The sequence below is a fragment of the Pseudomonas sp. H1_G08 genome, from assembly GCF_054681355.1.
The window spans coordinates 3,142,891-3,199,150 of record NZ_CP162822.1; the positions used below are offsets into that span (position 1 = coordinate 3,142,891).

Genomic DNA, 56,260 nt, shown 5'->3' on the forward strand with positions numbered 1-56,260 from the left:
ATCGGCCTCACCGCGATACAAGCCGTCGCCTTCGATAAAACCGATGTAGTTGATCCCGCGCGCAGCCTGCAACAGCGTGGCGGCCAGTTTGACCTGCTGATTACCCTTGATGTCTTCGGTGCCGATATTCAGCAGTGCCACACGCGGACGGGCGATACCCAGGGTCTGTGCAGCGACCGAGCCCATCACCGCAAACTGCAACAGGTGCTCGGCACTGCAATCGACGTTGGCACCCAGATCGAGCAGCTGGCAATAACCGGTCTGCGTCGGAATCGCCGCGACCATGGCCGGACGATCAATGCCGGGCAATGTCTTCAGCACGAATCGTGACAAGGCCATCAACGCACCGGTATTGCCGGCGCTGACACAGGCCTGCACCTTGCCATCGCGCAGCAGTTCAAGGGCTACACGCATCGACGAATCCGGCTTGCCACGCAGGGCTTGGGCGGGTTTTTCGTCCATGGTGATGACTTCGCTCGCCGCGACAATCGTCAGGCGCGCGCGATCGGCAGCCGACTGGCCGTGGATCAGTTCTTCAAGAAGGGAGGGTTGACCGACGAGGGTCAGGTGCAGCGAGGGTGTAGCAGACAGGCAAGCGAGACTGGCCTGAACAATGCTGCGGGGACCGAAGTCCCCGCCCATTGCGTCAATCGCGATGACTTGAGCAGACAAGTGATTACTCGTCAGCGCCCTTGTCGATCACTTTACGGCCACGGTAAACGCCTTCTGGCGATACGTGGTGACGCAGGTGAACTTCACCAGTGGTTTTTTCTACAGACAGGGTGCTAGCCTCGAGAGCGTCGTGCGAACGGCGCATGTCACGGGCAGAGCGGGATTTTTTGTTCTGCTGAACAGCCATAATTGATTAACTCCTAAACGTTTGGGTCACGCTTTAACTGCGCCAATACACTGAACGGGTTGGACCGCGTTACCTCGTCCTCGCTCGGTTCGGGCTCATCTGCTCCCGCCGGCTGCTGGCATTCTTCCGGATGATGAGCAGGCACAATGGGCAAGGCGAGCAGAAGCTCCTCCTCGATCAGTGACTGCAGATCCAATGGATCTTCGCCCAGTTCCAGCACGTCATAACCTTTCGGCAACGACTGGGTATTCGCACCCTCCTTCACCACCGCGTAACTGCATTCGCTGTGGATCGGCAGGGTGACCAGCTCAAGACAACGCTGGCAAACCATTTTGACTTCGGTGTCGATAAAGCTGTGGATGACCACAGACTTACGTTCATCTCGTTCAAAAACGAATTTGGCCTGCACCGTACCGACATCGTCGGAAAGCGGGTCGCAGAGTCTCTTCAAATCGGCCAGCAGCAGTTCACCTTGAAGGGTGGTGCCACGGTCAGCCAATTTGCGCGGGTCAACGTGAGGTGGAATCGGGTCATTCAACATAGGCGCAGCATTATAGGGATGCACCCACCCATGTCAAAGGAAATTGTGCCCTGTCCGTCACTTGCGCGCCTCCGCTAGAATCCGCACCTGCCTCAGGAGACGTCCATGCTGCCTTTATTACTCGCTTCAAGCTCGACTTATCGCCGCGAATTGCTCGCCCGCCTGCACCTGCCGTTCGTCTGCAGCTCGCCGGACATCGACGAAAGCCACCGCCCGGGCGAGTCCGCAATCGATCTGGTCAAACGTCTCGCCGAAGAAAAGGCCCGGGCCTTGGCGGACAGCCACCCTGCTCATCTGATCATTGGCTCGGATCAGGTTGCCGTCCTCGGCGAACAGATCATCGGCAAGCCGCACACCTTCGAGAAGGCTCGCGAGCAATTGATGGCGGCGAGCGGCGCGAGCGTGACCTTCCTGACCGGCCTGGCGCTGCTCAACAGCCAGACCGGGCAATGCCAGGTCGACTGCGTACCGTTTACCGTGCACATGCGCCAGCTGGATCAGGCACGCATCGAGCGCTATCTGCGCATCGAGCAACCGTACGACTGCGCCGGCAGCTTCAAGGCCGAAGGACTGGGCGTAAGCCTGTTTCAATCGACCGAAGGCCCGGATGCCACCAGCCTGATCGGCCTGCCGCTGATTCGCCTGATCGATATGTTGTTGGTCGAGGGTGTGCAAATCCCTTGAAAGCAAAAGATCGCAGCCTTCGGCAGCTCCTACACCGATTGTGCAAGAGCTGCCGTTGACCTGCGATCTTCTGACCTTGAAACGATTTACCGCAACGAAGGCCCGTGGAAACCCATCCACATCGCCAACTGCTCGGCCACGCTGGCGCCGAGCTTTTTCGAGAAGCGATCGAACGGCGATTCCTGCACGGTGAAGTCCACCAGCTCCTTCTCGCCAATCACATCACGCGCCACCGAACTGGCATTGCCCAAGCCATCGATCAGGCCTAGCGGCAGCGCCTGCTCACCCGACCAGACCAGCCCGGAAAACAGCTCCGGATGCTCTTTGTCCTTCAGACGATCGCCACGGCCCTGCTTGACGCTGTTGATGAACTGCTTGTGCGTGGTGTCCAGCACGCTTTGCCAGAATGCGGTTTCTTCAGGCTTTTGCGGCTGGAACGGATCCAGGAATGCCTTGTGCTCGCCCGAGGTATAGGTGCGGCGCTCAACCCCGAGTTTTTCCATGGTGCCAACGAAACCGTAACCCGCCGCCGTCACGCCGATCGAGCCGACCAGACTGGCCTTGTCGGCATAGATCTGATCCGCCGCGCTGGCGATGTAATAGGCGCCCGAAGCACCAAGATCGGAAATCACTGCGTAGAGCTTGATCTCCGGATGCAACCCACGCAGACGCTTGATCTCGTCATAGACATAGCCAGACTGCACCGGACTGCCGCCCGGGCTATTGATGCGCAGGACCACGCCCTTGACCTTTTTGTCTTCGAACGCCGCACGCAGGCTGCCAACGATATTGTCGGCGCTGGCCGGCTCCTTGTCGGCGATTACACCGTCGATCTCGATCAACGCCGTGTAGTTCGGGCCGCGGGTGGCGGTTTTTTCCATGTCCATCAGCGGCGTGAACAGCAGCAGCGCAACAAACAGATAAACAAACGTCAGCAGCTTGAAGAAAATCCCCCAGCGCCGCGAACGGCGTTGTTCCTGCACGCCGGCCAGCAAAGTCTTTTCCAACAGCTTCCAGCTTTTCGCGTCACCGTCGTCGGCACTTGCCTTGGCCGGTGCTTTCCATTCGTCGGTCATGCCATCTACCCCAGCAAAAACGTATTAAGCCTGCTGACCCAGCCAAGCGTGCAATTCAGAAAAACGGTCGATCGACAGGCGCGGCTCGAACTGTTGCAGGGACTCGATCGATTGCGCGCCGTAACTGACCGCCACCGAATCCATCCCCGCGTTGCGTGCCATCAGCAGATCGAACGACGAATCACCGACCATCAACGCCTGCTCCGGACGTACGCCGCAGTGGCTGACAATCTGCTCAAGCATCAGAGGGTGCGGCTTGCTGGCAGTTTCATCGGCGGCGCGGGTGATATCGAAATAATCTTCCCAGCCATTGGCCTTGAGCACCCGATCCAGTCCGCGACGGTTCTTGCCCGTCGCTACCGCCAGGTGATAACCCTGCTCGCGAAACGACTCCATCGACTCGACCACGCCTTCGAACAGCGGCGACGGCACGGCTTCGGCAGCGATGTAGTGATCGGCGTAATACTCACGAAACGCGAGCATTTCTGCGTCACTGATTTCCGGGTACAGCGTGCGAATCGCCTCCGGCAAGCCGAGACCGATGATGCCTTTGACAGCGAAGTCATCGCGCAGCTCGAAACCGGAACGCCCGGACGCGGAGTGCATGGCCTCGACGATCCGATGGATGGAATCGGCGAGGGTGCCGTCCCAGTCGAAAATCAGCAGCTTGTAATCAGATGGGCGCACTCAATCGCTCCACGGTCTTGGCCCACATTTCATCGACGGGCGCTTGCAGATTCAGCTTGCCGCCGTCGGGCAGCGGCACCGTCAGCATGTAAGCGTGCAGGAACAGACGCTTACCGCCCAGATCGCGGATTTCCTTGGTGAAATCCTCGTCGCCATACTTACTGTCACCGGCAATGCAATGGCCAGCATGCAAGGTGTGCACGCGAATCTGGTGGGTACGACCGGTAACCGGTTTAGCTTCGACCATGGTGGCAAAATCACCGAAGCGGCGCAGCACCTTGAACAGCGTCAGGGCTTCTTTGCCCTCGTCATTGACTTCGACCATGCGCTCGCCGGAACGCAGATTGCTCTTGAGCAACGGTGCGCGAACCTGCTTGATCGAGGTTGCCCAGTTGCCACGGACCAGCGCCATGTAGCGCTTGTCTACGCCATCGCCGCGCAACTGCTCGTGCAGGTGGCGCAACATGCTGCGTTTTTTGGCGATCATCAGCAGGCCGGAGGTGTCACGGTCGAGACGGTGAACCAGCTCCAGTTCCTTGGCGTCGGGACGCAACTGACGAAAGGCTTCGATCACGCCGAAATTCAGCCCGCTGCCGCCATGAACCGCAATGCCGGCGGGCTTGTTGATGACGATCAGGGCCTTGTCTTCGAAGACAATCGAGGCTTCCAGGCGCTGCAACAGCCCCTGGGCCAGCGGCACCGGTTCGTCGCGCTCAGGCACGCGAACCGGCGGCACGCGCACGATGTCGCCGGCCTGCAGCTTGTATTCGGGCTTGATCCGACCTTTGTTCACGCGCACTTCGCCTTTGCGCAAAATGCGGTAAATCAAGGTCTTGGGCACGCCTTTGAGCCGGGCGAGGAGAAAGTTGTCGATTCGTTGGCCGGCATACTCCGGCGAGACTTCAAGCAGTTGAACGCCTGGAGTCGAAGGGGCAGTAGTTGTCATGCCGCGGATGATAACAATTTTTATGGAATTGAAGCACTTAATCATTGCTGCTATAGTCGCGAACGCCGCCAAAAGCGGCCTGGACAGCGGAACCACGGTCAAAGACCGGCCCTGACCAACGCAATTCACCAGGGCGCGAGGCCGTCCTACGGGGCTTTCGCTACGTAACGGTGGAGTTTGCGGTTGTAACGAGCGCAGGTGACATGAGGCCTGAATTACACCGCCGGGCAGAGTTCTGACTCGCCAGGCAGGCGACATTCGAGGCCAGTTCACAAAGTGCAGTCGACTGCGAATGACCCCGAGCGATTGCTTCGGAAACATCGCCTGAATTAGCCATGATGCGTGACCTCCCCTTTCGGAGCTCACGGTAAATGCCAACCCGCTGCGGATTCTGCGCGCGGCAGCACCCGAATTATCAGGGATACGTGTAGGGTGGAGATGCACAACCGCCGGACTGTGTAGCAACAAGCTTTGATCAAGACGCTTCATCTCGTCCACAGCCGCTGGTTGATTCCTCCTCCTGACTGAGTGCTTAAGTAGCCACAGCAAGCAGGACGCGTACGTCGCGGTATCGGCCCAATTGGCCGCACATCGCTGGACACGGGAATGGCCAACCACTCCCGACGCACCTGACACCGACCGTGAGAAGTCGTGTGTGCCGAACGCCGTTTCCGGCAGCCCGGAAACCGACGGTACTACATGAAAAGAATGCTGATTAACGCAACTCAACCCGAAGAGTTGCGTGTTGCACTGGTAGATGGCCAACGCCTCTACGACCTGGACATCGAATCCGGTGCACGCGAGCAGAAGAAGGCCAACATCTATAAAGGCCGTATCACTCGCATCGAACCAAGCCTTGAGGCTGCCTTTGTCGATTTCGGCTCCGAGCGCCACGGCTTCCTGCCCCTCAAAGAAATCTCCCGCGAATACTTCAAGAAAGCCCCAGAAGGCCGCGTCAACATCAAGGACGTCCTGAGCGAAGGCCAGGAAGTCATCGTTCAGGTCGAGAAAGAAGAACGTGGGAACAAGGGCGCCGCCCTGACCACCTTCATCAGCCTGGCCGGTCGTTACCTCGTACTGATGCCGAACAACCCGCGTGCCGGCGGCATCTCCCGTCGCATCGAAGGCGAAGAACGCAACGAACTGCGTGAAGCGCTGAACGGTCTGGTTGCTCCGGCCGACATGGGTCTGATCGTGCGCACTGCCGGCCTGGGCCGCAGCAGCGAAGAAATGCAGTGGGACCTTGATTACCTGCTGCAACTGTGGACCGCCATCAAAGAAGCCTCGCTGGATCGCTCCGCGCCATTCCTGATCTACCAGGAAAGCAACGTGATCATCCGCGCCATCCGCGATTACCTGCGCCAGGACATCGGCGAAGTGCTGATCGACAGCGTTGAAGCCCAGGACGAAGCCCTGACCTTCATCCGCCAGGTGATGCCGCAGTACGCCAGCAAGATCAAGCTGTACGAAGACAGCGTGCCACTGTTCAACCGTTTCCAGATCGAAAGCCAGATCGAGACCGCGTTCCAGCGCGTCGTCGAACTGCCTTCCGGCGGCTCCATCGTCATCGATCCGACCGAAGCCCTGGTGTCCATCGACATCAACTCGGCGCGCGCCACCAAAGGCAGCGACATCGAAGAAACCGCGCTGCAGACCAACCTTGAAGCCGCCGAAGAAATCGCCCGTCAGTTGCGCCTGCGCGACATCGGCGGCCTGATCGTCATCGACTTCATCGACATGACCCCGGCGAAGAACCAGCGCGCCGTGGAAGAGAAAGTCCGCGAATGCCTGGAAGCTGACCGCGCCCGCGTGCAGATCGGCCGCATCTCGCGTTTCGGCCTGCTGGAAATGTCCCGTCAGCGCCTGCGTCCATCGCTGGGCGAAAGCAGCGGCATCGTCTGCCCGCGTTGCAACGGCACCGGCATCATCCGTGACGTTGAATCGCTGTCGCTGGCCATCCTGCGCCTGATCGAAGAAGAAGCCCTGAAAGACCGCACCGCCGAAGTTCGCGCGCAAGTGCCGATCCCGGTCGCCGCGTTCCTGCTCAACGAAAAACGCAACTCGATCACCAAGATCGAACTGCGCACCCGTGCCCGCATCGTCATTCTGCCGAACGATCACCTCGAGACGCCGCACTTCGAAGTTCAGCGCCTGCGTGACGACAGCCCGGAAGCCGCGACCAACCAGTCCAGCTACGAAATCGCTGCCGCCGCTGCCGAAGTCGAAGAAGTCCAGCCAGCCGCTGCGACCCGCACTCTGGTTCGCCAGGAAGCTGCAGTGAAAACTGCGCCGGCCCGTGCCAACGCACCGGTGCCGACTGAAGTTGCACCTGCCGCACCAGCTCCAGCACCAGTTGCCGCGCCTGAGCCAAGCCTGTTCAAGGGTCTGGTGAAGTCGCTGGTCAGCCTGTTCGCCACCAAGGAAGAGCCAGCCGCACCGGTTGCCGTTGCGAAACCGGCTGCCACCGAGCGTCCTGCCCGCAACGAAGAGCGTCGCAACGGTCGTCAGCAGAGCCGCAACCGCAACGGTCGTCGTGATGAAGAACGCAAGCCACGCGAAGAACGTGCTCCACGTGAAGAGCGCGCACCACGCGAGCCGCGCGAAGAGCGCCAGCCACGCGAAGCCCGCGAGCCGCGTGAAACCCGCAGCGAAGCGCCGATAGCCCGCGAAGAGCGCGCACCACGTGCCCCGCGTGAAGAACGTGCACCGCGTGCACCGCGTGAAGATCGCAAGCCGCGTGGCGAGCGTGAAGAACGCGTACGTGAACTGCGCGAGCCACTGGACGCCGTGCCAGCCGCAGCCGCTGCTGTTGCTGCCGTGACCGCTGAAGAGCGTCCGGCCCGTCAGCCACGCGAAGAACGCGCCCCGCGTCCGCCGCGTGAAGAGCGTCAACCGCGTGCCGAGCAGGCCGCTGCTGCCGTTGCTGAAGAAGAAGTGAACAGCAACAACGAAGAGCAACTGCCGGAAGACGGTCAGGACAACGCCGAAGGCGATCGTCCACGTCGTCGCTCCCGTGGTCAGCGCCGTCGCAGCAACCGTCGCGAGCGTCAACGTGATGCCAACGGCAACGTGATCGAAGGTTCGGAAGAATCCGAGTCCGCTGAAAACGCTGGCGAGCCAAGCACTGCCGATCTGGCCGCTGGCCTGGCTGTCACCGCTGCCGTTGCCAGCAGCACCATCAGCGCTCCGGCAGAAGCCGAAGCTCACGAGCAGGCTGAACGCGCCACTGCCGCCACACTGGAAACCGCTCCAGTCGAAGCGCCGGTTGTCGAAGCCACCACTCCAGTGGAAGTGACTGCTGCACCGGAAATCGAAGTCGCCCCGGTCCGCGAAGCTCAGCCTCAGGTTGAAGCGCCTGCCGAACCGGAAGCTGTCGTTGAAGCGCCAGTTGCCGAATCCGAACCAGCGACCGAAACCGTCAGCGAAAACGTGACCAAAACCGTGCGTGAAGTTCGCGAAGAGCAGACTGCGTTCAACTGGGTTGCCGAGCCAGCCGTCACCGAAGCTCCAGCGCCAGTCGCTGAAGCCGAAGTACCGCAGGCCATGGTTTCCGAACCAGTAGTTGCAGCAGCAGAACCGGCGCCGACACCAGTAGTTGAAGCTCCGGTTGCCGAAGCTCAGGTTGAAGAAGCACCAGCCGCAGTCGAAGCGCCAGCCCCTGTGGTTGAAGCTCCGGCTCCGGTCAGCGCCCTGACGCCAAACGGCCGTGCGCCAAACGACCCGCGTGAAGTGCGTCGTCGCAAGCGTGAAGCCGAGCGTTTGCAGAAGGAAGCCGAACTGGCTGCCGCTGCAGCGCCAGTGGCTGCCGAACCAGCCGCTGCGGCTGAAGTGATCGAGGCAGCCCCTGCCCCGGTCGCGGAAGAAGCATCGGTTGAAGCGGTGATCGCTGAAGCACCACGCTCCGTTCAGGACGCGGTTGAACAGCGCGAAGAAGCCCAGGAAAAAGAGCACGAGCCTAAACCACTCGTGTAATTCCTGAAGCCATTAAAAAGCCCCGCCCGGTGAAAGCCTGGCGGGGCTTTTTATTGCCTGAAATACCAGCATCATCCACAACCTTTGTGGGAGCGAGCCTGCTCGCTCCCACAAGGAATTTCAACACGGCTCAGGGCTGAGGAAATACCAGAGATTCAGGCACATCGATATCCCACAACATCCCCGGGTCATCTACCGCCACCTCAACCACCCTACCCTGCGCAAACAACGGCCGTGCGCCACGATCACCGGTCAGCGCCTGCAACTGCGCGCCAAACGAACGACCAAACCCCACCGGATGGCCAAACTCGCCACCCCGCACCGGCACACTCACAGCGTCATCAGCCATCGCCGCGACCACTCGCTCAATACTCGATGGCAAGATAAACGGCATATCACCCAGCACAATCAACCAGCCATCGGCGTCAGGGCAAGCGGCAACACCTGCGGCAATGCTGTCGCCCATGCCGGTCGACTCGATTGACACCACGTCGCAGCCATATGCCTGGGCCATGCGCATCGCCTGTGGTCGCGCTTCGGTGGTGACCAGTACGCGCTTGTCGAGACTGGCCGGCAGGTTCACCAGCACCTGCTCGATTACCGAGCGCACCGCGCCGTCACGCCCGGTGCAATCAGCGAGCAATTTGTCTTTGTCGGGACCGGCGATCTGGCGAAAGCGTTTGCCCTCGCCTGCTGCCAGCACGATCACTGCGATGGATTGGCTCATGCACCCTCCAGCGTTTTTTTCTGCTTCAACTCCACACCGTTCTTGATCGCGACAATTTCCGCCAGCAAGGACAAAGCGATCTCTGCCGGCGAATGACTACCGATGTGCAGGCCGATCGGCCCGTGCAAGCGATCAATCGACGCTTGCGACAAGCCTAGCTGAGCGAGGTTTTCCCGGCGCTTCTGGCTGTTGACCCGCGAACCGAGCGCGCCGACGTAAAACGCCGGCGAGTCGAGCGCGGTGAGCAAAGCCATGTCATCCAGGCGTGGATCGTGAGTCAAGGCGACAATCGCCGTGCGCTCGTCGGTCTGGATGTTCAGCACAGCTTCATCCGGCATGCCGGGGACGAAACGGCCATGCTGCTCTTCCCAGCCGTAAACGAACTCGGTGCGCGGATCGCAGATCAGCACTTCGAAATCCAGCAGCCGCGCCATGTCGGCGACGTAGCGCGACAACTGCCCGGCACCGATCAGCAACAAGCGCCAGCGCGGACCGTAAATCGCCCGCAGAACCTTGCCGTCGAACACCAGCGAATCGGACTTGCTCGCCGGAGCCAGCCGCACCTCGCCGGTTTCGATGTTCAGTTCACGGGCAACGATTTCATGGTTTTCGCAACGCTGCAGGAGCTCGGCCACCCACGCCGGGTCGCCGACGCGCTCTTCGGTCAGGCGCAGGGTGCCGCCGCAAGGCAGGCCGAAACGCGCGGCCTCCTCGCGGGTCACGCCATAGGTAATCATCTGCACTGGCGGACCATCGGTGGCAATGCGGCCGTCGTGCAGCCGCGCGATCAAGTCATCCTCGACACAGCCGCCTGACACCGAACCGATCACCACGCCGTCCTCGCGCAAGGCGAGCATGGCGCCGGGCGAGCGCGGCGCGGTGCCCCAGGTCTGCACCACGCTGAACAACACCACCCGCTGCCCGGCACGGCGCCACTCGAGGACGCTGCGCAGGACGTTGAGATCGACGCTGTCCATTTACGCCTCCGCCTTCTGCCAGCCTTGCAACTGATACCGCACCGGCAGATTGCGGATGCGCTTGCCGGTGGCGGCGAAGATCGCATTGCACAGCGCCGGAGCAATCGGCGGCACGCCCGGCTCACCAACGCCACCCAACGGCACGTCACCCGGCGGCGTGACCAGATGCACCGCGACTTCCTTGGGCGCCAGCGACATGCGCGCGACCTCGTACATATGGAAGTTGTCCTGCTGGACTTTGCCGTCCTTGAAGCTGATCTCACCGAGCACAGCGTTGCCCAGGCCCATGACGCAAGCGCCTTCGAACTGCGAACGGATGCGCTCAGGGTTGATCTGCGGCCCGCAGTCCACGGCGATGTCGGCCTTGTGCACGATCAGCGAACCGTCATCCTTGACCTCGACTTCGATCACCGCCGCGACATAGGTGACGAAGCTGTAATGCACTGCCAGACCGAGGCCACGACCCTTGGGCAGTTTGCGTCCCCATCCGGCTGCCTTGGCGGCGGTTTCCAGCACGGTGCGCATGCGCCCGGTGTCGATCGGATAACGCTCGGGCGATTCGCCGTAGTTCCACTCTTCGCTCAAGGTGCGAGGATCGATCTGCCGGTCCGGGCCGAGCAATTTGATCTGGTACTTGAGCGGATCCTCCCCGGCCTTGTGCGCCAGTTCATCGACGAAACTCTGAATCGCGAAGCCGTGGGGAATGTTCGACACCGAGCGATACCAGCCGACCCGCGTGTGTACCTTGGCTTCGGGGTTTTCCAGGCGCACGTTGGGAATCGCGTAGGCCATGTTGGTAAAGCCCATGCCCAGCTCGAACGCCGCCTCATGATTCATGTCCGGCGCAAACAACGCGGTGATGCTCGGCGCCACGGTACGATGCAGCCAACCGGACGGCATGCCGTTCTTGTCGATGCCCGCCTTCAGATATTCCGCCGACACGGTGTGGAAATACGAATTGTGGATGTCGTCTTCGCGCGTCCACTGCACCCGTACAGCCTTGCCCGGAAACTCCTTGGCGAGAATCGCCGCTTCGACGACGAAGTCCGGTTTCGACTTGCGCCCGAAACCACCGCCCAGCAGCGTTACGTTGAAGGTGACCTTTTCGAACGGTACGCCCAGGCGCTCGGCGATGCGCTCGCGGGTGACCTGCGGTGCCTGACTCGGCGCCCAGGCTTCGCACACGCCGTCCTTGTAATGGGCAATGGCAACCATCGGTTCCATCGGCGCCTGCGCCAGATGCGGCAGGTAGTACGAGGCTTCGAGGGTGCTGGCGGCACCGCTCAAGGCTTTGTCGATATCACCGGTGTTGCGCACCACTTTGCCGGCCTTCAGCGACGCCGCTTCAAGCTCCTTGCGATAGGCAATCGAGTCATAACTGGCATTCGGGCCGTCGTCCCATTCGATCTTCAGCGCCTCGCGGCCCTTGATCGCCGCCCAGGTATTGCTGGCCACAACCGCGACGCCGCCCAGTGGCTGGAACTCTGACGGCAACGGCCGGCCTTCGATCTGCATGACTTTTAGCACGCCGGGGACTTTCAGCGCGGCGCTGTCATCGAGGCTTTTGACCTTGCCGCCATACACTGCCGGACGAGCGATAGTCGCGTAGAGCATGCCGTCGAAATGCACGTCGGCGCCGTACACTGCGCGGCCATTGACGATATCGGCACCGTCGATGGCCTTGGTGCCTTCCTTACCGATGTAGCGAAATTCCGACGGCTGCTTGAGACGCAGGCTGTCACGCGCCGGTACTGCCAGCGCACTGGCCGCAGCGGCGAGTTCGCCGTAACCCAATTCACGGCCGGACGGTTTGTGAATGACCTTGTGCAGTTGCGCATGGCATTCGCCAACCGGCACTTTCCACTGCGCAGCGGCCGCCTGTTCGAGCATGGTCCGCGCGGCGGCGCCGCAACGACGCATCGGCTCGTACCAGTGACGCATGCTGCGCGAACCATCGGTGTCCTGGTTGCCGAAGCGCACTTCGTCGCCCGGCGCCTGCTGCACTTTGACCTGCGCCCAATCGGCCTCGAGTTCATCGGCCGCTACCATGCTCAGGCTGGTGCGCACGCCCTGGCCCATTTCCGAACGGTTGCACACCACGGTGACGCTGCCATCGGCAGCAATGCTCACGTAAACCTTGGGATCGTCGATCCAGCCATTGGGCATGCCATCGGCGCCAAACTTCTTCGCAGCGTCATCGGCCAGCGCATCCTGCCAGCCCCAGCTCGCGGCGAGGACCAGCGCACTGGTGGCGCCGACGCCTTTGAGAAAGCCACGGCGGCTGAGGTTGCTCAGGGCGAAATCATTCGGGACGCGGCTCATGCCTTCACCTCCTTCAGTTGAGTGGAGGCCTGGCGGATCGCGGTTTTGATCCGGTTGTAGGTGCCGCAGCGGCAGATGTTGCCCACCATGGCTTCTTCGATCTGCTCGTCGCTCGGGTTCGGATTGGTTTTCAGCAGAGCGGTGGCCGACATGATCTGCCCGCCCTGGCAATAACCACATTGGGCCACGGCACTGTCGAGCCAGGCTTGCTGCACGACCTTGCCTACCGGGTCGGCGTGGAGATTATCGATGGTGGTGACGTTCTGACCAATTACCGAGCCGATCGGCGTGATGCAACTGCGTGCCGGCAAGCCGTCGATATGGATGGTGCAAGCGCCGCACAGGCCCATGCCGCAACCGAATTTGGTGCCGTTGTAACCGGCGACGTCACGAATCGCCCACAACAGCGGCATGTCTTCGGTGACATCGAGGGAGTGGTCTTGACCGTTGAGTTTCAGGGTAATCATGGGCACGCCCGCATATTTTTTAGTGGTTATGGGGTCGAGCAATCTGCCGCCGGAAAATCAGCGGTGGGTTCGCGCAGATCGACTCAGGCTAATCAGGCTCTCTTGCGCCGACGGGAACGTCTGCACCGGGCCTTTGGGTGGAGCAAATGGTAGGTATCGTTAGGTCGCTAAGTTAACCCAGCATTAACAAAAAAGCCCTGCACTTTTTTCATCAGTGCAGGGCTTTGGATGGCGTCAGGCAAGCGTAGCCTCAATACCGATTGGGCTCCATTTCCAGTTCGACATGGAAGCGCTCGGCGATGTCTTTCTGGATACGTTGCGCCAGGTCGAGCAGTTGCGGGCCGGTGGCCGTGCCGTAGTTGACCAGCACCAGCGCCTGCAACTTGTGCACGCCGGCATCGCCATCGCGAAAACCCTTCCAGCCGGCGCGTTCGATCAGCCAGCCAGCGGCCAGTTTCATCTGCCCGTCCGCTTGCGGGTAAGCCACCAGATCCGGGTGCTGCGCTTTGATCTGCGTGACCACAGCGGCAGGCACCAGCGGATTCTTGAAGAAGCTGCCGGCATTGCCGAGCACCGCCGGGTCCGGCAGTTTTTCGCTGCGGATGCTGCAGATGGCGCGGCTGACATCGGTGGGCGTCGGCTGCTCGATGCCCTGCTCGCTCAGGCGCTGGCGCACCGGACCGTATTCCAGATGCAGGTGCGCTGCGCGATCAAGCTTGAAGCGCACCCGCAGAATCAGCCAACGTCCCGGCTGCTGCTTGAACAGGCTGTCGCGGTAGCCGAAATTGCAGTCTTCCAGACTGAAATCACGCAGCTCGCCGCTCTCGCGGTCCAGCGCGGTCAGGCCAGCAAACACGTCCTTGATCTCGACGCCATAGGCGCCGATGTTCTGCATCGGCGCGGCGCCGACGGTGCCGGGAATCAGGCTGAGGTTTTCCAGCCCGGCAAAACCCTGGGCCAGCGTGTGCTGCACGAACGGATGCCACGGTTCGCCCGCTTCCGCCTCGACCACCACGCGACTGCCATCATCGCTGAGCACGCGGATGCCGCGCGTGACCATGCGCAGCACCAACGCCGGAATATCCGCCGTCAGCAGCAAGTTGCTACCGCCGCCGATCACCAGCAACGGCACGTCATGGGACGCGGCATAGGCCAGCGCTTCGCGGACATCGTCATCGCTGTGGGCTTCGGCAAACAGCTGCGCGCGCACATCGACGCCGAACGTATTGAAGGCCTGCAACGATACTTGCGGTTGGACCTGCAAACTCATAAACGGCCCTTCACTTCGATCAGCAACTGGTCGCAGGCCGCTTCGATCAGATCCAGCACCTGCTCGAAACCCTGATCACCGTCGTAATACGGATCCGGCACTTCATCGACCAGCCCGGCATAACGACGCAGGAACAGATCCAGCTCGGCCCTGCCGGTGGACGGCTGCAAGGCCTTGAGGTTGCGCAGATTGCTGTTGTCCATGGCGAGAATCAGGTCGTAGCTGGCGAAATCGGCCCGGCTGACCTGCTGCGCGCGTTGCGTCGACAGGTCATAACCGCGCAGTTTCGCCGCCGCCTGGCTGCGCTTGTCCGGCGGGTTGCCGACGTGCCAGTCACCGGTGCCGGCGGAGGCCACTTCGACCACATCCGCCAGCCCGGCTTCACGCAACTTGTGGCGCAACACGCCTTCGGCGGTGGGCGAACGGCAGATGTTGCCCAAGCACACAAACAGAACGCGCATCAGGCCCCCCAGCAGGCGACGAACCCGCTCAAGGTCTTCGACGGTGTCGACACCGGTCGGCGGCGCGATCAGCGCGTCGGCAACATGGATACGCACGCCGTGCCACAAGGCACGCAGTTGCTCAAGGGATTCGGTGTTTTCCAGCCAGCACGGCCCCCAGTTCACGAAGTCGTGGAGGAACCCGGCGCGATAGGCATAAATACCGATGTGGCGACGATAGGGCACGCCTTCCGGCAGCTGCTCGCGGCTCTTGGCAAATGCATCGCGTGCCCAAGGCAAGGTCGCGCGGCTGAAAGTCAGGGCCAGACCGTTGATATCGCTGGAAACCTTCACAACGTTCGGGTTGAACAGGGTTTCCACGTCTTCGATCGGCTCGGCCAGCGTGGCCATGCGCGCTTCGGTATGGGCAGCAAGGTTGGCGGCGACCTGGTCGATCACGCTTGGCGGAATCAACGGCTCATCGCCCTGGACGTTGACCACGATCGCATCAGGCGCAAGACCGAGTTTCGCTGCGACCTCGGCCAGACGATCGGTGCCGGAATTGTGATCTTCACGGGTCAGCACCACTTCGGCGCCGAAGCTTCTGCAGGCCTCGACGATGCGCGCATCGTCAGTCGCGACAACCACACGGCTGGCGCTGCTTTTGCTCGCCTGTTCCCAGACATGCTGGATCATCGGCTTGCCGGCAATATCCAGCAACGGCTTGCCCGGCAGACGGGTCGAGGCGAACCGCGACGGGATGACAACGGTGAAGGCTGTGGTCATTTATCCAGGCGCTCGTCGGTGGTCAGGGTGCGCGCTTCGCTTTCCAGCATCACCGGGATGCCGTCGCGGATCGGGTACGCCAGACCAGCGCCCTTGCTGATCAGCTCGGTCTTGTCGGCACTGAGCTTGAGCGGGCCTTTGCACACGGGGCAAGCGAGGATGTCGAGCAATTTGGTGTCCATGAACATTCCCAGAAATAAAAGAGTTAAGGCAGCAGACGATCCGGCAACAGGCGCATCAGCTGAGTGTCGAACCAGGCCACGAAGGCTGGCGACGGCACGGCATCGACCGCCAGATACCACCAGTCGGCAGCAGCAAAGGCACGGCACTTCACCGCGTCCTTTTCGGTCATCACCAACGGCAATGACGGGGTGAAATTCAACGCCTGCACGCTGTACTCGGCGTGGTCGGCGAACGCATGGGCGATCGGCCGCCAGTCTAGCGCTTCGAGGGTATTGAAGAAACGTTGCGGATTGCCGATCCCGGCCACCGCATGCAGCGCTTGCCCGGGCGGGAAATGCTCGAGCGACTGACGCTTGCCGCTGCGCAGATTGACCAGCGCGGTAGGTTGCAGGCGGAAGGCGAAACCATCGTTGCGATCATCAAGGGCACCGTTGAACAGTACGCCATCGACACTTTGCAGGCGCTCGACCGGCTCACGCAACGGCCCGGCCGGCAGACAGCGCTGATTGCCCAGTCCGCGCGCGGCATCGATCAGCACCAGTTCCAGATCCCGCGCGAGGCGATAATGCTGCATGCCGTCGTCAGACAGAATCAGGTCCAGCGGCTCACTGGCAATCAAAGCTTTGACGGCGGCGCTGCGATCAGGATCGATCATCAGCGGCACGCCGGTGCGCTGGACGATCAGCAGCGGCTCGTCACCGGCAACCTCGGCGCTGTGCTCGGCCTCGACCCGCCACGGCAGGTGCGGCGGTTTGGCGCCATAACCGCGACTGACCACGCCAACGCGCAGTCCACGGCGTCGGCAATGCTCAATCAGCCAGAGAATCATCGGCGTCTTGCCGGTGCCACCGACGGTGATATTGCCGACCACGATCAGCGGCACGGGCGATTGGTAGATCTCACCTTCACCGTCGAGAAAGCGCTGACGCTTGTTGATCACCACGCGGCGATACAGCATTTCCAGTGGCCGCAGCAGCGTCAGGGCCGGATGCCCCTGATACCACGCGGCGAGCAGGCGATCGGACAGGCTCATCAGGATTTCGGCGCCGCCTCGACCGTGGTCATGCGCAGATGGCTGAAACCGAGCTTGCCGGCCGCGTCCATGGCGGTGATCACCGATTGATGCTGGGCCTTGCCATCGGCACTGATCGACAGCGGCATGTTGGTGTCGCCGTTGGATTCTTTCTGCATGGCTTCCATCAGCGTCGGCAGATCATTCTTCGGCAGAATCTTGTTGTTCACCGAGAACACGCCTTCGGCACTGATCGCGACGTCCAGCTGTTTGACCTGCTGATCTTCGGCGGGCGAACCGCTGACCGCTTCCGGCAGATCCACGCGCAGCTGGGTTTCCCGAGTGAAAGTGGTAGTCACCACGAAAAACAGCAGCAGGATAAACACCACGTCAATCAGCGACGCGAGGTTGATGTCCACGGTTTCCCGGGGCTTGCGACGGAATTTCACGCTTTGCCCTCGGCCAGATCGACATCACGGTCGCCCTGCACCACTTCCACCAGTTTGATCGCTTCCTGCTCCATGCCGACCACCAGCTCGTCGATACGACGTTGCAGGAAGCGGTGGAAGAACACCGCCGGAATACCGACCATCAGGCCCGCAGCGGTCGTGATCAGCGCTTTGGAAATACCGCCGGCCAGTACCGAGGCATTGGTGGTCATGCCAGAGCCGGTGAAGGCACTGAAAATATCGATCATGCCCAACACGGTGCCGAGCAGGCCGAGCAGCGGCGCCATGGCGGCGATGGTGCCGAGGGCGTTGATGTAGCGTTCGAGTTCATGAATGACCCGCGCGGCGGCCTCTTCGATGCACTCTTTCATGATCTCGCGACCATGCTTGGAATTGGCCAGGCCTGCGGCGAGGATTTCCCCCAGCGGCGAGTTGGCGCGCAATTCCTTGAGTTTTTCCTTGTTGAGCTGCTTGTCCTTGATCCAGACCCAGACCTGACCCAGCAGATGCTCGGGGGTGACGCGACTGGCGCGCAGTGTCCACAGGCGCTCGGCGACGATCGCCATGGCCGCGATGGAACTCAGAATGATCGGCAACATCATCCAGCCGCCGGATTTGACCAATTCCCACACAGTGACAGTCCCCTCGAAAAAGTGCGCCACTTTACCATACCGATCCGCGATTAAGACCCGCCGCCCCGACGACCGTGAGGTGGCACCCATGCTGGCACCGATCAACGGCCCGGGACCGGCGGATCGCGCCAGAAACGCCGCTGTTGCCGCATCGTCCACGGCGGCTTGAAGCTGCCCAGTTGCAAATGAATGGCACCTTGTTCGGCGCTGTCGTAGATGCGCAGGCCCTGTTTGCGATAGCGCGCCAGCACGGTTGGATGCGGATGACCGAAGGAGTTGCCGTGGCCACGGGAGATCAGCACCGCTTCGGGCTGCAAGGTTTTGAGCAGGGCCATCGACGATGAACTGCGACTGCCGTGATGGGGCGATTGCAGCCACTGCGTCGGCACGGCCAAGGCGCTGTCGAGCAGGACGCGCTCGGCATGAGTGTCGATATCGCCAGTGAGCAGCAGGCGTTCGCCGTTGGCTTCGATCTGCAACACACAGGAACGCTGGTTGCTGTCATCTGCCGCCGACCATTGCCAGAGCTGGAACCGCACGCCGTCCCACTGCCATTGTTCGCCACTTGCGCAGGCTTCGGCGTTCAGCTCCGGCGGCAGGTTTGGCGGATCGCCGCTGACCACGCGGTGCACGTTCAATCCACGCATGACCGCCCGGGCGCCGCCAGCGTGATCGGCGTCAGCGTGGCTGAGCAGCATCAGGTCGAGCTGTTGCACGTTGAGTTTGCGTAACGCTGGCAACACCACTCGTTCGCCGATATCGAAATCGCCGAAGCGCGGGCCGGCGTCATAGAGCAATGCGTGATGTCGCGTGCGCACAAAAATCGCCAAGCCTTGGCCGACGTCGATTTGCCAGACATCGGCTCGCCCTTCCTCTATTCGCTCTTGAGGCGGCAGTGCCAAGAGCAACAGCAGCGGCCAGCCCAACGGACGCATCGGCACGCCACGGGGCAACAGCAATAAAATCGCGCCAAGGCTGCCCAGGACCAACGCCCACCATGGAATGGCGGCCGGTATCCACGCCGGCCATTGCCCGGCAATCAGCGCCAGCCCGATAAACAGCCAGTCGATCAAACCACCGGCCAGCCACAACAGTCCTTCGCCAACATAAGGCACGGGCAGCAATAGCGTGCCGAGCAATGCCGGCGGCAGCACCACGAGGCTGACCCACGGAACGGCCAGCAGATTGGCTACAGGCCCGCTGACGCTGATGGGCAAGCTCAGCGCCAGCAACACCGGACACAAGCCGATCGCGATCAGCCACTGCGCGCGGGTCCAGGTCTGCCACCAGCGCCAGGCCCCCAGCCGCCCGCCGAAAGTGAAGATCAACACTGCCACCGCCGCGAAGGACAGCCAGAAGCCGGGACGCAAACTGGCCAGTGGATCAAGCAGCAGCACGCCATTGAACGCCAGCAATAACGGCCACCACGCGCCGAGATGGCGAAAACGCAGCCGCCACAGCAGCACCAGCGCCACCATCACGCAGGCGCGCTGCACCGGCACATCGAACCCGGCGAGCAAGCCGTAACCCAGCGCCGCCGCGAATGCCAGGCCACACGCCCACGGCAACCATGGCCAGCGCACCGGCCAGATTCCGAAACGCGCCAGCCCGGCGACCAGCAGATACATCACAGCCGCCAGCAAACCGATGTGCTGTCCGGAGATCACCAGCAAATGCACGGTGCCGGTGTCTTGCAGAATCTGCCAGTCCTCGCGACTCAGCCCCGAACCGTCGCCAAGCACCAGCGCCGCCAGCGCGCCCTCGCGTCCTTGCGCATCCACCGCCAGCAGGCGTTGGCGAACGCCGTCGCGCCATGCATGCCGAGCCTCAGCCAAGCGCTGGCCATCCTTGATCGTGCCGGTTGCGCCGATCCGTTGCGCCAGCAGCCAGGCCTCGTAGTCGAAGGCGTGCGGGTTGAGCAGGCCACTCGGGCGCTTCAACTTCACCGCCAGTCGCCAGCGCTCGCCGCTGTTGACCGGCGGCCCGGCGTACCAGGCCAGGCGCAGCAGCGATGGCAGTTTTTCGTGGCGTGAGCGCGCATCAGCCAGCTCGAAACGCACCACGCCATCGCTGTGTTGCGGCAAACCGACCACGCGCCCTTCGAGCCAACGGGTTTCGCCGTCGAGGCTCGGTGGCAAGCGGTCATTTAGCGCCCACTGCGCGCCAACGCAGGCCCAGGTAAAGCCAAACAGCAAAAACGCCAATGGAAAGCTGCGAAACGGCAGCAACATCAGCGCCACCATTGGCAGCACCAGCAACCAACCGACCGGCGGCAAGGCCGGCAAAAAAACCGGGGCCAGCAGACCGACTGCCAGCGCCATCATCCCTGTGCGCATATGCCCGTCCTTGAGAGTCCCCCCACTAGGCATAGCCGGTCTGCGGCACCACCGTCGTCAACAATTGTCACAAAGTCTGAATGGGCGGTTCGTAGAATCCAGACATACTTGCCGCCTTAACCGACCGAGAAGCCCTATGCCCCGGCGCTTATTCAAACGTTACATGCCCGACCCGACGAGCATCAGGGAACACAAATCCTTACGCTTTCTCGGCACGTTGCTGCATGACCCTAACCTCTGGCATCTCAACCGCCACTCGGTCGCCCGGGCGATGGCGGTCGGCCTGTTTGCGGCGTTCCTGCCGATCCCGGCACAGATGCTAGTAGCGGCGGCATTGGCGGTGATGGTGCGCGGCAATATGCCAATCGCGGTGAGCCTGGTCTGGCTGACCAATCCGATCACCATGCCGGCGGTGTTTTTCTGCACCTACCAGGCCGGGGCGTTCCTGATGGATGTGCCGGCGCGGCATCTGCCGGACGAGTTGACCTGGGAATGGATCAGCGGAGAGCTGTCGACATTGTGGCAGCCGTTTTTATTGGGCTCGGTGGTTGTCGGCCTGGTGCTGGGCGTTCTCGCGTACTTTCTGGTGATGCTGTACTGGCGCTGGTGGGTGGCGCGGCAATGGCGGCGGCGCAAGCAAAGTCGGCAGAAATGAATGCAAAACGGCCTCCGCGATGGGAGGCCGTTTTTTGTTGTGTCTGGGCTGGCCCCTTCGCGAGCAGGCTCGCTCCCACAGAGAACATCATTCCAATGTGGGAGCGAGCCTGCTCGCGAAGAAAGCGACGCGGTCGGGATCAGGTACGCATCCCGCGCCCGCTCACCAGCAACCGCGCACAGCCGAGATACAGCACCACGGTCGCCACCAGCATGAAGGTAATGGCGATGCCGATGCGGATATCCGAGACACCAAGGATGCCGTAGCGGAAGGCGTTGACCATGTGCAGCACCGGGTTGGCCAGCGACACGGTCTGCCAGAACGGTGGCAGCAAAGTGATCGAGTAGAACACACCGCCAAGGTAAGTCAGCGGGGTCAGCACAAAGGTCGGGATGATCGAAATATCATCGAAGTTGCGCGCAAACACCGCGTTGATAAAGCCCAGCAGCGAAAAGATCGTCGCGGTCAGTACCACCACCAGGATGGTCACGCCGAGGTGATGCACCTGCAGATGGGTGAAGAACAGCGACAGGATCGTCACGATCAGACCCACCGCCAGACCGCGCAATACCCCACCAATGGTGAAGCCGATCAGGATCGTGTGCGGTGACACCGGCGAGACCATCAGCTCTTCGATCGAGCGCTGGAACTTGCTGCCGAAGAAACTTGAGACCACGTTGCCGTAAGAGTTGGTGATCACTGACATCATGATCAGCCCCGGCACGATGTACTCCATGTAAGTGAAGCCACCCATGTCGCCGATCTGTCGGCCGATCAGGTTGCCGAAAATCACGAAGTACAGAACCATGGTGATCGCCGGCGGCAGCAACGTCTGCGGCCAGATCCGCATGAAGCGTTTGACCTCGCGGTAGACGATGGTTTGCAGGGCGACGAGGTTGGGACCGAACTCGGAACTCATACCGCCACCTTCGACAGATTTTTCTCCACCAGGGACACGAACAACTCCTCGAGGCGATTGGTTTTGTTGCGCAGGCTCAGCACTTCGATGTTCTGCTGCGCCAACTGGGTGAACAACGACGTGATGCCCATGGATTTGTCGACCTGCACTTCCAGGGTGTGGCCGTCGAGCAAGCGGGCCGGGTAGCCGAGCAATTGCGGCGCCGCGTGCAAGTCGTGTTTCAGGTCGAGCAAAAAGGTTTCCACGTGCAACTGGCCCAGCAACTGTTTCATGCTGGTGTTTTCGACAATGGTGCCGTGGTCGATGATGCCGATGTTGCGGCACAGCTGCTCGGCCTCTTCCAGATAATGCGTGGTCAGAATGATGGTGATGCCTTTCTGGTTCAGCTCGGTGAGGAAGGTCCACATCGAACGGCGCAGCTCGATGTCGACGCCCGCAGTCGGTTCATCAAGAATAAGCAGACGCGGTTCGTGCACCAGCGCACGGGCAATCATCAAACGCCGTTTCATGCCGCCGGACAGCGAACGCGATGGCACATCACGCTTGTCCCACAACCCCAGCTGGGTCAGGTACTGCTCGGCGCGTTCCTTGGCGACTTTCGCCGGAATGCCGTAGTAGCCGGCCTGGGTCACGACGATGTCGAAGGTCTTTTCGAACTGGTTGAAGTTGAATTCCTGCGGCACCACGCCGATCGAGCGTTTGAGCGCCGCCGGGTTCTTGTCCAGGTCATGGCCGAAAATATTCACGGTGCCGCTGGTCTTGTTGACCAGGGTCGAGAGGATGCCGATGGTTGTGGATTTGCCGGCGCCGTTGGGGCCGAGCAAGGCGAAAAAGTCACCTTCGGCGACGTCCAGATCGATACCACTCAAGGCCTGGAACCCGTTGCCGTAGGTTTTGGTTAGCTGCCGGATGGACAGAGCGGAACTCATATCGGATTTACGCACCAAGAAGGAAGGAAAGAAGTAAATAAGGGCGGGCGGCGAGGGAAACAACCGCGGCGCAAGTTCGCAATGGTGCTTGCCGCCGCCGCACAAGTACAGTCAAGTGTGTCGATAGTAATTATCAAGTCAACGCGGTCATGACCGCTTTCTGATAGGCCACACGCTGCTTCAAACGTTCATACCAGGCTTGGAGATGTGGTTGCGGGGCGCGCTCGATGGGCATTTCGAACCAGGCATAAATGAAGCTGCCCAGCGGGATGTCGCCCATGCCGATGTCATTGCCGGAGAGATAAGGCTGGCTGATCAGGGCATGGTCGGCCATGTTCAGCAATTCATCGCATTCCTTGATCGCGGCGTTGATCGCCTTCCAGTCCTGCTTCTCGGAGGGCGTGCGCAGCACACCCCAGAACACCGTGCGAAACGGCCCGGCGAAACTCGACGTGGTCCAGTCCATCCACTTGTCCGCCGTGGCGCGGGCTTGCGCATCCGCCGGATACCAGGCGCTGCCCGGGGCGTGCTTGGCCAGCAGATAGCGAACGATGGCGTTGGATTCCCACAGCACGAAACCGTCATCCTCGATCACCGGCACCCGGCCATTGGGGTTCATCGCGCGGTACTCGGGCGTATCGACCAAACCGAACGCGCCGCCGGCATCGATGGCCTCGTAAGCCAAGCCCAACTCTTCGGCAGCCCACAAGGGCTTTCTGACGTTCGATGAATTTTTCCGTCCCCAGATCTTCAGCATGACCGCCTCTTTGCAAGTGAGTGGACGGCCAGCATACGCCGGATCAGGTGCGACTCAAATCAGTCTGCATGTCGCCCAACAGCACCGGCAGTTGCTCACTGAACAGATGCGGATAGAACTTTTGCAGGTGCTCGAAGAAGAACGTTTCCGGCACATCGGTGAACTGGCCGTGATCGAGCAGATACTCCATCAACTGCGCGCCGTCACGGTTGAACGGGTGAAAAACGCTGTCGTTGACCCCGTCGAATTCCAGCGCTGCGACGTTGAACAGCTCGCACAGTTGCTGGTTGAACGCCGGCGTCGCCTTGACCCAGCGGCCGTCGAGAAACAGCTCGGTGTAGCCATGCATGGCGAATACATCGCTTTTCAGCAGCTCGAGCAAACGCGGCGTCGACAAATGATTGCGCACATCGGCCAGACCGATGCGCGCCGGAATCCCGCAATGCCGGGCACAACCGGCGAGCAGCGTAGCTTTCGGCACGCAATAACTCTCCCCCGCCGCCAGTGCGTAACTGCCGCGCAAGGTTTGCGGATCACGGCTGAAGGTGTAGGGGTTGTAGCGCACTGCCTCACGCACGGCGTAATACAGACTGATCGCCTGCTCACGCGGATGGTTACTGGCGCCGCGATGCTGCTCGGCGAACTCCACCACCGCCGGGTGGTCACTATCGATGAAGCGGCCGGGGCTCAGATACTCGTGCATGACGGCAATCTCCTGGGTAAGCCACGAGTCTAGCGACAGCCTGAGCACAGAGATAACGACGTTTCGGCCAAACCTGAAAGCAAAGCTGCGCAGCAACGAACGATTTCCCACACGTGTTGCCCACCGAACCTACGAAAACCATCCGGGGTTTCCCACGATTTCAATCACCATGCTCTGACCACCCTTGTTTGCAGATGCCGTCTAAGCTCTGGAGGGTCGATTTGCCTTGGTTCACGGAGGACTGAATATGCTGTTGTTGTGGATACTGGTTTTGATCGTCGGCGTGGCGTATCTCGCCCATCGACGCATCGCCCCGCTGCCCGCGTTGGGCATCGTTGCGGCCTATCTCGTCGCCATGGGGATTTTCAGTCACGCGCCGGGCTGGCTGCTGTTTGTCTTCTGGGTCCTGTTGGCGGTGGTCGCCGCGCCATTGTTGCTGCCTGACCTGCGCCGCAAGCACTTCACCGCGCCGCTGTTCAACTGGTTCCAGAAAACCCTGCCACCCATGTCGCAGACCGAACGCGACGCGATCGATGCCGGCACCGTATGGTGGGACGGCGAGCTGTTCAGCGGCCGTCCGGACTGGGACAAACTGCTGTCCTATCCAAAAGTGCAACTGAGCGAAGAAGAACAAGCCTTCATCGACGGCCCGACCGAAGAACTCTGCGCAATGGTCAGCGACTGGCAGATCGGCCAGTCCATGGACCTGCCGCCCGAGGCCTGGACGCACATCAAGGAACATGGCTTTTTCGCCCTGATCATTCCCAAGGAATACGGCGGCAAAGGCTTCTCGGCCTACGCTCACTCACAAGTGGCAATGAAACTGGCGACACGCAGCGGCGACCTCGCCTCCACCGTGATGGTGCCCAACTCCCTCGGCCCTGCCGAACTATTGCTGCATTACGGCACAGATGAACAACGTAATCACTACCTGCCGCGCCTGGCCCGTGGCGACGATATTCCGTGCTTCGCATTGACCGGTCCGCTGGCCGGTTCCGACGCCGGCGCGATGCCCGACACCGGGATCATCTGCAAAGGCCAGTGGGAAGGACAGGAAGTCATCGGCCTGCGCCTGAACTGGGAAAAGCGCTACATCACCCTCGGCCCGGTAGCAACCCTGCTTGGCCTGGCATTCAAGGCTTATGACCCGGATCACCTGCTCGGTGAGGAAGAGGACCTCGGCATCAGTCTGGCGCTGATCCCGACCGATACCGCAGGAGTGGAAATCGGTCGTCGGCACCTGCCGCTGGGCGCCGCGTTCATGAACGGCCCGAACTCCGGCAAGGACGTGTTCATTCCGCTGGACTACCTCATCGGTGGTCAGGAAATGCTCGGCAAGGGCTGGATGATGCTGATGAACTGCCTGTCCGTCGGGCGTTCAATCTCGCTGCCAGCCGTCGGTACCGGTGCGGCCAAGTTCACCAGTCTGGTAACCGGCCAGTACGCGCAGATTCGCGAGCAGTTCAATGTACCGCTGTCCGCTTTCGAGGGCATTCAGGAAGCCATGGCGCGCATCGGCGGTAACGCGTGGATGATGGACGCCGCCCGCATGCTCACCGCCAACGCGGTGGACCTGGGTGAAAAACCATCGGTGCTGTCGGCGATCCTCAAATACCACCTCACCGAACGCGGCCGCGAATGCATCAGCCACGCCATGGATGTGCACGGCGGCAAAGCCATCATCATGGGACCGAACAACTACCTCGGCCGCAGCTGGAACGGCGCGCCGATCTTCATCACCGTCGAAGGCGCGAACATCCTGTCGCGCAACCTGATGATCTTCGGTCAGGGCGCGATCCGTTGCCATCCGTTCGTACTCAAGGAAATGGCCTTGGCCGGTCGCCAGGATAAAGACCAGGCACTCAAGGAATTCGATGGCCTGCTGCTCAAGCACATCGGTTTCGCCGTCAGCAATGCGGCCAGCACACTGGTGCTAAACCTCGGCCTTGGCCATTTCGAACATGCGCCGGGTGACAGGATCAGCCAAGGCTACTTCCGCGCGCTCAACCGTCAGGCCGCCGCATTTGCCATGCTCGCCGACTTCAGCATGATGCTCCTGGGCGGCGAACTGAAACGCCGCGAACGCCTGTCGGCGCGCCTCGGCGACGTGCTGAGCAACCTGTATCTGGCCTCTGCGGCGCTCAAGCGTTATCACGACCTGGATTCGCCGGCGTACATGGAGCCGCTGTTCCGCTGGGCCATGGAAGAAAGCCTCGGCCAGTCGGAGCGTGCGCTGGATGAACTGCTGAGCAACTTCCCGAACAAAGTCTTCGGCTGCCTGCTGCGGGTCATCGTCTTCCCGTTCGGGCGCCGTCACAAAGGCCCATCGGACAAACTCGGCGCCGAAGTCGCTGCGGTCATCGGTCGCGCCAAAGGCGATCCGGCCCTCGAAGAATTGCTCGCCGGCTGCTACCGCCCGCAATCGGCGGACGATGCCGTGGGCGCGCTGCAACACGCCAGCGACCTGCTCAATGCCGCGCAATCGCTGCACAAAAAACTCCACACCGCGTTGAAAAGCGGCCAGGTGAAACCGGCTGCCGGCGAACACGCCATCGATGCCGCGCTGGAAGCCGGCGTGCTGCAAGCCGTCGAAGCGCAAAGCCTGCGCGACGCCGAAGCGGCCCGCCGCAAGGTGATCGACGTCGACGATTTCGCCAAAGAAGAACTGACCCAGGCAGAGGGCAAAGTCCGCTGAACCCGGTTTATGTGAAAAAACGGCGCGAGGGCTTTATACTCCCGCGCCCGTTTTGCTCTTGAGGACTTATCTCGTGTCCAACGTCGTTGCCGATCATCTCGTGTTGCTCGACCACCTGCGCAGTATCCTGGTCGCCGTAGGTGAGGCCGAACAAGTGCCCGAAGAAAGCCATGCCCTGTTCCTCGAGCGCTTCGACGAACTGCTGGCCTCCCTGCCGATCGACCCTATCGAAAGCCAATACCTGGGCCAGGACATCCTCACCCAAGTCATCAGCCGCTACCCGCAAATCGCCCACCTGATCCCGCGCGACCTGCTGTGGTTCTTCGCCGGCGACTGCCTGCACTACCTCTCCGACGAAGAAATCGACCTCTACCAGGCCCTCGAAGAACGCCGCTACGAAGCCGAACAGAACGACGAACCGTTTGACTGGAACCAGGAAAAACAACTGCTGGCCATGTCCGCGCAGGACAGCAAGCACTGATTTTTCAAACGATAATGAAAGGCCCGCACTGGTGATTCCATGCGGGCCTTTTTTTTCAAGATCAAAAGCCCCCTCACCCTAGCCCTCTCCCGGAGGGAGAGGGGACTGACCGAGGTGTTTGGGCGAGTTACGTCGATGTGAAAGTCCGAGTTGAACTCAGGATTTGAAAAGCACACAAATCAGCTCCCTCTCCTCGGGGAGAGGGCTGGGGTGAGGGGAAAATTCACCACAAAAACAGCCAGACACCACCCGCCCCTCACCACTCAAAACAATGAGCGCAAGCTCGAGTACCGCTTTTGATCTTGATTCACAGGCGACGTCGGAAGGCTGAGCGGAGGGATTGATCCGGGCGTGGGAGCGCAGCGACCGTACGACGCAGTCGTACACAGCGAGTGTAGGTGCAGCGAAGCAAACCGTAGCCGCTGCGCCCGGATCGATCCCGCAGCGAAGGAACCCGAGCCTGCGAGGGCCGAACGTAGGAGCTAGCGTTTTTTGCTTACTTTTTTAGGCGCTTGTAAAAAAGTAAGTCGCCGTAAGGGCGAAACCCTAAGCAGCCGTTACCGCAGAAACGGATATTCACCCAAACCACCAGAGCCTGGTCGGCCCAAAGGCCGCCAAGTCCCACCAAAAAAACCTCAAAGCAACCCCTCACTCTCCGGCAGCTCATACGCCACAGCCGCATTGCTCCCACCGGCAGATTTCCCGGGCCTACCCAACGTCGGCTCCTTCTGCAAACACTCCACCAGATAATCAATAAACACCCGCAATTTCGGTGGCAGATAACGCGTCGGCGAATGCAGCAACCACAACCCACCATGATAAGAGGCAAGAAACGTCCAGTCCGGCAACACCTGCACAATCAACTTCTGCTCCAACGCATAACGCGCCGTGAAATACGGCAGACTGCCAATCCCGATGTGCTGCAACACCGCCCCCAAGCGCACACCCGTGTGATTGGCGGCATAGCGCCCACGCACGCCGACCGTCACCGCCTTGCTGCCCTTCTTGAATTTCCAGCGCGCATCGCTCGGCGTTTCGCCCAGATAAATACAACTGTGATTGAGCAAATCGTGAGGATGCGTCGGCGTGCCGTGTTCGGCCAGGTATTGCGGCGTGGCGCAAAGCAAATGATCGATGGTCAGCAACTGCCGCCCGACCAGACCGGCCGGTGGACGATCAGTGATGCGAATTGCCAGATCGACATGATCATCGATCAGATCGACCTGACGATCTTCCAGCAGCAACTCCACATCAACCTTGGGATAGCGGCGCAGAAACTCCGGCATGTGCGGATGAATCACAAAACGCCCCACTGCTTTCGGTACGCTGACCCGCACCAGGCCTTCGGCTTCGTGGGTGAACTGACCGCTTATTTCCATCACCGACCTGGCCGCACTGACCATTTCCTGGCAACGCTTGAACACCTCCTCACCACCATCGCTCAAGCGCAGTTTGCGCGTGGTGCGTTGCAGCAAGCGCGTGGCCAACGCCTTTTCCAATCGGGAAATACTGCGACTGACCGCCGAGGGTGAGGAACCCATCTGCCGCGCCGCTTCGGAGAAGCTGCCGGTCTCGACAACCTTGACGAAAATCGCCATTTCACCCAGCAGCGGCAGCGGAAGATTGATGCTCACGACGCACAAGTCCTTTGATGTTCGAACGGATTATCACGTTATTGCACGATTCATATAATAAAAACAGAACTTCGATCAGGGCATGGAATATGACGCTTCGCCTGTTTTTTCACAGTGACGACCTCAAGGCGAATGTCGAAGTCCTCGACTGCACACCCCACGAGAACGAATTCGCCGTAGTGCTGCGCGCCACCCTGTTTCACCCCCAGGGCGGCGGTCAGCCTTGCGATACCGGCTGGATCGGTGAAAGCCGGGTGTCGCGCGTGGTGCAGGAACCGGAGCGCATTGTGCATTTCGTCGACCGCCCGCTGCCGCTGGGCATGACCGTCATCCGTATCGATGAAGAGCGCCGCCGCTTCAATACGCGCATGCACTCGGCCGGGCACCTGATCGGTCATTTCATTCAGGCCATGGGCTGGATGCCGATCAAGGCGCACCACTGGCCGGACGAAGGCCGGGTGCAATTCAAGCCGGGCGATAGCGCTGAAGAAATCGATGCGCCAACCGTGCAAACCGGTATCGAGCAGTGGATCGAACACGATCTGCCGCGCCTGACCTCGCTGCGCGAAGGCGCGCGGGAAATCAGTTTTGGTGAACTGCCAGCCTATGGCTGTGGTGGCACCCACGTACGCAGCCTTAAGGATCTGGGCACAGTCACGATCGCGTCGCTTTCGCAGAAGAAAGGCACGCTGTCCGTCCACTACAGCGTGGATTGAGCATTTCGGGCGTTGCCGTCGCGCAGCGTCCGACGCCGGGGAACCGCGCTCGCCGGTTCCGTTGACTATCGATAGATGGACCTAAAACAAATGATGCTAGACGTCGAGCGTCTCGATGAGACGTGCATAAAAAAACTGGCCAACGAAGAAGTCCTCGCCATCCGCGTCAAACGCTTTCTGCCCGAGCCGCTGGCGATCAAGATCGGCGACAAGATCCTCGCCCCGGGCTTTGAGGGCTACATCAACGCGCCGAGCATCGGCCGCATCGGCATGGCCTTTTACGAGGCGGAAAACCAGCCGCTGCTGATCGAGGATTACTTCGAACGCGCCACCCGCAACATCGCCGAACTGCGTCAGCGCTGCGCGCCCTACTCCTCGCCCATCGACACTCTGCGCTGCATGCTCGACGAGTCCTGGCCTGCCGGCGCGCATCTGGAAAATCTCTACGGGCGCAAGATGTATGTCGGTTTGTCGCGGGTGGTCAAACCGGGCGTGTGCTTTCTTGCTCATCACGACATCTTCGCCAAGGACGCCCCGGACAGTTTTCAGGCGCGCAGCCTTGAGGCGCAATTTGCCTGCAACGTCTACCTGAACATGCCCACCGAGGGTGGCGCCTTGCAGATGTGGAATGACCACATCACCCCGGATCAATTCGACGAAATGCGCGGCGACAGTTACGGCATCGAGCCGTCGCTGCTGGGGCCGCCCGCCCTCGAAGTACGACCGCAGCCCGGCGATTTCATCATGTTCAATTCGCGGCGCATGCACTCGGTCACTCCGGGCGTCGCGGATCCGCGTTTGAGCCTGTCGTTCTTTGTTGGCTATCGCGGCAATGCCTCCCCTCTGACTTTCTGGAGCTGACATGCTTTCCAATTACCTGGGCGAGTTTCTCGCATTGGCCACCATCCACTTTCTCGCCGTGGTAGCACCCGGCCCGGACTTCGCCGTGACCATCCGTCAAAGCGTGCGCTTCGGCCGGCTCGTCGGTATCTGCACTGCGCTGGGCATCGGCGCGGGGATTTCCGTGCATGTGCTGTATACCCTGCTCGGCGTCGGCGCCCTGATGCACACCACGCCGTGGCTGCTGACTGTGGCCAAAGTGGTCGGTGGGGCTTACATCCTCTATCTGGGCGTCAGCCTGATCCGCAGCAAACCGAAGAGCAGCGTCGAAGGTGAAAAAAACGCCGATGAGCCGCTGGTTGAACAGTCACTGTTCAAGGCATTCAGCACCGGTTTTCTGACCAATGCGACCAACCCCAAGGCCACGCTGTTTTTCCTGGCCATCTTCACCACGATCATCAGCGCCAGCACACCGCTGCAGATCCAGGCGTTCTACGGATTGTGGATGTGCTTCGTCAACGCGCTGTGGTTTGTGATCGTCGCGCTGTTTTTCTCCAGCAATAAAGTGCGCCTGCTGTTCATGCGCCTTGGACACTGGTTCGAGCGCAGCATGGGCGTCATCCTGATTCTATTTGCCGGACGCCTGATGCTGTCGATGTAACTCACACAAAAAAAGTCCCGGCATCAGCTGCCGGGACTTTTTCATTTGTGCGCCTCTTTTGCATTTCTGTGCGACAGATCAAGTTTGTGACTCCCTTTCCCAGCGCTCGCAGTGTTAGGTTTACAAAATGTTTCTGTCACAAGCGTCAGAAATACTTTCCCAATCCTTTGCAAAGGAATGCCTGTTCCATGGTCTTTTCCCTGAAAAAACTGGCCGCCGCCACTCTGGTCATGGCCAGCCTCACCGCGTTTACCAGCGCCGCACAAGCCAACATCACTGCCGAGCAAAGTGCAGCGATCCTGAAATCCTTTGACGGCAAGAGCTTGACGGATTTCCGCAGCTTCCTTGGCAGCCTGGCGAAAAGCGACCTGGCCAAAACGGATAATCTCACCCCGTCCATCAGCGCCTTCCTCGACAACAAGACCCTGAACGCCGAACAGCAGAATGAAATTCACCGTCTGCTAGGCATTTATACCCGCGTGAAATATGGCAAGGCCGCGCTGGAAACCCTGAGCCAACTCGTCGAGATCCCGACCTTCCGCAAGGACGGCGTGGAGCAACACGACAACCCGGAATTCATCAAGATTGCCGGCGAGATCCAGAAACTCGCCGAATCCTTCGGTTTGAAATTCCGCAACATCGATAACCGTGTCTACGAAATCTCTCTGGATGGCAAAGGCGACGAAGTCGTTGGCATTCATGCCCACGCCGATGTGGTGCCGGTAACGCCGGAAAACTGGGTGCTGAAAGATGGCACCAAACTCGACCCGTTCAAAGTCACGCTGATTGGCGATCGCATGTACGGTCGTGGCACAGAGGATGACAAGAATGCGATCGTCGTGGCGCTGTACGCCATGAAAGTGATCAAGGACGAGAAACTGCCACTGGCGCGTAACTTCAAGCTGCTGGTCGACACCACCGAAGAAACCAGCGGCGACGCCATTCCCTATTACTTCGAGCGCAACCCGACGCCGAACTACAATATGGCGCTGGACGGCGGTTATCCGGTAGTGATCGCCGAAAAAGGTTACGGCACCGTCATGGCCAACTTTGCCAAACGCAAAGGCGAAGGCAACGGCGCGGAAATCGTTTCGATGACCGGCGGCAAGGCGACCAACCAGATTCCGTCCGCGTCGGTGGCCACGCTGGTAACCGACAAGCCTGCCAAGCTCGCCGCCAGTCTGCAAAAAGCCGGCGACGCCTACGCCAAAGCCAACGGCGGCGACTTCGAAGTCGCGGCAAAGGTTGATGGCAAAAACGTCAAACTGACCGTGACGGGGGTTTCTGCGCACTCCTCCGAACCAGAGTCCGGCGTCAACCCGGTCGCGCGGATGCTGAGCTTCATCAACAGCCTGGACGGCAAAGTCGCGCTCAAGCACAACCAGTTCACCGATGCCGCACGTTATGCCGATGACAACTGGGGCCTGGATTATCTGGGCAAAAAACTTGGCGTGGGCTTCTCCGATTCGTTCATGGGACCACTGACCACCTCGCTGACCTACGTCGGCGAGGACGACAAAGCCTTCAAACTGGCGGTGAACCTGCGGGTGCCGAAGGGTAAATCCCCGGAAAAGCTCAAGGCTGAGATCGCTGAGAAACTGGACGCCTGGAGCAAGAAGACTCACGTTGCCGTGGCGTTCGACTACTCAGTGGCCGAACCGATGTATCGCAACCCCGAGGGTGAGTGGGTCAAGGCGCTGCTTGCCGTAGCCAGCGAAAACCTCGGCATGAAGTCGGAATTCGGTACTTCCGCTGGCGCGACTTCGGTTCACGAATTGCCGAACGGTGTGCAATTCGGCCTGGCGCGACCGGAAGCCAAATACACCGGCCACACCGATGGCGAATTCAAGACCGTCGACCAGTTCCTGCTGGATCTGCAGATCGTCACGGAAATGATGGGGCGTGTCGGGCAGTTGCCGAAGCTGTAAGCACGGCCTGAGCCCGATCATTGATGACCGGGCTCAAAATAAAAAAGGACCTGTGAAAAGGTCCTTTTTTATTGCCGCCACAAAACGCGTACAAACAAAAACGCCGATCATCACTGATCGGCGTTTTTGTGAAATTGGAGCGGGAAACGAGACTCGAACTCGCGACCCCGACCTTGGCAAGGTCGTGCTCTACCAACTGAGCTATTCCCGCAAATGGCGTCCCCTAGGGGACTCGAACCCCTGTTACCGCCGTGAAAGGGCGGTGTCCTAGGCCACTAGACGAAGGGGACACGCTACCCGGAACACATGGTGTGTGTTTCGGTGTCCAGATCCGCATCCGAAGATTTGGTTCTGGTTTCACTCAGCACCGCCCGAAAGCACTGCTGTTTAAAATTGGAGCGGGAAACGAGACTCGAACTCGCGACCCCGACCTTGGCAAGGTCGTGCTCTACCAACTGAGCTATTCCCGCATTGGCGTCCCCTAGGGGACTCGAACCCCTGTTACCGCCGTGAAAGGGCGGTGTCCTAGGCCACTAGACGAAGGGGACACACTACAACATTCACTCCCTGCCGCGTTTGGCTGTGTGCTTTACGCTGCAAGTGGCGCGCATTCTATGGATGGATTGAGGGGTCGTCAACCCCTTGATATAAATTTATTTAAATCAATGACTTCGACCTGGATTACGGGCCGCGTAGGGCTTTTCCGTCGTCCGAAACCTGACGCCTATATTCCGCCACTCGCCAAGACGTTATAGTCCACCGCACAGTGATGGCAATCTGCACATCAAGCGCCAGCATTCATCTATACCGCTGGCGGCCGATACAGATTGCAGCAGCCGATCAAACCCGTCGAGCGGCGCTAGGCGCCTAAATGTCCAGCCACTACACTCGCATGCGAACCCTATAAAGAGGTCTTACCGGTGACACCACTCATGATCACCCTGCTAGTCGTAGCCGGGATCGCAATTCTGATCGCCATTGGCTACATGAACCATGTGGTGGAAAACAACAAACTGGAGAAGGCCCGCACCAAAGTCGAACTCAACGACCGCCTGCGCCGCTGCGGCGAACTGACCGAAACCTTCCCCGGCCAGTTCATGACCCCGGCGCTCAAGTTGCTGCTGACCCGCCTGGAACTCAACGTCTGCCAGCGCCTGCTCAATCTGGAAAAAACCAGCGCAACCACCAAGGCCCGCATCACCGAACTCAGCGCCCTCGTTGCCCAAGGCGAATCGATCCCGGTGAACAACCCGCCCGCGCCGATCCTGACCGAAGCCAAAGCCAAAGACGTGCGCTTCCTCCTCGAAGCCCTGCATGGCCAGATCACTCGCGCGGCCCACGACGGCTTCCTGCCACCGAACGAAGCCAAACAATGGATTCGCGAAGTGCGCCACATCCTCGTGCTGCTGCACATCGAATTCTTCAACAACCTCGGTCAACAGTCCCTGCAACAAAACCAACCCGGCCAGGCCCGCCTCGCCTTCGAACGCGGCGTGCAATATCTGCGCAAACAGCAGGACCCGCAGATGTACGCGGAGCAACTGCAATACCTGGAAAAACTCCTCGCCCGAGCGAACGCCCAGGTCATGGACAAGATTGCCCCGGTGGAAGGTGAAGAAAACCAACTGACCGCCGGTTTGAAGGATGTCGAAGCCGATGCGGACTGGAAGAAAAAAGTGATTTACGACTGAGGCGGGAATGCTGGAAGAGAAGCCACCGTTATTGGTGGCTTTTTTGTGGGCGACTTGAAAGAGAATGTGAATTGAAGGCCGCTTTCGCGAGCAGGCTCGCTCCCACATTGGGAAGCAGTGTTCTCAGGTAAAAATCGGTCGGCTGTCAGGCCGCCTTCGCTGGCAAGCCAGCTCCCACAGAACAGCAAAAGCAAACCCGGGCCATCCCCACGCGGCGAAGCCGAGAGCCTGGTCGGCCCAAGGGCCGCCAAGGCTCAAAGCCGAAAATGCCCAACCATCGAGCGCAACTCGCCGCCCAACTGCGCCAGCTCAACACTCGAAGCCGCATTCCCGCGCATCGCCACGGAAGAGTGATCCGCGCTCGCACGAATCTGCGTAACACTGCGGTTGATCTCCTCCGCCACCGAGCTCTGCTCCTCCGCCGCCGCCGCGATCTGCTGATTCATCTGCTGAATCAACGACACCGCCGCGGCAATACTCCCCAGCGCACTCTCGGTCTGCAACGCATCACTGACCGCCAGCTTCACCAGTTCGCCACTGCTGCGAATCTGCTGCACCGACGACTGCGCCGCCGCGCGCAGGGCACTGACCAAGCGTTCGATCTCCTCGGTCGATTGCTGCGTACGCCGTGCCAGCGCACGCACTTCATCGGCCACCACCGCAAACCCCCTGCCCTGCTCCCCGGCCCGCGCGGCTTCGATTGCCGCGTTCAGCGCCAACAGATTGGTCTGCTCGGCCACGCTCTTGATCACCTCCAGCACCGTGCCGATATTCTGAATTTCGGCGCTGAGGCTCTCGATGCTGGAACTGGCCGAGGTCGCTGAATCCGCCAACTGCTCGATCCGCGCCATGCTTTGACGCACCACCTGCTGGCCGCTCTCGACCTTGTCATCCGCCGTCTGCGCCGCGAGAGCTGCTTCTTCGGCATTGCGCGCGACGTCATGCACGGTGGCGGTCATCTGGTTCATGGCGGTGGCGACCTGCTCGGTTTCCTCCTTCTGGCTGTTGACCTCCAGATTGGTCTGCTCGGTCACTGCCGACAGCGATTGCGCGGAACCGGCCAAGCGCTCGATACCGGCCTGCAAGCCGCTGACAATCGTGCCGAGGCCGGCAGCCATCTGCTGCATCGCCAACATCAGCTGACCCATTTCATCGCGGCGCGTCACCTCGACCTTCGCCGTCAGATCACCCGCAGCAATCTGCTGCGCCACGCGAATCACACTGCGCAGCGGCGCAACGATCAGGCGCGTGATCACCCACGCGGCAAGTAATCCGACCAACAAGGCCAGCGCCGAAGAGCCAATGATCAACACCGTGTTCTTTTTCAGCTCCGCCTGCATCGAAGCGTCTTCGGCGACGTAGGCCTGATTGACCCGGTCCACCACCTGCGCCGCGCGCTGATGCAGTTGCTCGTACACAGTTTTTTCTTGCGCCAGCAAACCGGTGTATTCAGCCAGTTTCTCGTTGAATCCGGCGATATGCCCCGACACTTCGTTGAGCACAGTCAGATAGCCCTCGTCCTTGACCGTGGTTTTCAGCGCCTCGGCCTGCTCCTGCGCTTGCGCGGCCTGCTCGATGTTGCCCTGGCCGGCATTGTCGGTATCGCCCTTGCGGCTTTGATCCAGCCGCACGCGCGCCTCGTTCATCGCTTGCAGCATCAGTCGCGAGACCTGACTGACCTGATTCGCCTGTTCGATGAACTGGGCGCCGTCCTTGCCCTCGGTGTCTTTCAACGTATAGGCGCCATCATCGGCCAGCCCGCTCTGCAACACGTCGAGGTTATTGGCCACGCTGGACACCGACCAACTGGCCATCTCCAGCGCGAGGTCCTTGGCCTGGCTCAGCGAGACGAATTCATCGAAGGCCTTGCGATACGCGCCCAGCGCTTGCTCGACATCGCTCATCACCGGCACATTGGCCGGGGAATGTGCCTTGAGCTCGCCGGCTAGAACAACCAGCCCATCGACGCCTTCGCGCAAGGCATCGGCGGTTTTCGGATTGCCGCGCAGGGCGTATTCCTGCTCGAGCAGGCGCACCTTGAGCAGGCCGCTGTTGAGCACGGACATCTGCTTCAAGCCGTCGAAACGCAGACTGATGGTTTGCAGCGACCAGACGCCGATCGCCGCCACCAACGCAGTCAGCAACAAGACGAGCACAAATCCGATACCCAGTTTTTTCGCCATACCGAGGTTGGCAAAACGTCCTTGCACGGCCGAAATCATTGCGCGTAGTCCCCTGCCAAAGTCTGTTGCCGAAGATTCGCAACGGGCTCGAACCAGCACAAGACTCTGGCGTCGGAATAATGGCAAAAAGCTACGCCCGCGTCGTTTTCAGAATGCTGGAGGTCGATCCGCGCAGGTATTGCGAAAAAACTGCCGCGCCCGTGGGTCGCAGGCACAGGCCACATTGATGCGCTGCCAGTCACCGCACTCACCGCTGGGACTGAAAGCGTCCGCTGCTGACAACTCCAGCCCGCAGTGCTGGGCCTGCCTGCGCACCGACGCCTGGTCGCGCAAGCGTGCCCGCGCCCAGATAAACAGCCCGCCAACCGGCTTGCCGAACACTTCCCACTCGGCGTCTTCCAGGGCCTGCAAGGCCGCCGCGCGATCGGCATTCAAGCGCTGGCGCTGACGCTGCACCAGTTTGCGATACGCACCGGTCGCCATCAGCCTGGCCAGCACCGCCTCGGCCAGCCTCGAACAGCCCAGGCCGCTGATCATCTTGACCTCCGCCAGGCGCTTCAGCAGCTCGCTGTCCGCCAGGACAAAGCCGATCCGCAACGAACTGCTCAGTGTCTTGGAAAAGCTGCCGACATAAATGACCCGGCCGCCATGGTCCAGCGCCGCCAACCGCGTACCGTTGCCGGTGTGCAGATCAGCGTAGACGTCATCTTCGATCACGCGCAGGTCGTAGGTCTTGCTCAACTGCACGATACGCTGGGCCACCGCAGGCGTCAGGCAACTGCCGGTGGGATTGTGGTGATGACTGCCGATGAACAGGGCGCCGGGACGAAACTGACGCAGCACCGACTCGAGCATGTCGATGTCCGGCCCGCTCGGCGTACGACGAACTTCGAGCATTTGTACGCCGTGCAGACGCAACAGGTCAAACAACGGTGCATAACCGGGCGTTTCCACCACCACGCAATCGCCAGCCTTGAACAGGGTGCGCACGATCAGATCGAGCGCATGACTGGCACCGCTGGTGCTCATCAGCCGGGTACTGCAGGCGTCGATATTCAGCAGTTTCAGACGCTTGGCAATTTGCTCGCGCAGCGCTGGCAGGCCCAGTGGCGAGCTGTAGTTGAACAGGCTGGCCATGTCGGTGCGTGCCACCTCGCGCAGCGCGTAGCTGAGGTCGTCGGGCTCACGCCAACTCGGCGGCAAGCCTCCTTGCCCCAAAATCAAGCGACTCGTTGCGGCGTCCACCTCATCACGCCATGCGGGGCGGCCCTCGCACGCTGCCCATTCCGAGTCCGCTTCGCGCAATGCCGGCGAGGCCGCGACGATGAATCCCGCGCCCTGGCGCGTGGTCAATACGCCTTGCGAGACCAGGCGCTCGCAGGCTTCGACAACGCACGACTGGCTGAGCAGATTCCCCCGGGCGATTTGCCGTACGGAGGGTAACCGGGTGGCCGGCGGGATGCCGCTTTGCACAATCCAGTCAGTCATTCCGTCGACGATCTGCTGCACGACCGGCACCATTGCCTGTCGGTCAATTCTCAGTTCCATGAGCTCGCAAACTCCTGTCAGTTTTGCTGGCAGCAGTAAATCACAGCCGCGCCGCCGAGGCTGTGCGACAACGCCGCCAAATGCGCCAGTTCTAACGGTTTGATACACATTGTTTAGCGGTATTCACAGGGACCGACCGCGAGGTACAAAAAAACCCGCACGCAGGCGGGTTCTTTGTATTTCGGCAACTTTCAGAACGCTGTTACACCGCCATCCACCGCCAATGAGTGCCCAGTGGTGAACGCTGCGCCATCGCTGCACAGATACAGCACCGCGCTGGCGATTTCCTCGACCTTGCCAATGCGTCCGACCGGGTGCATGGCATTGGCGAATTCGCCCTTCTTCGGGTCAGCTTCGTAGGCGCGGCGGAACATGTCTGTGTCGATTACCGCCGGGCACACTGCGTTGACGCGGATTTTCTTCTTCGCGTATTCGATCGCCGCCGACTTGGTCAGGCCGATCACCGCATGTTTCGACGCCGCGTAGATGCTCATCTTCGGCGCCGCACCCAGCCCGGCCACCGACGCCGTGTTGACGATCGCGCCACCGCCCTGCGCCAACAACAGCGGCAACTGATACTTCATGCACAGCCAGACGCCTTTGACGTTGACGCCCATGATCGCGTCGAATTCGTCCAGCGAACCGTCGGCGAGTTTGCCTTTCTCGATTTCGATCCCGGCGTTGTTGAAGGCATAGTCGAGACGACCGTAGGTATTGATCACCTCATCCATCAGATTTTTCACATCGCTTTCCAATGTCACGTCGCAGCGCACGAAGGACGCTTCGCCACCGGCTGTACGAATCAGCGCCACCGTGCCTTCGCCGCCGGCCGCGTCCAGGTCAGCCACCACCACTTTCAGGCCCTCGGCGGCAAACGCCACGGCTGTCGCGCGGCCGATGCCGTGGGCGGCCCCCGTGATTACAACCACCTGACCGGAAAACGTCATGCTCATGGGTATGTCCTCGAACGCAAAAACTGGAAGATGTTGGCGTCGCAGCATAGCCAAGGGCAGCGAAAGCGCGTCAGCACTATGCAATCGCTGTTTACAGGCCCATGCGCCGCAGTGATAAAACCCGCCCCGTAACCATCACCGCACTGGATCGACTCGCATTCGCCGTATCAGCCAACCTTGCGACATCGGCGTTGAAGAGCTATCAACAAGGCTTCATTCCATTCGAGTGCCTGTCATGACCAACCAGACCAATCGCCAGTTCCTGCTCGCCAAACGCCCGGTGGGCGCCGCGACCCGCGAGACTTTCACTTATCAGGAAGTACCGGTCGGCGAGCCACAGGCGGGACAGATTCTGGTGAAAAACGAATACCTGTCCCTCGACCCGGCCATGCGCGGCTGGATGAACGAAGGCAAGTCCTACATCCCGCCGGTCGGTCTCGGTGAGGTCATGCGCGCACTGGGCGTGGGAAAAGTCATCGCGTCGAACAATCCTGGCTTCGCCGTCGGCGATTACGTCAATGGCGCCCTCGGTGTGCAGGATTATTTCCTCGGCGAGCCGCGCGGTTTCTACAAGGTCGACCCGAAACTCGCGCCATTGCCACGCTATCTGTCTGCACTGGGCATGACCGGTATGACCGCCTACTTCGCCCTGCTCGACGTCGGCGCCCCGAAAGCCGGTGATACCGTGGTGCTGTCCGGCGCGGCCGGTGCGGTGGGCAGCGTGGCCGGGCAGATCGCCAAAATCAAAGGCTGCCGCGTCGTCGGCATCGCCGGCGGGGCCGACAAGTGCAAATTCCTCATCGACGAATTGGGTTTTGACGGCGCCATCGATTACAAGGCCGAAGACGTCGTGGCCGGTCTGAAGCGCGAATGCCCGAAAGGCGTGGACGTGTACTTCGATAACGTCGGTGGCGACATTCTCGACGCGGTGCTGAGCCGCTTGAACATGAAGGCGCGCGTGGTGATCTGCGGCGCCATCAGCCAGTACAACAATAAAGAAGCGGTCAAAGGCCCGGCCAATTACCTGTCACTGCTGGTCAATCGCGCGCGCATGGAAGGCTTTGTGGTGATGGACTACGCCGCGCAGTTCGCCAGCGCCGCCCAGGAGATGGCCGGCTGGATGGCCAACGGGCAGCTCAAGAGCAAGGAAGATGTGGTTGATGGGCTGGAGACGTTCCCCGAGACGCTGATGAAACTGTTCAACGGCGAGAACTTTGGCAAGTTGGTTCTGAAGGTTTAAGGCCAGCCTGAAACCAATGTGGGAGCGAGCCTGCTCGCGAAGCGGTGGATCAGTCGATAATGATGCCGACTGACACTCCCTCTTCGCGAGCAGGCTCGCTCCCACAGTTGGATCTTCAATAAGCTTTAGGCAATTTCGGCTACGACTGCGGCCAACGCCTGCGCCGGATCTGTCGCCTGGCTGATCGGACGGCCGATTACCAGGTAATCGGAACCGGCATCCAGCGCCTGACGCGGGGTCAGAATGCGCCGTTGATCATCTTGCGCGCTGCCCGCCGGGCGAATCCCCGGCGTCACCAGTTGCAGCGACGGGTGCGCGGTTTTCAGCGCCGACGCTTCCAGCGCCGAACAGACCAGACCGTCCATCCCGGCCTTCTCGGCCAGTGCCGCCAGACGCAGCACTTGTTCCTGCGGCTCGATATCCAGACCGATACCGGCCAGATCCTCGCGCTCCATGCTGGTCAGCACGGTCACACCAATCAACAACGGTTGCGGACCACTGCGCTTATCCAGCTCTTCACGGCAGGCGGCCATCATGCGCAGACCGCCCGAGCAGTGCACGTTGACCATCCACACACCCATCTCGGCAGCGGCTTTCACAGCCATCGCAGTGGTGTTGGGGATGTCGTGGAATTTGAGATCCAGAAACACTTCAAAACCCTTGTCACGCAGGGTGCCGACGATTTCCGCCGCGCAACTGGTGAACAGTTCCTTGCCCACTTTGACCCGGCACAGTTTCGGGTCCAACTGGTCGGCCAGCTTCAGTGCGGCGTCACGGGTGGGGAAATCCAGGGCGACGATGATAGGAGTCTGGCAGGCGGACATGGATGGGCTCTCAGGCTGGTCGAAAACGGCGCGCATTGTAGCGGAACCGGCGGCAGCGCGGCACCCGATGATCGGTAAATCGTCGCGCTGGCGGTTATCAGCTTAGCCGGCGCGGCTATTGTGTCGACTCCGATACACAACCGACACGCCCGCAACACGCACCCGGGTTAGCCTCGCCCGGCGCAACACGTCCTTACAACAGCACTTCCCGCCCCCCGGCCGGACGCCTATGCTGAAACCACCCCTGGTAGTGAACAGCCCCATGCCCAACGCCCCGACAACCGTGACGGATGAAAGCAAAGACGACAAGCGCTGGAGCATCCGCGCGCTGATCGTCGACGATGACGTGCCGATCCGCGAGCTGATGATCGATTACCTCGCCCGTTTCAACATTCACGCCAGCGGCGTCACCGACGGCGCGGCGATGCGCCAGGCGCTGCAGGGCGAACATTTCGACGTCATCGTCCTCGACCTGATGCTGCCCGGCGAAGACGGCCTGTCGCTGTGTCGCTGGCTGCGCGCCGAATCGGACATCCCGATCCTGATGCTCACCGCCCGCTGCGAACCCACCGACCGCATCATCGGCCTGGAACTGGGCGCCGACGATTACATGGCCAAACCGTTCGAACCACGCGAACTGGTCGCCCGCATCCAGACCATCCTGCGCCGCGTGCGCGACGACCGCACTGACCAGCGCGCCAACATTCGCTTCGACAACTGGCGCCTCAACAGCGTCCTGCGCCAAGTGGTCGCCGACAACGGCCTGGTAGTGCCCTTGTCCAACGCCGAATTCCGCCTGCTCTGGGTCTTCATCGAACGCCCGCGCCGCGTGCTCAGCCGCGAACAACTGCTTGACGCCGCTCGCGGTCGCTCGATCGAAGCCTTTGACCGCAGCATCGACCTGCTGGTCTCGCGCCTGCGGCAAAAACTCGGCGACGACCCGAAAGCCCCGCAGTTGATCAAGACCGTGCGCGGCGAGGGTTACCTGTTCGACGCGCGGGACATAGGCTGATGAAGGCGCGCTTCGATACCCTGTTCGGTCGCCTGTTCGGGGTGCTGTTCGCGGCAATTGTCCTGGCGCACCTGCTGGCCTTCGCCTGGTTCAGGCTCTACGGCCCTCCTCCGCCCCCACCACCGCCCGAGTTCTCAGCGAACATCGACGGCCAACCGCCCATGCGCGACGCCGCTTATCCACCGAGACAAGCGCGCCCCTGGTTCGGTGGCCCGGTGGTGCCGCTGACCTTTCAATTCATCACGCTGATGATCGCCGCCTGGTACGGTGCCAAGCTGCTCACCCGGCCGATCCAGCGCCTGAGCGACGCCGCCGAGCGCCTGAGCGAAGACCTCGACAGCGCCCCCCTCGACGAATCCGGCCCGCGCGAAGCCCGGCAAGCGGCGCACACCTTCAACCTCATGCAACGGCGCATCCGCGAACAGGTCCAGCAACGCGCGCGCATGCTCGGCGCCGTCTCCCACGACCTGCGCACGCCACTGTCACGCCTGAAACTGCGTCTGGAAAAAATCAGCGACGACAAACTGCAAAGCCAGATGCGCCAGGATCTCGACGATATGATCGGCATGCTCGACGCCACCCTCACCTATCTGCACGAACAACGCACCAGCGAAGCCTTGCAGTTGCTGGACGTGCAGGCGCTGGTCGAATCGCTGTGCGAGAACGCCCAGGACCAAGGCGCCGATGTACAGGTCAGCGGCCACTGCACGCCTTTGCCAGTGCAACCGATGGCGCTGCGTTCGTGCATCAACAACCTGCTGGACAACGCCCTGCGCTACGCCGGACAGGCACGGATTGAACTGCTGGAACAGCGCGAAGAACTGCTGATTCGGGTGATTGATCACGGACCGGGGATTGCTGAAGACCAGCGGGAAGCGGTTTTTGAGCCGTTCTATCGACTGGAGGGATCGCGTAATCGCAACTCCGGCGGCGTAGGGCTGGGCATGACCATCGCCCGCGAAGCCGCGCAGCGGTTGGGTGGGCGGTTGGATCTGGAAGAAACACCGGGTGGTGGGCTGACCGCCGTTGTCCGGTTGCCACGGGGCTGAGGCTCAGCCGACTTGAAGAGGGAGCGAGGCTGCTCGCGAGAGCGTCTGATGATTCAATACATCTGTTGAATGTACCGGCCTCTTCGCGAGCAGGCTCGCTCCCACAATGAAACTGATTGTATTCGGTAGATATTGGCTGGATGTGAGGGCGCTATCGCTGGCAAGCCAGCTCCCACAGTGATCGAGTGATTTCAGAGAGAGATGGGTCGGCTGTCAGGCCGCCTTCGCGAGCAGGCTCGCTCCCACAATGAAACTGAGTGCATTCGGTAGATATTGGCTGGATGTGAGGGCGCTATCGCTGGCAAGCCAGCTCCCACAGGGATCGAGTGATTTCAGAGAGAGATGGGTCGGCTGTCAGGCCGCCTTCGCGAGCAGGCTCGCTCCCACAATGAAACTGAGTGTATTCGGCAGATATTGGCTGGATGTGAGGGCGCTATCGCTGGCAAGCCAGCTCCCACAGGGATCGAGTGATTTCAGAGAGAGATGGGTTGGCTGTCAGGCCGCCTTCGCGAGCAGGCTCGCTCCCACAATGAAACTGAGTGTATTCGGCAGATATTGGTTGGATGTGAGGGCGCTATCGCTGGCAAGCCAGCTCCCACAGGGATCGAGTGGTTTCAGAGAGAGATGGGTCGGCTGTCAGGCCGCCTTCGCGAGCAGGCTCGCTCCCACAAAAGCAAAAGCAAAAGCAAAAGCAAAAGCAAAAGCAAAAGCAAAAGCAAAAGCAAAAGCAAAAGCAAAAGCAAAAGCAAAAGCAAAGCAGCGCAGCTGCCCGCGGCGAAGCCGCCCCACTCAACAATGAGCGCAAGCTCGAGTACTGCTTTTGATCTTGATCCACCGGCGACGTCGGAAGGCTGAGCGGAGGGATTGATCCGGGCGTGGGAGCGCAGCGACCGTACGACGCAGTCGTACACAGCGAGTGTAGGTGCAGCGAAGCAAACCGGAGCCGCTGCGCCCAGATCGATCCCGCAGCGAAGGAACCCGAGCCTGCGAGGGCCGAACGCAGGAGCAAGCCTTTTGGGTTACCTTTTTGGCGTTTGAAAAAGGTGACCCGCCGTAAGGGCGGAACCGCCAGCCGCCGCAGCGAAACATTCGGATATTCACACCAAACAAACCCAAGCATGGTCGGCCCAAAGGCCGCCAAGCCCCCCCCCTAGACCCGAGCCTGACTCTTACTCCAATCCGTCAAAAGACTATAAGCCACAGCCAACAACGTAGGCCCAATAAACAACCCGATAAAGCCAAACGCAATCAACCCGCCAAACACCCCGAGCAACACAATCACCAACGGCAGATTACCGCCACGGCTGATCAGATACGGCTTGAGCACGTTGTCCACGCCACTGATGATGAACGTCCCCCAGATCCCGAGAAACACCGCCATCCCGTACTCGCCCTTCCACGCCAACCACGCCGTGGCCGGCACCCACACCAGCGGTGGCCCCATCGGAATCAGACTCAGCAGAAACGTGACGATCCCCAGCACCAGCGCCCCGGGAACCCCGGCAATGAAAAAGCCGATCAACGCCAGCACTGCCTGCGCCGCCGCTGTACCAATCACACCGTTGACCACCCGCTGCACCGTACCGGCGACAAGTTCGATGTAATAGCCAGCACGATCACCAATCAAGCGCTGCAGCAGACTGTGCACAAACGCCGCCAGTCGCGGCCCGTCACGGTAGAAAAAGAACACGAACACCAGACTCAGCGTCAGCTCGAGAATCCCCCCGCCGATCTGCGCGCTGCGTGCCAGCAACCAGTTGCCGACCTGCCCCAGATACGGCTTGATCGAGACCATCAACGCCGCGCCCTGTTGATCGATGCTATCCCACATCGACACCAGCCGCTCACCAACCAAAGGCACGCTGCCAAGCCAGGTCGGTGCTTCCGGCAAACCGTCGACCTGCACATCCTTGATGAATGCCGTGGCATCGCGCACATGATCGGCGAGGTTGAAACCCAGCCACACCAGTGGCGCCGCCACCAGCAACATCCAGCCCAGTGTCAGGATCAACGCGGCCAGCGATTCGCGGCCATTGAGCCAGCGCGTGAGCAAACGCATCAGCGGCCAACTGGCAAACGCCAGCACCGCGCCCCAGAACAGCGCCGACCAGAACGGCGCCATCACCCAAAGGCTGGCACCAAACAACACCAGCAGCAGAATCTGCACCAGCAGGCGATCGTTATTGAGCATGGGAAGTCCCGGCAAAGTCAGTCAGCGAAAGAGTAGGCGAACACTGCGTGCGTGCTCGCCCGGCACAGCTTATCGCAACAAGTCGATGCGCAGGCCAGAGCCTTCGAGATTGCCGGTTTCCATCCGGGCCGCCCGCACCCCCTGAGTGATCAACGCCTGGCGCCAGGCTTCGGCCTTGGGCCCGGAAACCGTAACCCGCAAGGTCGTGTCGAGATTCAGACCACGGGAAATCAGGCGCAGCCAGGTGGCATCCGGTTCATCGACCAGTTTCGGAAAATCCAGCTCGCCGGTGCTTTTCAACTGACGCAGCAGGGTCGCCGAGGTCGGCAGCAATTCGCCCAAGGGCGCCGCAGCCTCGAATTGCTCGACATGCAGATAGGCTTTGCGATTGCCGCGAGTGATGCTGTAGAGCGCCACCAGCGTGTTGTCCTTTGGCGCCGCCAGCCTCAACAACAGATAAGCCTGTTGCTCGTCAGAGCCATACAGCTTGGCGTTGCCGAAGACCTCGTTGGCCCACAGGCTGCTTTCGCCGCAATCGCGGGCCTGGCACCAGAACAGCAATTCGGCATCCTGCTGTTGCAGGGCTTCGCGGGCGGCAGTAAAGGCTTCGGTGGCGGAATGTTCCGGCGGCAACTCGTAGGTCACCGAGGTAGTCTGGCCGCGGGCGGTGACCTGACCGTCGAACCGCAACTGGCCGCTGATCTTGCGGATCGAGCCCAGCGGGTAGATGCGCTCCAGCTCGGCCGCCGGGCGATAGTCGACGATCTGCGCGTCGGCCAGACGCGGCACGATTTGCAGATCCTGGCTGCCCGGCACATCGGCAGCGAAGGACAAGGAGCTGAAGCAGCACAGCGCGAAGAGACTGAGTGACCGCATAGTCAGCCTCACCGGACGGTCATGGCTGGGCGGGTCGGGGTCGCAGCGGTATAGAAATCCATCGAGTTTGTCTCCCATTTCAACCCGCCCAGCCTCGACAGTTGCCCGCTGCAAGTCAAGGCATGGCGAAGAAGCGATTGAAACAGTCTGCTACAAGACCTGCGCCAGCCTCGTCATTCAGGTGCAAATGATGCCCGCCCGGCAACTGTTCGTGGCTGAAGGGTAGACGCTCCAGCAACTCAGGATGCCTGGCCAGCATGCCATCCGCCGCGACCACCAGACGCGCCGGGCAACTGACGCGCGAGGCAAACGCCATCGCCTGTTCTTCAGTAAGGCGCAGCGGCGATGGCAGAGTCAGGCGATTGTCGGTGCGCCAGGTGTAACCGCCGGGCACCGGCATCAACCCGCGCTGGGCCAACAGTTCAGCGGCTTCGCGACTGACCGCCACCAGGCCTTTCATCCGCGCCTCGATGGCACGCTCGAGGGTGGTGTAGACCGGTTTGCGCTTTTCCCGCAGATCAAGTTGCGCCTGCAGGGCCATGCCCATGCGTTCGGCAGCGTTTTCGCCCTTGTCTGTCGGAGGAATCACACCGTCGATCAGCGCCAGATGGCTGATGCGCTCGGGCAGCGAACCGGCCAGCACCATCGAGACAATCGCGCCCATCGAATGCCCGAGCAGGCCGAAACGCTTCCAGCCCAGTTGTTCAGCGACTTGCAACACATCATGGGCGTAGTCCCACAGCGCATAACCGGCGCCGTTTGGTCGATGAGCGGAATGACCGTGGCCGGCCATGTCCAGCGCGACGATGCGCAAGCCATCAAGCTTGGGCGCCAGTCGCGCGAAGCTATTGGCGTTGTCGAGCCAGCCGTGCAACGCGATCACCGGCAGGCCGTCCTCGGGGCCGAACATATGCGCGGCCAATTCGATGTGCGGCAGGTTCAGGCGCACTTCTTCGCAGGTCGGGCTCATGCGCAATCCTTGTTCTGCCGCTGCTGCCAGCGCATGAACAGATTCTTGAGCAGCCGCGCCGTGTCCTGCGGGCGCTCCAGCGGGAACATGTGCCCGCCAGGCATGCTCAGCGCCTCGCCCTGGGGCAGGCGCGAGACGAAACGTGTGTGATGGCGCATGACCACGCGGCTCTTGTGCCCCCGCACGATGGCCAGTGGCACCTGCAACTGCCGGGTGCGCCCGGGACTGGTGTGCGGCACGCCGCGATAAATGCTGATTTCGGTAGCCGGGTCAAAACGCAGGCGCAGCTTGTCGTCCACCTGATGCAAACCATGTTGCAGGTAGGCATCGAAGCATTCCGGATCGAAGCCGCGAAACAGGGTTTTGCCGGAAAAGTAACTGCGCGCGCTGTCGAGATCGGCGAATTCTTCACGGCGCCCGAGGGTGCGCCCGGCGGGAGTCAGCCGGTCGATGAAACCAAAGCGCTTGGCCGCGCGAATCACCCACTGATCGGTGCGGGTCAGCACCGGCGAGTCGAGCATGACCACGCCGCGATACAGCTCGGGACAACGCAACGCCGCATGCAGGTGCAGCAGACCGCCAAAGGAATGGCCGACGCCCCACACCGGCTGCTCTTGCTGCTCCAGGTGATGGATCAGTTCGTCGACGAGGTTGTACCAGTTGTCGTCCGCCGGAAAACGCGGGTCATGGGCATGCTGCTCCAGATGCGCGACCCGATACTCCGGCGCCAGCGCCGCGAACAACTTGCCATAGGTCCCCGAGGGGAAACCGTTGGCGTGGGCGAAAAAAATCGGTTGCGACATGCGGGGAAATCCATGGGCGGGAAACGTGGCGTTGATTGTCCGCAAGAGCCGGCGCCGCAGCAATGACCATAACTGCCAGAAATGGTGGTGGAGACGCTTCGCAAGCAAAAGACCACAACACCGAAGGCTGCGATCTTTTGATCTACAACCTGTCAACGCAGCGGCGGCTGTTCCCCCAGCGGCACCACCGCCATGGTCAGGCGCGACACGCAACTGGCCTTGCCTTCGTCGCTGGTCAAACGGATGTCCCAGACATGCGTGGTGCGGCCGATATGAATTGGCGTGGCCACCGCCGTCACCCTTCCGCTACGCAAGCCGCGCAAGTGGTTGGCGTTGATCTCCAGGCCGACGCAATAGAATTTGCTGGCATCGATGCACAGATAACTGGCCATCGAGCCGACGGTTTCCGCCAGCACCACCGATGCGCCGCCATGCAGCAGACCGTAAGGCTGGTGGGTGCGATGGTCGATGACCATGCTCGCGGTCAGCGACTGTTCGTCGAAGGCTTCGAAGCGAATATCCAGCACTTCGCCAATGGTGTTTTTCTGGATCGCATTCAGCTGTTCGATGTCGGGAGTAGTACGCCACAAGCTCATCGCAGACTTCCTTTGTTGTTGTAGTCGACGCTTAATCCTGCCACAGCACCGCCTCGCTGCGCGCGCTCCATTCTTCGAAACGCGCGCCGTAGCGGTCTTCGATGACGTTGCGTTTGATTTTCAGGGTCGGCGTGAGGAAGCCGTTGTCCACCGCCCAACTGTCCTTGACCACTACCAGTCGGTGCAGGCGTTCGTGCTTGTCGAGGGCGGCGTTGACCTCCTGCAGCAATTTTTCCAGGCTCGCGTGCAGGCTGGCACGAGGCTCTTGCTGATTGACCGCCGACAGCACGCACAACCCCAGCGGTGCACTCAGGCCATCGCCCACCACGCATACTTGTTCGATGCGTGAATGCACGGCCAGACGGTTTTCGATCGGCGCCGGCGCGACGTATTTGCCCTTGCTGGTCTTGAAGATTTCCTTGAGTCGCCCGGTCAGGCGCAGGCGCCCTTCGCTGTCCTGCTCGCCCTTGTCGCCGGTGCGCAGAAAGCCGTCGGCAGTCAGCGTCTCGGCAGTTTTCTGCGGTTCCTTGAAATAGCCGAGCATGTTGGCCTGGCTGCGCACCTGCACTTCGCCGGACTCATCGATGCGCACCTCGACTTCCGGGCACGGCTGGCCGATCCAGCCCTGTTTGTATCGCCCCGGCAGACAGATATGCGAATAGCCGCAGCCCTCGGTCATGCCGTACACCTCCAGCACATCGAGGCCGAGTTTCTGATACCAGGCGAGCAAGGTCTGCGGTACCGGCGCGGCACCGGACAACGCCACGCGCAAGGCATCCAGGCCGAGCCCGGCCAGCACTTTGTGGCCGACCCGCTTGCCAATGAAGGGCAGCCCGAGAAGGAAATCCAGACGCTGCGCCGGGATCTTGCTGTACACACCCATCTGGAATTTGGTCCAGATACGCGGCACGCCAAACATTGCCGTCGGCCGCGCGCGCTGCAGATCGGTGATGAAAGTCTCGAGGCTTTCGGCGAAGAACACTGTCTGGCCGGTATAGATCGAGGCCAATTCGACAAACATGCGCTCGGCGACGTGGCACAGCGGCAGATACGACAGCAGCCGATCGTTCTCGTTGAGCCCGAACAACTGCGTGCCGCGACTGGTAGCGAAACCGAGATTGGCGAAACTGTGCATCACGCCTTTGGGCAGGCCGGTGGTGCCGGAGGTGTAAATGATCGTCGCCAATTGCTCGGCGGCGGGACGTGGATCGTCCTGGATTGGCGAACAGCTCTGCAGATCCGCCCAGCTGTAATCGAACTCGCCCGGCGGATGCAGTGGCAGGCTGATGGTCGGTAAACCCGTCGGCACGCCTTGCGCCATGCCTGCCCAGTCATCGAGCTTACCGATGAACGCCAGCGCACTTTCCGAATGAGTCAGCACCTGCGCAACGGATTCAGCGGTGAGATTGGGGTACAGCGGCACGGACACATGCCCGGCCATCCAGATCGCCAGATCGGCAATGATCCAGTGCGCGCAATTTTTTGAGATCAGGGCGATATGGCTGCCGGGCGGCAACTCTCGCGCCCGTAACCAGTGCGCGGCGCAGCGGGCCTGATGGCCGACATCGGCCCACGTCAGCGTCTCGACCTGACCGCCGCCGATGGGCTGCACAAGAAAGCGCTGGCGCGGGTGCCGGGCTTCCCGTTCGTAGAACACGTCCAGCGGCAAACGGAAGGCGGCAGACATGCGACTCGCTCCTGTTTTTTTGGTCTGGAGCAAGCGTAGTCAACCAAGCAAGTGCTTGGTTGGAATTTTCAAACAAATAATTTCATGGGTTGGCAGAAATCAATGTGGGAGCGAGCCTGCTCGCGAATGCAGTATGTCAGCCCCAAAAAAGGGTGAATGACACGCCGCCTTCGCGAGCAGGCTCGCTCCCACAGGGATATGGCGTTAAGGGTGCTTGAGGCTATTGAGCTTCATCGAGCCAATCAGCAGCTCGCTGTGCTCAAGCTCCGCCAGCCCCGCCGTACTGACCCGCTCCGGCGGATGTCCGGCGCCGTGCTGCAGATAGCTGAGCAGGTTGCCCACCAATGGGTTGTGGCTGACCAGCAAAACATTACTGACGGACACCAATTGCTCGGCGACCTTGTCCGGATCGCTATCCGGCGTCAGCCACTCGACCGTGCGAATCTCCGGCTCGAAACCCAATGCGTCGCGCACTATCTGCGCGGTTTGCTGCGCGCGCAGATAAGGGCTGGCGTAGATCGCCGTCAGCGGCTGGCCCATGAGATGCGCGGCGCTGCTCAGGACTTCTTTACGACCATGCTCGGTCAACTCGCGCTCGGAATCGATCTTCGAGTGAGGCACCGCCTCACCATGACGCAATACCCACAGTTTCATAGTTTGGGCTCCTCATCGCGCACCGGATGCGCGGCCGGGGCGACGGTGTGCGGCGCTTCACCTTCCGGGGTGCGCGGCGCCGGCCAGTCGGCGAACGGCCAGGGCTTCTGGTCACTGTGAAACGTGCCGAAGCGGCCAATCTGCGCGAGGAACTGGCTGAGGCTGTCGCCAAAATTCATCAGGCTGGCGCTCGGTGCGCCGTAGATCAGGCGGTAGATCAGTTGCACCAATACCACCGCGCCGAGGATGAATTGCGCGACTTGCCAGACCAGCAGATAAACGATCATCCACAACACCCGCAGGAGGATGGATTCGTACTGGGTTTCGCTTTTCGGATCGCTCATGGCTTGCTTCCTGTCCGTGTAACAGCTGAATCAGTTGAAACCGCTGGTGGAAATAAAGTCGACGTCGGTTTTCGGCTCGGCACGCATCAGTAGACCGATCACCTGCTCCAGCGTGCGTCCTTCGAACAGGATCGCGTGCAGCCCGGCGACCAGCGGCATGTACACGCCGACTTCCTGGGACTTGGCCTTGAGCACTTTGAGGGTGTTGACCCCTTCGGCAACCTCGCCAAGACGCGACACCGCTTCGTCGAGGCTCAAACCCTGACCGAGGGCGAAGCCGACCTGGTAGTTGCGGCTCTTGGGCGATGAACAGGTGACGATCAGATCGCCAACCCCGGCCAGACCAAGGAAGGTCATCGGGTTGGCGCCCTGATTCACGGCGAAGCGGGTCATCTCCGCCAAGGCGCGAGTGATCAGCATGCTCTTGGTGTTCTCGCCCATCTCCAGCGCCACCGCCATGCCGGCGATGATCGCGTAAACGTTTTTCAACGCACCGCCCAGCTCGACACCGAAACGGTCGGCGCTGGCGTAAACGCGGAAGGTGCGCCCGTGCAGGGCGGCTTGCACCGCTTTGCACAGTTCTTCGTCTTCGCTGGCGACCACCGTGGCGGTCAGCGCGTGCTCGGCGATTTCCCGCGCCAGGTTCGGCCCGGACAACACGCCGATCCGCGCCTGCGGGGCGATCTCTTCGAGAATCTGGCTCATCAGCTTGAAGGTCTGCGCTTCGATGCCTTTGGTCAGGCTGACCAGCATCTTGCCGCTCAAGCGCTCGGCGTGGGCGGCGAGTACCGTGCGCAAGGCGCTGGATGGCAGCGCGACAAAGCACAGATCGCAGGCATCGAGAGTGGCCTGCAGGTCGGTGACAGCGGTCACCCCCGGGAGAATCTTGATGCCTTTGAGGTAACGCGGGTTTTCGCGGTTGACCCGGATGGCCTCGGCCTGCTCGGGGTCACGCATCCACTGAAGGACTTGATGGCCGTTCTCGGCCAGCAGATTGGCCACGGCGGTACCAAAACTTCCGCCTCCCAGGACCGCAATCGGGCGCTGTTCAGTCATATGCAATCCGTTAATCCATACCAGTGGCGATGCCGGGCATTATACGGGGCGACCCGGTGGCGGCCAGCCCCAGCAACAATTACCGACATTTGTAGGAAGAAGACCAATAAAACCTAGGAAAATGCCTGCAACGTCACTGGAAAAGCCGCAGCCCTCGGTTAACATGCGCGCCAATTCTTCTCTCTGCAGGCTGTGTCGTGTTTTCTGGCCCTCCTTCCCCGCGCTCGCCCCTGTTACTCGCGCTGATGTTCAGCCCGCTGGTGCTGGCGGACGATCTGTTCGTCGACAGCCAGACGCTGCCGCCGGTGCTTACGGCCACGCGCCTGAAGCAGACCCCGGCCGAAGTACCGGGGAGCATGACCGTTCTCGACAGCGAATTGATCAGCGCCAGCGGCGCCCGCGACATCAGCGAATTGCTGCGACTGGTACCGGGGATGATGGTTGGCAGCATCAACGGCAATCAGCCGGCGGTGAATTACCACGGCACCAACGCCAGCGAAGCACGGCGCATGCAGGTGTTGATCGATGGCCGTTCGGTGTATCGCGCCGGGCTGGCGACGGTGGACTGGAGCGATATTCCGGTCGCGATGGAAGATATCGAGCGGATCGAGGTGTTTCGCGGTCCGAACACTGTCAGCTACGGCGCCAACGCATTGATGGCGGTGATCAACATCATCACTCGCCACCCGGCCGACAGCCACGGCACGCGCCTGAAGATCACCCGTGGCCAGCGTGGCATCAACGACTTTTATGCCAGCCAGGGCACCGGTTGGGATGGCGGCGATCTGCGCTTGTCGCTGTCCGGCCAGGAAGACGACGGTTTCGACAGCGACCGCAACGGCGCCGATTATCGCGACAGTCGGCGCTTGAACCGTCTGAGCTTGGCGGTCAGCCATGATCTCAATGAAGATCAAAGCCTCGACTGGCAGCTCAACGCCAAAGACGGCAGCAATCAGCGGCCTTATACCTACCGCCCGGTGTTCTCGGGGATTACCGACGCCGGGAACAATTCCGACGTGGTGGCCAAGGATTACGCCGGTTCGGTGCGCTGGAACCTCGACATCAATCCCGAACACAGCCTTTATGTGCAAGGTTCGGCGCAGCACTGGGATCGCCAGCAGGTCTGGCGCGCCTGCGATGCCGAAGTGTCGTTCAGCCCTGAACTGACGCAGCTGTGGCAGCTCAACCCGAATTACACCGAACGGCTGGCGCGCAACATCACCCGGTTCACCGGCCCCGGCGCGGCGCCCGGCACGCCGCAGGAAATGGCGCTGGCCAATCAAGTGCTCGAGCAATGGCGCAACGGCGCCAGCCAGACCTTGTGCGGCGATATCGACCAGAGCGCCCGCGAGTCGCGTTACGACCTCGAACTGCAGGACACCCTCAGCCTGGCAGACAGCCTGCGTCTGGTCAGCGGCCTGAATTACCGCTACGACCGCGCCGACTCCGAAACCTACTTCAACGGCACCCTCGACGACACCACCTGGCGCGCCTTCGGCCAACTGGAATGGCGCGCTACCGAGCACTGGCTGGTGCAGGGCGGGGCGATGTTCGAAGACACGCAACTGATCGGCAGTTCGCTGACCCCGCGCTTCGCGGTCAACTACCTGATCAACCCGCGTCACGGCCTGCGCGCGGTGTACTCGGAGGCGATCCGTTCGCCGGACATGTTCGAAAACAACGTCAACTGGAGCTATCAGGTCAGCAACCTGCGACCCTCGGCCTATGGCCAGTCGTCGGCGCGGTATTTCGTCAAGACCCGTGGCCCCGGCGATCTCGATCAGGAACACATGCGCTCGCGGGAATTGGGCTACAACGGCTACTTCGCCGAGCTCGGACTGGCCGTCGACGTGAAGCTGTTCTACGACGAAATCACTGGGATGATCAGCGAGCCGCTGCGCAACAATCAGTACATCGCCAGCAATGCCAACAGCTCGCGCTTTCGCGGCACCGAAACGCAACTCGACTGGCGCCTCAATAGCGCCGACCGTTTGCGTTTGACCTACGCCTTCGTCGACGCCGAGGCGAGCAATCCGCTGGATCAGCAGTTGACCTCGCGCAACAGCGGTTCCGCCGGTTGGCTGCGCAACTGGGGGCATGGCTGGAACAGCGCCCTCTTCTATTACGGTGACAACGCGCTCAACGGCTATCGCTTCGAACGCGTCGACACGCGCATCGCCAAACGCATCGCCATTGGCAAAGCTCAGCTGCAATTGGCCGGCGTGCTGCAACAGCGCCTCGATCATCAGCCGAATACCTTCGTCGACAATAATTACGATGAACGCCGGGTAATGTATTTCAGTGCCGAGCTGGAGTTCTAGGATGCGCAACGGCCCGTCACGGAAGACGCCAACCCTTGGCCACTGGCTGGCGGGGCTCTGCCTGTTCTTGACCGCGTGGCTGCACGGGGTCGCGGTGCAAGCGGCGGATATTTTGTTGACCGGCGCCGAGGAAAGCCCCGGCGTGCAGGCTTTCGTACAAGCACTGAGTGAACTGCGCCCGACCGACAATGTGCGGTTCCAGCCGCTGGCCAGTTTGCCGGCACCGGGCAAATTACCGGCCAGTCTGCGCTTGATTCTGCTCGACCTGCCCAGCCTCGACTGGCGTCTGCAAGACTCACAAGGCCCATCGACGCTGGTGTTGCGCATCAGCCGCTTGCAGGCGCGCCAGCGTTTCGCCGATGCCCAACCGGCGCGCCTGAGTCTGCTCTGGAGCGACCCGCCGCTGAGCCGGCAATTGCAACTGATCCGGCGAATCTTGCCGCAGGCCCGGCGGGTCGGTGTGCTGTTCGATGAGCACGGCGAGTTCCTGCTCGACGAACTGCGCGTGGCTGCGCGGCCATTGAACCTGGAGATTGTCAGTCAGCGCTGGGACAACATTCACGACAGCCGTCCGCTGCAAGCGGTGCTGAAAAGCAGCGACGTCTTGCTCGGCCTCGATGACCCCGATCTGTACAACTCGCAAACGGCGAAAAACCTCCTGCTCAGCAGCTACTCGCGGCAGGTTGCGCTGATCGGCCCCAACATTGCATTCGTTCGCGCTGGCAGCCTCGCCAGTACCTACAGCGACCAGAGCGACTGGCTGGCGGTCCTCGACCATTTGCTCGATCAGCCCACCAGCGCCTGGCCGCGAGCGCTTTACCCCGCTCGTTTCAAAGTCTCAAGTAATGCGCAGGTGGCTCGTTCCTTAGGCATCGAACCGTTGAATGAAGCATCTGTCGCCAGTGCCTTGGCCGAAGGAGAGCGCCGCCCATGAATTTTCGCCGCCGTTGGGACATCAACACCCGCACGCAGCTGATC

The 56,260-nt window shown here is 61.0% G+C and carries 52 protein-coding genes, 4 tRNA genes and 2 pseudogenes (2 of these 58 running past the window's edge); 17 read left to right on the forward strand and 41 right to left on the reverse strand.

The features are described 5' to 3' along the window. The 3 genes in view from plsX to AB4N85_RS14235 are tightly spaced (at most 13 nt apart) and all read right to left on the reverse strand, a layout consistent with a single transcriptional unit that may run on beyond the window. On the reverse strand, window positions 1–672 hold the 5' portion of the coding sequence (gene plsX, locus AB4N85_RS14225) for a phosphate acyltransferase PlsX (RefSeq protein WP_082530305.1). The gene continues 339 nt to the left of window position 1, outside the view; the window shows 672 of its 1,011 coding nt (coding positions 1–672); it begins with the start codon at window positions 670–672; the stop codon falls past the left edge of the window. Between the two features lie 4 nt (window positions 673–676). Further along, complete coding sequence (gene rpmF / locus AB4N85_RS14230) at window positions 677–859, reverse strand: 50S ribosomal protein L32 (RefSeq protein ID WP_003179396.1); 183 nt, start codon at window positions 857–859, stop codon at window positions 677–679. 13 nt (window positions 860–872) lie between these two features. Continuing rightward, window positions 873–1,400, reverse strand: a complete 528-nt coding sequence (locus AB4N85_RS14235; RefSeq protein WP_003204262.1) for a YceD family protein — start codon at window positions 1,398–1,400, stop codon at window positions 873–875. Window positions 1,401–1,505: 105 nt separating this feature from the next. On the opposite strand from AB4N85_RS14235, the gene AB4N85_RS14240 reads away from it, so the two are divergent. Next, window positions 1,506–2,084 (forward strand): Maf family protein, encoded by a 579-nt coding sequence (locus tag AB4N85_RS14240; RefSeq protein ID WP_071173215.1) that lies wholly within the window; start codon window positions 1,506–1,508, stop codon window positions 2,082–2,084. Between the two features lie 86 nt (window positions 2,085–2,170). Here the strand turns inward: AB4N85_RS14240 and sppA are convergent, their stop codons facing one another. The 3 genes from sppA to rluC are packed head-to-tail and all read right to left on the reverse strand — an operon-like array spanning window position 2,171 to window position 4,793. Then, window positions 2,171–3,160: a signal peptide peptidase SppA gene (gene sppA / locus AB4N85_RS14245; RefSeq protein ID WP_056788236.1), complete on the reverse strand. Its 990-nt coding sequence runs from the start codon at window positions 3,158–3,160 to the stop codon at window positions 2,171–2,173. 24 nt (window positions 3,161–3,184) lie between these two features. Next, window positions 3,185–3,847, reverse strand: a complete 663-nt coding sequence (locus AB4N85_RS14250; protein WP_252868089.1) for an HAD-IA family hydrolase — start codon at window positions 3,845–3,847, stop codon at window positions 3,185–3,187. Next, on the reverse strand, window positions 3,834–4,793 hold the full coding sequence (gene rluC / locus AB4N85_RS14255; RefSeq protein ID WP_016770994.1) for a 23S rRNA pseudouridine(955/2504/2580) synthase RluC: 960 nt from the start codon (window positions 4,791–4,793) through the stop codon (window positions 3,834–3,836). Before rluC ends, AB4N85_RS14250 begins: the two co-directional genes overlap by 14 nt. Before the next feature lie 699 nt (window positions 4,794–5,492). Here rluC and rne point away from each other — a divergent pair. After that, a complete protein-coding gene (gene rne / locus AB4N85_RS14260; RefSeq protein WP_252868090.1) occupies window positions 5,493–8,765 on the forward strand; it encodes a ribonuclease E in 3,273 nt (1,090 codons plus the stop codon). Window positions 8,766–8,895: 130 nt separating this feature from the next. Here the strand turns inward: rne and AB4N85_RS14265 are convergent, their stop codons facing one another. The 12 genes and pseudogenes from AB4N85_RS14265 to AB4N85_RS14320 form a co-directional block, all read right to left on the reverse strand. After that, window positions 8,896–9,492, reverse strand: a complete 597-nt coding sequence (locus AB4N85_RS14265) for a nucleotidyltransferase family protein (RefSeq protein WP_252868091.1) — start codon at window positions 9,490–9,492, stop codon at window positions 8,896–8,898. Then, complete coding sequence (locus tag AB4N85_RS14270) at window positions 9,489–10,469, reverse strand: XdhC family protein (protein ID WP_252868092.1); 981 nt, start codon at window positions 10,467–10,469, stop codon at window positions 9,489–9,491. Before AB4N85_RS14270 ends, AB4N85_RS14265 begins: the two co-directional genes overlap by 4 nt. Beyond that, a complete protein-coding gene (locus AB4N85_RS14275) occupies window positions 10,470–12,791 on the reverse strand; it encodes a xanthine dehydrogenase family protein molybdopterin-binding subunit (protein ID WP_252868093.1) in 2,322 nt (773 codons plus the stop codon). It lies immediately after the preceding gene. Continuing rightward, window positions 12,788–13,258 (reverse strand): (2Fe-2S)-binding protein, encoded by a 471-nt coding sequence (locus tag AB4N85_RS14280; RefSeq protein ID WP_041479453.1) that lies wholly within the window; start codon window positions 13,256–13,258, stop codon window positions 12,788–12,790. Before AB4N85_RS14280 ends, AB4N85_RS14275 begins: the two co-directional genes overlap by 4 nt. A 250-nt stretch (window positions 13,259–13,508) precedes the next feature. Further along, entirely contained in the window at window positions 13,509–14,528 is a 1,020-nt protein-coding gene (gene murB, locus AB4N85_RS14285; RefSeq protein ID WP_095181616.1) for a UDP-N-acetylmuramate dehydrogenase, read from the reverse strand. Further along, complete coding sequence (locus tag AB4N85_RS14290; protein ID WP_076563814.1) at window positions 14,525–14,989, reverse strand: low molecular weight protein-tyrosine-phosphatase; 465 nt, start codon at window positions 14,987–14,989, stop codon at window positions 14,525–14,527. Before AB4N85_RS14290 ends, murB begins: the two co-directional genes overlap by 4 nt. A gap of 3 nt (window positions 14,990–14,992) precedes the next feature. Continuing rightward, window positions 14,993–15,754: pseudogene (kdsB, locus tag AB4N85_RS14295) on the reverse strand (3-deoxy-manno-octulosonate cytidylyltransferase); the annotation flags it as partial. Continuing rightward, the gene (locus AB4N85_RS14300) at window positions 15,751–15,936 is read right to left on the reverse strand and encodes a Trm112 family protein (protein WP_003179363.1); all 186 of its coding nucleotides are present in this window, start codon (window positions 15,934–15,936) and stop codon (window positions 15,751–15,753) included. The gene AB4N85_RS14300 and the pseudogene kdsB, both read right to left, overlap by 4 nt. Before the next feature lie 23 nt (window positions 15,937–15,959). After that, window positions 15,960–16,970 (reverse strand): tetraacyldisaccharide 4'-kinase, encoded by a 1,011-nt coding sequence (gene lpxK, locus AB4N85_RS14305; RefSeq protein ID WP_252868095.1) that lies wholly within the window; start codon window positions 16,968–16,970, stop codon window positions 15,960–15,962. Further along, window positions 16,970–17,398: an ExbD/TolR family protein gene (locus tag AB4N85_RS14310; RefSeq protein ID WP_041479458.1), complete on the reverse strand. Its 429-nt coding sequence runs from the start codon at window positions 17,396–17,398 to the stop codon at window positions 16,970–16,972. Before AB4N85_RS14310 ends, lpxK begins: the two co-directional genes overlap by 1 nt. After that, window positions 17,395–18,030, reverse strand: a complete 636-nt coding sequence (locus tag AB4N85_RS14315; RefSeq protein WP_016771007.1) for a MotA/TolQ/ExbB proton channel family protein — start codon at window positions 18,028–18,030, stop codon at window positions 17,395–17,397. The genes AB4N85_RS14310 and AB4N85_RS14315 overlap by 4 nt, the downstream gene beginning before the upstream one ends. Window positions 18,031–18,131: 101 nt before the next feature. Continuing rightward, on the reverse strand, window positions 18,132–20,366 hold the full coding sequence (locus AB4N85_RS14320; RefSeq protein WP_252868096.1) for a DNA internalization-related competence protein ComEC/Rec2: 2,235 nt from the start codon (window positions 20,364–20,366) through the stop codon (window positions 18,132–18,134). A gap of 136 nt (window positions 20,367–20,502) precedes the next feature. On the opposite strand from AB4N85_RS14320, the gene AB4N85_RS14325 reads away from it, so the two are divergent. Next, entirely contained in the window at window positions 20,503–21,021 is a 519-nt protein-coding gene (locus AB4N85_RS14325; protein ID WP_039760200.1) for a DUF2062 domain-containing protein, read from the forward strand. A 139-nt stretch (window positions 21,022–21,160) separates the two neighbouring features. Here AB4N85_RS14325 and AB4N85_RS14330 read toward each other — a convergent pair whose 3' ends face one another. The 4 genes from AB4N85_RS14330 to AB4N85_RS14345 form a co-directional block, all read right to left on the reverse strand. Beyond that, window positions 21,161–21,940 carry an ABC transporter permease gene (locus AB4N85_RS14330; protein ID WP_056788203.1) on the reverse strand — a complete coding sequence of 260 codons (780 nt, stop codon included), beginning with the start codon at window positions 21,938–21,940 and terminating at the stop codon, window positions 21,161–21,163. Next, window positions 21,937–22,869, reverse strand: coding sequence for an ABC transporter ATP-binding protein (locus tag AB4N85_RS14335; RefSeq protein ID WP_460064798.1), 933 nt, complete (start codon window positions 22,867–22,869; stop codon window positions 21,937–21,939). Before AB4N85_RS14335 ends, AB4N85_RS14330 begins: the two co-directional genes overlap by 4 nt. 133 nt (window positions 22,870–23,002) lie before the next feature. Then, entirely contained in the window at window positions 23,003–23,626 is a 624-nt protein-coding gene (locus tag AB4N85_RS14340; protein ID WP_252868099.1) for a glutathione S-transferase family protein, read from the reverse strand. Between the two features lie 43 nt (window positions 23,627–23,669). Continuing rightward, window positions 23,670–24,329, reverse strand: coding sequence for a transglutaminase-like domain-containing protein (locus AB4N85_RS14345; RefSeq protein WP_252868100.1), 660 nt, complete (start codon window positions 24,327–24,329; stop codon window positions 23,670–23,672). 247 nt (window positions 24,330–24,576) lie between these two features. Between AB4N85_RS14345 and AB4N85_RS14350 the strand changes: the two genes are divergently transcribed. Then, complete coding sequence (locus AB4N85_RS14350; RefSeq protein WP_252868101.1) at window positions 24,577–27,024, forward strand: acyl-CoA dehydrogenase; 2,448 nt, start codon at window positions 24,577–24,579, stop codon at window positions 27,022–27,024. Window positions 27,025–27,097: 73 nt separating this feature from the next. Continuing rightward, window positions 27,098–27,505 (forward strand): PA2817 family protein, encoded by a 408-nt coding sequence (locus AB4N85_RS14355; protein WP_039760212.1) that lies wholly within the window; start codon window positions 27,098–27,100, stop codon window positions 27,503–27,505. 635 nt (window positions 27,506–28,140) lie between these two features. On the opposite strand, the gene AB4N85_RS14360 is transcribed toward AB4N85_RS14355, so the two are convergent. Beyond that, the gene (locus AB4N85_RS14360; protein ID WP_024013940.1) at window positions 28,141–29,139 is read right to left on the reverse strand and encodes a LysR family transcriptional regulator; all 999 of its coding nucleotides are present in this window, start codon (window positions 29,137–29,139) and stop codon (window positions 28,141–28,143) included. A gap of 89 nt (window positions 29,140–29,228) precedes the next feature. Between AB4N85_RS14360 and AB4N85_RS14365 the strand changes: the two genes are divergently transcribed. The 4 genes from AB4N85_RS14365 (at window position 29,229) to AB4N85_RS14380 (ending at window position 33,284) form a co-directional block, all read left to right on the forward strand. Next, window positions 29,229–29,855, forward strand: a complete 627-nt coding sequence (locus tag AB4N85_RS14365; protein ID WP_056788187.1) for an alanyl-tRNA editing protein — start codon at window positions 29,229–29,231, stop codon at window positions 29,853–29,855. A gap of 90 nt (window positions 29,856–29,945) precedes the next feature. Beyond that, window positions 29,946–30,716, forward strand: a complete 771-nt coding sequence (locus tag AB4N85_RS14370; protein ID WP_252868102.1) for a 2OG-Fe(II) oxygenase — start codon at window positions 29,946–29,948, stop codon at window positions 30,714–30,716. A 1-nt stretch (window position 30,717) separates the two neighbouring features. Next, complete coding sequence (locus AB4N85_RS14375; protein WP_042610677.1) at window positions 30,718–31,356, forward strand: LysE family translocator; 639 nt, start codon at window positions 30,718–30,720, stop codon at window positions 31,354–31,356. A gap of 188 nt (window positions 31,357–31,544) precedes the next feature. Further along, on the forward strand, window positions 31,545–33,284 hold the full coding sequence (locus AB4N85_RS14380; RefSeq protein WP_252868103.1) for a dipeptidase: 1,740 nt from the start codon (window positions 31,545–31,547) through the stop codon (window positions 33,282–33,284). 135 nt (window positions 33,285–33,419) lie between these two features. On the opposite strand, the gene AB4N85_RS14385 is transcribed toward AB4N85_RS14380, so the two are convergent. The 4 genes from AB4N85_RS14385 to AB4N85_RS14400 form a co-directional block, all read right to left on the reverse strand. Further along, a tRNA-Gly gene (locus tag AB4N85_RS14385) sits at window positions 33,420–33,495 on the reverse strand. A 3-nt stretch (window positions 33,496–33,498) separates the two neighbouring features. Further along, window positions 33,499–33,574: transfer RNA gene (locus tag AB4N85_RS14390), tRNA-Glu, on the reverse strand. A gap of 104 nt (window positions 33,575–33,678) precedes the next feature. Beyond that, a tRNA-Gly gene (locus AB4N85_RS14395) sits at window positions 33,679–33,754 on the reverse strand. Between the two features lie 2 nt (window positions 33,755–33,756). Next, window positions 33,757–33,832 (reverse strand) — tRNA-Glu (locus tag AB4N85_RS14400). Window positions 33,833–34,216: 384 nt separating this feature from the next. Between AB4N85_RS14400 and AB4N85_RS14405 the strand changes: the two genes are divergently transcribed. Then, window positions 34,217–34,975: a hypothetical protein gene (locus AB4N85_RS14405; RefSeq protein WP_039764159.1), complete on the forward strand. Its 759-nt coding sequence runs from the start codon at window positions 34,217–34,219 to the stop codon at window positions 34,973–34,975. A gap of 254 nt (window positions 34,976–35,229) precedes the next feature. Here AB4N85_RS14405 and AB4N85_RS14410 read toward each other — a convergent pair whose 3' ends face one another. From AB4N85_RS14410 to AB4N85_RS14425, 4 genes and pseudogenes are all read right to left on the reverse strand, one after another. Continuing rightward, a complete protein-coding gene (locus tag AB4N85_RS14410) occupies window positions 35,230–36,111 on the reverse strand; it encodes a methyl-accepting chemotaxis protein (protein WP_372241007.1) in 882 nt (293 codons plus the stop codon). Continuing rightward, a pseudogene (locus AB4N85_RS14415) lies at window positions 36,091–37,197 on the reverse strand (HAMP domain-containing protein); the annotation flags it as partial. The gene AB4N85_RS14410 and the pseudogene AB4N85_RS14415, both read right to left, overlap by 21 nt. 108 nt (window positions 37,198–37,305) lie before the next feature. Beyond that, window positions 37,306–38,706, reverse strand: a complete 1,401-nt coding sequence (locus AB4N85_RS14420; protein WP_460064805.1) for an aminotransferase-like domain-containing protein — start codon at window positions 38,704–38,706, stop codon at window positions 37,306–37,308. A 191-nt stretch (window positions 38,707–38,897) separates the two neighbouring features. Next, window positions 38,898–39,659 (reverse strand): SDR family oxidoreductase, encoded by a 762-nt coding sequence (locus AB4N85_RS14425; protein ID WP_460064807.1) that lies wholly within the window; start codon window positions 39,657–39,659, stop codon window positions 38,898–38,900. A 235-nt stretch (window positions 39,660–39,894) separates the two neighbouring features. On the opposite strand from AB4N85_RS14425, the gene AB4N85_RS14430 reads away from it, so the two are divergent. Beyond that, window positions 39,895–40,899 carry an NADP-dependent oxidoreductase gene (locus AB4N85_RS14430; protein ID WP_041479470.1) on the forward strand — a complete coding sequence of 335 codons (1,005 nt, stop codon included), beginning with the start codon at window positions 39,895–39,897 and terminating at the stop codon, window positions 40,897–40,899. Between the two features lie 125 nt (window positions 40,900–41,024). Here the strand turns inward: AB4N85_RS14430 and pyrF are convergent, their stop codons facing one another. Then, window positions 41,025–41,723, reverse strand: coding sequence for an orotidine-5'-phosphate decarboxylase (gene pyrF, locus AB4N85_RS14435; RefSeq protein WP_122746841.1), 699 nt, complete (start codon window positions 41,721–41,723; stop codon window positions 41,025–41,027). Window positions 41,724–41,985: 262 nt separating this feature from the next. Between pyrF and AB4N85_RS14440 the strand changes: the two genes are divergently transcribed. The 3 genes from AB4N85_RS14440 to AB4N85_RS14450 all read left to right on the forward strand — a co-directional run bounded on the left by AB4N85_RS14440 (window position 41,986) and on the right by AB4N85_RS14450 (window position 44,583). Then, a complete protein-coding gene (locus tag AB4N85_RS14440) occupies window positions 41,986–42,735 on the forward strand; it encodes a response regulator (RefSeq protein ID WP_095181601.1) in 750 nt (249 codons plus the stop codon). Then, window positions 42,735–43,784 carry an ATP-binding protein gene (locus AB4N85_RS14445; RefSeq protein ID WP_460064811.1) on the forward strand — a complete coding sequence of 350 codons (1,050 nt, stop codon included), beginning with the start codon at window positions 42,735–42,737 and terminating at the stop codon, window positions 43,782–43,784. Before AB4N85_RS14440 ends, AB4N85_RS14445 begins: the two co-directional genes overlap by 1 nt. A 529-nt stretch (window positions 43,785–44,313) precedes the next feature. Continuing rightward, the gene (locus tag AB4N85_RS14450) at window positions 44,314–44,583 is read left to right on the forward strand and encodes a hypothetical protein (RefSeq protein ID WP_460064814.1); all 270 of its coding nucleotides are present in this window, start codon (window positions 44,314–44,316) and stop codon (window positions 44,581–44,583) included. A gap of 351 nt (window positions 44,584–44,934) precedes the next feature. Here the strand turns inward: AB4N85_RS14450 and AB4N85_RS14455 are convergent, their stop codons facing one another. From AB4N85_RS14455 to AB4N85_RS14495, 9 genes are all read right to left on the reverse strand, one after another. Then, a complete protein-coding gene (locus AB4N85_RS14455; protein ID WP_041479597.1) occupies window positions 44,935–45,975 on the reverse strand; it encodes an AI-2E family transporter in 1,041 nt (346 codons plus the stop codon). Window positions 45,976–46,044: 69 nt separating this feature from the next. Beyond that, on the reverse strand, window positions 46,045–46,851 hold the full coding sequence (locus tag AB4N85_RS14460; RefSeq protein WP_460064818.1) for a DUF4892 domain-containing protein: 807 nt from the start codon (window positions 46,849–46,851) through the stop codon (window positions 46,045–46,047). A 115-nt stretch (window positions 46,852–46,966) separates the two neighbouring features. Next, window positions 46,967–47,821: an alpha/beta hydrolase gene (locus tag AB4N85_RS14465; protein ID WP_460064820.1), complete on the reverse strand. Its 855-nt coding sequence runs from the start codon at window positions 47,819–47,821 to the stop codon at window positions 46,967–46,969. Next, window positions 47,818–48,624 carry an alpha/beta fold hydrolase gene (locus tag AB4N85_RS14470; protein WP_095181597.1) on the reverse strand — a complete coding sequence of 269 codons (807 nt, stop codon included), beginning with the start codon at window positions 48,622–48,624 and terminating at the stop codon, window positions 47,818–47,820. Before AB4N85_RS14470 ends, AB4N85_RS14465 begins: the two co-directional genes overlap by 4 nt. 152 nt (window positions 48,625–48,776) lie before the next feature. Continuing rightward, window positions 48,777–49,220: a hotdog fold thioesterase gene (locus tag AB4N85_RS14475; protein WP_016773655.1), complete on the reverse strand. Its 444-nt coding sequence runs from the start codon at window positions 49,218–49,220 to the stop codon at window positions 48,777–48,779. Between the two features lie 31 nt (window positions 49,221–49,251). Further along, a complete protein-coding gene (locus AB4N85_RS14480) occupies window positions 49,252–50,907 on the reverse strand; it encodes an AMP-binding protein (RefSeq protein ID WP_423664912.1) in 1,656 nt (551 codons plus the stop codon). A 204-nt stretch (window positions 50,908–51,111) separates the two neighbouring features. Next, a complete protein-coding gene (gene sixA / locus AB4N85_RS14485) occupies window positions 51,112–51,561 on the reverse strand; it encodes a phosphohistidine phosphatase SixA (protein ID WP_150637596.1) in 450 nt (149 codons plus the stop codon). Continuing rightward, entirely contained in the window at window positions 51,558–51,905 is a 348-nt protein-coding gene (locus tag AB4N85_RS14490) for a DUF4389 domain-containing protein (protein ID WP_041479590.1), read from the reverse strand. Before AB4N85_RS14490 ends, sixA begins: the two co-directional genes overlap by 4 nt. Before the next feature lie 30 nt (window positions 51,906–51,935). Continuing rightward, a complete protein-coding gene (locus AB4N85_RS14495) occupies window positions 51,936–52,961 on the reverse strand; it encodes an NAD(P)H-dependent glycerol-3-phosphate dehydrogenase (RefSeq protein WP_024013958.1) in 1,026 nt (341 codons plus the stop codon). Between the two features lie 245 nt (window positions 52,962–53,206). Between AB4N85_RS14495 and AB4N85_RS14500 the strand changes: the two genes are divergently transcribed. The 3 genes in view from AB4N85_RS14500 to AB4N85_RS14510 are tightly spaced (at most 1 nt apart) and all read left to right on the forward strand, a layout consistent with a single transcriptional unit that may run on beyond the window. Next, complete coding sequence (locus AB4N85_RS14500; RefSeq protein WP_150743513.1) at window positions 53,207–55,282, forward strand: TonB-dependent receptor plug domain-containing protein; 2,076 nt, start codon at window positions 53,207–53,209, stop codon at window positions 55,280–55,282. Window position 55,283: 1 nt separating this feature from the next. Further along, on the forward strand, window positions 55,284–56,216 hold the full coding sequence (locus AB4N85_RS14505; protein ID WP_150637594.1) for an ABC transporter substrate-binding protein: 933 nt from the start codon (window positions 55,284–55,286) through the stop codon (window positions 56,214–56,216). Beyond that, window positions 56,213–56,260, forward strand: partial view of an ATP-binding protein gene (locus tag AB4N85_RS14510; protein WP_056788141.1) — the beginning only. 1,857 nt of this gene lie beyond the right edge of the window; only the first 48 of its 1,905 coding nucleotides appear in the window; its start codon is at window positions 56,213–56,215; its stop codon lies off the right edge, out of view. Before AB4N85_RS14505 ends, AB4N85_RS14510 begins: the two co-directional genes overlap by 4 nt.

Bases quoted from the DNA above. Each gene is read 5' to 3' on its own strand.
- AB4N85_RS14325 (WP_039760200.1), top strand. From the start codon at position 20,503: ATGCCCCGGCGCTTATTCAAACGTTACATGCCCGACCCGACGAGCATC.
- AB4N85_RS14330 (WP_056788203.1), bottom strand. From the start codon at position 21,940: ATGAGTTCCGAGTTCGGTCCCAACCTCGTCGCCCTGCAAACCATCGTC.
- rne (WP_252868090.1), top strand. From the start codon at position 5,493: ATGAAAAGAATGCTGATTAACGCAACTCAACCCGAAGAGTTGCGTGTT.
- rluC (WP_016770994.1), bottom strand. From the start codon at position 4,793: ATGACAACTACTGCCCCTTCGACTCCAGGCGTTCAACTGCTTGAAGTC.
- AB4N85_RS14455 (WP_041479597.1), bottom strand. From the start codon at position 45,975: ATGCTCAATAACGATCGCCTGCTGGTGCAGATTCTGCTGCTGGTGTTG.
- AB4N85_RS14350 (WP_252868101.1), top strand. From the start codon at position 24,577: ATGCTGTTGTTGTGGATACTGGTTTTGATCGTCGGCGTGGCGTATCTC.
- AB4N85_RS14335 (WP_460064798.1), bottom strand. From the start codon at position 22,869: ATGAGTTCCGCTCTGTCCATCCGGCAGCTAACCAAAACCTACGGCAAC.
- AB4N85_RS14465 (WP_460064820.1), bottom strand. From the start codon at position 47,821: ATGAGCCCGACCTGCGAAGAAGTGCGCCTGAACCTGCCGCACATCGAA.
- sixA (WP_150637596.1), bottom strand. From the start codon at position 51,561: ATGAAACTGTGGGTATTGCGTCATGGTGAGGCGGTGCCTCACTCGAAG.
- AB4N85_RS14475 (WP_016773655.1), bottom strand. From the start codon at position 49,220: ATGAGCTTGTGGCGTACTACTCCCGACATCGAACAGCTGAATGCGATC.
- AB4N85_RS14235 (WP_003204262.1), bottom strand. From the start codon at position 1,400: ATGTTGAATGACCCGATTCCACCTCACGTTGACCCGCGCAAATTGGCT.
- AB4N85_RS14320 (WP_252868096.1), bottom strand. From the start codon at position 20,366: ATGCGCACAGGGATGATGGCGCTGGCAGTCGGTCTGCTGGCCCCGGTT.
- AB4N85_RS14380 (WP_252868103.1), top strand. From the start codon at position 31,545: ATGGTCTTTTCCCTGAAAAAACTGGCCGCCGCCACTCTGGTCATGGCC.
- AB4N85_RS14240 (WP_071173215.1), top strand. From the start codon at position 1,506: ATGCTGCCTTTATTACTCGCTTCAAGCTCGACTTATCGCCGCGAATTG.
- AB4N85_RS14345 (WP_252868100.1), bottom strand. From the start codon at position 24,329: ATGCACGAGTATCTGAGCCCCGGCCGCTTCATCGATAGTGACCACCCG.
- AB4N85_RS14450 (WP_460064814.1), top strand. From the start codon at position 44,314: ATGAAACTGAGTGTATTCGGCAGATATTGGTTGGATGTGAGGGCGCTA.
- AB4N85_RS14265 (WP_252868091.1), bottom strand. From the start codon at position 9,492: ATGAGCCAATCCATCGCAGTGATCGTGCTGGCAGCAGGCGAGGGCAAA.
- AB4N85_RS14430 (WP_041479470.1), top strand. From the start codon at position 39,895: ATGACCAACCAGACCAATCGCCAGTTCCTGCTCGCCAAACGCCCGGTG.
- AB4N85_RS14470 (WP_095181597.1), bottom strand. From the start codon at position 48,624: ATGTCGCAACCGATTTTTTTCGCCCACGCCAACGGTTTCCCCTCGGGG.
- AB4N85_RS14445 (WP_460064811.1), top strand. From the start codon at position 42,735: ATGAAGGCGCGCTTCGATACCCTGTTCGGTCGCCTGTTCGGGGTGCTG.
- AB4N85_RS14300 (WP_003179363.1), bottom strand. From the start codon at position 15,936: ATGGACACCAAATTGCTCGACATCCTCGCTTGCCCCGTGTGCAAAGGC.
- AB4N85_RS14365 (WP_056788187.1), top strand. From the start codon at position 29,229: ATGACGCTTCGCCTGTTTTTTCACAGTGACGACCTCAAGGCGAATGTC.
- AB4N85_RS14425 (WP_460064807.1), bottom strand. From the start codon at position 39,659: ATGAGCATGACGTTTTCCGGTCAGGTGGTTGTAATCACGGGGGCCGCC.
- murB (WP_095181616.1), bottom strand. From the start codon at position 14,528: ATGAGTTTGCAGGTCCAACCGCAAGTATCGTTGCAGGCCTTCAATACG.
- lpxK (WP_252868095.1), bottom strand. From the start codon at position 16,970: ATGAGCCTGTCCGATCGCCTGCTCGCCGCGTGGTATCAGGGGCATCCG.
- AB4N85_RS14460 (WP_460064818.1), bottom strand. From the start codon at position 46,851: ATGCGGTCACTCAGTCTCTTCGCGCTGTGCTGCTTCAGCTCCTTGTCC.
- AB4N85_RS14505 (WP_150637594.1), top strand. From the start codon at position 55,284: ATGCGCAACGGCCCGTCACGGAAGACGCCAACCCTTGGCCACTGGCTG.
- rpmF (WP_003179396.1), bottom strand. From the start codon at position 859: ATGGCTGTTCAGCAGAACAAAAAATCCCGCTCTGCCCGTGACATGCGC.
- AB4N85_RS14420 (WP_460064805.1), bottom strand. From the start codon at position 38,706: ATGGAACTGAGAATTGACCGACAGGCAATGGTGCCGGTCGTGCAGCAG.
- AB4N85_RS14340 (WP_252868099.1), bottom strand. From the start codon at position 23,626: ATGCTGAAGATCTGGGGACGGAAAAATTCATCGAACGTCAGAAAGCCC.
- AB4N85_RS14405 (WP_039764159.1), top strand. From the start codon at position 34,217: ATGATCACCCTGCTAGTCGTAGCCGGGATCGCAATTCTGATCGCCATT.
- AB4N85_RS14500 (WP_150743513.1), top strand. From the start codon at position 53,207: ATGTTCAGCCCGCTGGTGCTGGCGGACGATCTGTTCGTCGACAGCCAG.
- AB4N85_RS14375 (WP_042610677.1), top strand. From the start codon at position 30,718: ATGCTTTCCAATTACCTGGGCGAGTTTCTCGCATTGGCCACCATCCAC.
- AB4N85_RS14370 (WP_252868102.1), top strand. From the start codon at position 29,946: ATGATGCTAGACGTCGAGCGTCTCGATGAGACGTGCATAAAAAAACTG.
- AB4N85_RS14280 (WP_041479453.1), bottom strand. From the start codon at position 13,258: ATGATTACCCTGAAACTCAACGGTCAAGACCACTCCCTCGATGTCACC.
- pyrF (WP_122746841.1), bottom strand. From the start codon at position 41,723: ATGTCCGCCTGCCAGACTCCTATCATCGTCGCCCTGGATTTCCCCACC.
- AB4N85_RS14480 (WP_423664912.1), bottom strand. From the start codon at position 50,907: ATGTCTGCCGCCTTCCGTTTGCCGCTGGACGTGTTCTACGAACGGGAA.
- AB4N85_RS14495 (WP_024013958.1), bottom strand. From the start codon at position 52,961: ATGACTGAACAGCGCCCGATTGCGGTCCTGGGAGGCGGAAGTTTTGGT.
- AB4N85_RS14275 (WP_252868093.1), bottom strand. From the start codon at position 12,791: ATGAGCCGCGTCCCGAATGATTTCGCCCTGAGCAACCTCAGCCGCCGT.
- AB4N85_RS14490 (WP_041479590.1), bottom strand. From the start codon at position 51,905: ATGAGCGATCCGAAAAGCGAAACCCAGTACGAATCCATCCTCCTGCGG.
- AB4N85_RS14440 (WP_095181601.1), top strand. From the start codon at position 41,986: ATGCCCAACGCCCCGACAACCGTGACGGATGAAAGCAAAGACGACAAG.
- AB4N85_RS14410 (WP_372241007.1), bottom strand. From the start codon at position 36,111: ATGTTGGCGATGCAGCAGATGGCTGCCGGCCTCGGCACGATTGTCAGC.
- sppA (WP_056788236.1), bottom strand. From the start codon at position 3,160: ATGACCGACGAATGGAAAGCACCGGCCAAGGCAAGTGCCGACGACGGT.
- AB4N85_RS14270 (WP_252868092.1), bottom strand. From the start codon at position 10,469: ATGGACAGCGTCGATCTCAACGTCCTGCGCAGCGTCCTCGAGTGGCGC.
- AB4N85_RS14290 (WP_076563814.1), bottom strand. From the start codon at position 14,989: ATGCGCGTTCTGTTTGTGTGCTTGGGCAACATCTGCCGTTCGCCCACC.